General features: G+C 59.2%; 61 protein-coding genes and 1 pseudogene (1 of these 62 running past the window's edge). 26 read left to right on the top strand and 36 right to left on the bottom strand.

Annotated elements, in window-relative coordinates:
* The 7 genes from M5G20_RS17425 to M5G20_RS17395 form a co-directional block, all read left to right on the top strand.
* Positions 1-1,110, top strand: partial view of an ABC transporter permease subunit gene (locus tag M5G20_RS17425; RefSeq protein ID WP_273920176.1) — the 3' portion only. The gene continues 924 nt to the left of window position 1, outside the view; the window shows 1,110 of its 2,034 coding nt (coding positions 925-2,034); the start codon falls outside the window, past its left edge; the stop codon is at positions 1,108-1,110.
* A gap of 16 nt (positions 1,111-1,126) precedes the next feature.
* Positions 1,127-2,797: a phosphate ABC transporter permease PstA gene (gene pstA, locus M5G20_RS17420; RefSeq protein ID WP_273920112.1), complete on the top strand. Its 1,671-nt coding sequence runs from the start codon at positions 1,127-1,129 to the stop codon at positions 2,795-2,797.
* Positions 2,798-2,960: 163 nt separating this feature from the next.
* Entirely contained in the window at positions 2,961-3,794 is an 834-nt protein-coding gene (gene pstB / locus M5G20_RS17415) for a phosphate ABC transporter ATP-binding protein PstB (protein WP_033042681.1), read from the top strand.
* Between the two features lie 71 nt (positions 3,795-3,865).
* Positions 3,866-4,627 carry a phosphate signaling complex protein PhoU gene (gene phoU, locus M5G20_RS17410; RefSeq protein WP_008150055.1) on the top strand — a complete coding sequence of 254 codons (762 nt, stop codon included), beginning with the start codon at positions 3,866-3,868 and terminating at the stop codon, positions 4,625-4,627.
* A gap of 168 nt (positions 4,628-4,795) precedes the next feature.
* A complete protein-coding gene (locus M5G20_RS17405; protein WP_150735844.1) occupies positions 4,796-5,710 on the top strand; it encodes a response regulator in 915 nt (304 codons plus the stop codon).
* 284 nt (positions 5,711-5,994) lie between these two features.
* Entirely contained in the window at positions 5,995-6,306 is a 312-nt protein-coding gene (locus tag M5G20_RS17400; protein ID WP_150735842.1) for a helix-turn-helix domain-containing protein, read from the top strand.
* A gap of 188 nt (positions 6,307-6,494) precedes the next feature.
* On the top strand, positions 6,495-7,394 hold the full coding sequence (locus M5G20_RS17395; protein ID WP_273920111.1) for a peptidoglycan DD-metalloendopeptidase family protein: 900 nt from the start codon (positions 6,495-6,497) through the stop codon (positions 7,392-7,394).
* A 35-nt stretch (positions 7,395-7,429) separates the two neighbouring features.
* On the opposite strand, the gene M5G20_RS17390 is transcribed toward M5G20_RS17395, so the two are convergent.
* From M5G20_RS17390 to phoB, 3 genes are all read right to left on the bottom strand, one after another.
* Complete coding sequence (locus tag M5G20_RS17390; protein WP_273920110.1) at positions 7,430-8,770, bottom strand: hemolysin family protein; 1,341 nt, start codon at positions 8,768-8,770, stop codon at positions 7,430-7,432.
* A gap of 123 nt (positions 8,771-8,893) precedes the next feature.
* Positions 8,894-10,180: a phosphate regulon sensor histidine kinase PhoR gene (gene phoR, locus M5G20_RS17385; protein WP_273920175.1), complete on the bottom strand. Its 1,287-nt coding sequence runs from the start codon at positions 10,178-10,180 to the stop codon at positions 8,894-8,896.
* 126 nt (positions 10,181-10,306) lie between these two features.
* Positions 10,307-10,996: a phosphate regulon transcriptional regulator PhoB gene (phoB, locus tag M5G20_RS17380; protein ID WP_034149326.1), complete on the bottom strand. Its 690-nt coding sequence runs from the start codon at positions 10,994-10,996 to the stop codon at positions 10,307-10,309.
* Positions 10,997-11,148: 152 nt separating this feature from the next.
* On the opposite strand from phoB, the gene M5G20_RS17375 reads away from it, so the two are divergent.
* Positions 11,149-11,535, top strand: coding sequence for a COG4315 family predicted lipoprotein (locus M5G20_RS17375; protein ID WP_075947078.1), 387 nt, complete (start codon positions 11,149-11,151; stop codon positions 11,533-11,535).
* Positions 11,536-11,578: 43 nt separating this feature from the next.
* Here the strand turns inward: M5G20_RS17375 and ubiA are convergent, their stop codons facing one another.
* Both ubiA and M5G20_RS17365 read right to left on the bottom strand, forming a co-directional pair.
* The gene (ubiA, locus tag M5G20_RS17370) at positions 11,579-12,469 is read right to left on the bottom strand and encodes a 4-hydroxybenzoate octaprenyltransferase (protein WP_273920109.1); all 891 of its coding nucleotides are present in this window, start codon (positions 12,467-12,469) and stop codon (positions 11,579-11,581) included.
* A complete protein-coding gene (locus tag M5G20_RS17365) occupies positions 12,469-13,020 on the bottom strand; it encodes a chorismate--pyruvate lyase family protein (protein ID WP_273920108.1) in 552 nt (183 codons plus the stop codon). Before M5G20_RS17365 ends, ubiA begins: the two co-directional genes overlap by 1 nt.
* 199 nt (positions 13,021-13,219) lie before the next feature.
* Here M5G20_RS17365 and M5G20_RS17360 point away from each other — a divergent pair, with 199 nt between their 5' ends.
* The 3 genes from M5G20_RS17360 to M5G20_RS17350 all read left to right on the top strand — a co-directional run bounded on the left by M5G20_RS17360 (position 13,220) and on the right by M5G20_RS17350 (position 15,026).
* Positions 13,220-13,387 (top strand): rubredoxin, encoded by a 168-nt coding sequence (locus M5G20_RS17360; RefSeq protein ID WP_007954349.1) that lies wholly within the window; start codon positions 13,220-13,222, stop codon positions 13,385-13,387.
* A gap of 20 nt (positions 13,388-13,407) precedes the next feature.
* Entirely contained in the window at positions 13,408-14,556 is a 1,149-nt protein-coding gene (locus M5G20_RS17355) for an NAD(P)/FAD-dependent oxidoreductase (RefSeq protein WP_273920107.1), read from the top strand.
* 194 nt (positions 14,557-14,750) lie between these two features.
* On the top strand, positions 14,751-15,026 hold the full coding sequence (locus tag M5G20_RS17350) for an HU family DNA-binding protein (RefSeq protein ID WP_003213368.1): 276 nt from the start codon (positions 14,751-14,753) through the stop codon (positions 15,024-15,026).
* A gap of 111 nt (positions 15,027-15,137) precedes the next feature.
* On the opposite strand, the gene M5G20_RS17345 is transcribed toward M5G20_RS17350, so the two are convergent.
* Genes M5G20_RS17345 through M5G20_RS17325 form a run of 5 tightly spaced genes read right to left on the bottom strand, consistent with a single transcriptional unit; the run spans position 15,138 to position 19,040 of the window.
* A complete protein-coding gene (locus M5G20_RS17345) occupies positions 15,138-15,773 on the bottom strand; it encodes an SCO family protein (protein WP_273920106.1) in 636 nt (211 codons plus the stop codon).
* Positions 15,770-16,669, bottom strand: coding sequence for a heme o synthase (gene cyoE / locus M5G20_RS17340; RefSeq protein ID WP_273920105.1), 900 nt, complete (start codon positions 16,667-16,669; stop codon positions 15,770-15,772). Before cyoE ends, M5G20_RS17345 begins: the two co-directional genes overlap by 4 nt.
* On the bottom strand, positions 16,657-17,730 hold the full coding sequence (locus M5G20_RS17335; RefSeq protein ID WP_273920104.1) for a COX15/CtaA family protein: 1,074 nt from the start codon (positions 17,728-17,730) through the stop codon (positions 16,657-16,659). Before M5G20_RS17335 ends, cyoE begins: the two co-directional genes overlap by 13 nt.
* A gap of 10 nt (positions 17,731-17,740) precedes the next feature.
* A complete protein-coding gene (locus M5G20_RS17330; protein WP_273920103.1) occupies positions 17,741-18,334 on the bottom strand; it encodes a hypothetical protein in 594 nt (197 codons plus the stop codon).
* Positions 18,300-19,040: an SURF1 family protein gene (locus tag M5G20_RS17325; RefSeq protein WP_273920102.1), complete on the bottom strand. Its 741-nt coding sequence runs from the start codon at positions 19,038-19,040 to the stop codon at positions 18,300-18,302. Before M5G20_RS17325 ends, M5G20_RS17330 begins: the two co-directional genes overlap by 35 nt.
* A gap of 70 nt (positions 19,041-19,110) precedes the next feature.
* Between M5G20_RS17325 and M5G20_RS17320 the strand changes: the two genes are divergently transcribed.
* Entirely contained in the window at positions 19,111-19,314 is a 204-nt protein-coding gene (locus M5G20_RS17320; RefSeq protein WP_008064738.1) for a twin transmembrane helix small protein, read from the top strand.
* Between the two features lie 20 nt (positions 19,315-19,334).
* Here M5G20_RS17320 and M5G20_RS17315 read toward each other — a convergent pair whose 3' ends face one another.
* The 4 genes from M5G20_RS17315 to coxB form a co-directional block, all read right to left on the bottom strand.
* Positions 19,335-20,222: a cytochrome c oxidase subunit 3 gene (locus tag M5G20_RS17315; protein ID WP_273920101.1), complete on the bottom strand. Its 888-nt coding sequence runs from the start codon at positions 20,220-20,222 to the stop codon at positions 19,335-19,337.
* Between the two features lie 25 nt (positions 20,223-20,247).
* Positions 20,248-20,799 (bottom strand): cytochrome c oxidase assembly protein, encoded by a 552-nt coding sequence (locus tag M5G20_RS17310; protein WP_273920099.1) that lies wholly within the window; start codon positions 20,797-20,799, stop codon positions 20,248-20,250.
* Positions 20,800-20,922: 123 nt separating this feature from the next.
* Positions 20,923-22,509 carry a cytochrome c oxidase subunit I gene (gene ctaD, locus M5G20_RS17305; RefSeq protein WP_075947090.1) on the bottom strand — a complete coding sequence of 529 codons (1,587 nt, stop codon included), beginning with the start codon at positions 22,507-22,509 and terminating at the stop codon, positions 20,923-20,925.
* A gap of 82 nt (positions 22,510-22,591) precedes the next feature.
* Positions 22,592-23,719: a cytochrome c oxidase subunit II gene (gene coxB / locus M5G20_RS17300; protein WP_273920098.1), complete on the bottom strand. Its 1,128-nt coding sequence runs from the start codon at positions 23,717-23,719 to the stop codon at positions 22,592-22,594.
* A 369-nt stretch (positions 23,720-24,088) separates the two neighbouring features.
* Here coxB and M5G20_RS17295 point away from each other — a divergent pair, with 369 nt between their 5' ends.
* A complete protein-coding gene (locus M5G20_RS17295) occupies positions 24,089-24,739 on the top strand; it encodes a hypothetical protein (protein WP_273920097.1) in 651 nt (216 codons plus the stop codon).
* 58 nt (positions 24,740-24,797) lie between these two features.
* On the opposite strand, the gene M5G20_RS17290 is transcribed toward M5G20_RS17295, so the two are convergent.
* From M5G20_RS17290 to M5G20_RS17280, 3 genes are all read right to left on the bottom strand, one after another.
* On the bottom strand, positions 24,798-26,324 hold the full coding sequence (locus M5G20_RS17290; RefSeq protein ID WP_273920096.1) for a SulP family inorganic anion transporter: 1,527 nt from the start codon (positions 26,322-26,324) through the stop codon (positions 24,798-24,800).
* Positions 26,325-26,412: 88 nt separating this feature from the next.
* Positions 26,413-27,144, bottom strand: a complete 732-nt coding sequence (locus M5G20_RS17285) for a carbonic anhydrase (protein WP_150735826.1) — start codon at positions 27,142-27,144, stop codon at positions 26,413-26,415.
* A gap of 242 nt (positions 27,145-27,386) precedes the next feature.
* On the bottom strand, positions 27,387-28,445 hold the full coding sequence (locus tag M5G20_RS17280; protein ID WP_273920095.1) for a PA0069 family radical SAM protein: 1,059 nt from the start codon (positions 28,443-28,445) through the stop codon (positions 27,387-27,389).
* 197 nt (positions 28,446-28,642) lie between these two features.
* On the opposite strand from M5G20_RS17280, the gene M5G20_RS17275 reads away from it, so the two are divergent.
* The 3 genes and pseudogenes from M5G20_RS17275 to M5G20_RS17265 form a co-directional block, all read left to right on the top strand.
* Positions 28,643-28,942 carry a hypothetical protein gene (locus M5G20_RS17275; protein WP_273920094.1) on the top strand — a complete coding sequence of 100 codons (300 nt, stop codon included), beginning with the start codon at positions 28,643-28,645 and terminating at the stop codon, positions 28,940-28,942.
* Positions 28,943-28,993: 51 nt separating this feature from the next.
* Positions 28,994-29,581, top strand: a complete 588-nt coding sequence (locus M5G20_RS17270; RefSeq protein WP_273920093.1) for a hypothetical protein — start codon at positions 28,994-28,996, stop codon at positions 29,579-29,581.
* Between the two features lie 111 nt (positions 29,582-29,692).
* Positions 29,693-29,827 (top strand): annotated as a pseudogene (locus tag M5G20_RS17265) (protein tyrosine phosphatase); the annotation flags it as partial.
* A gap of 48 nt (positions 29,828-29,875) precedes the next feature.
* On the opposite strand, the gene M5G20_RS17260 reads toward M5G20_RS17265, so the two are convergent.
* Both M5G20_RS17260 and prlC read right to left on the bottom strand, forming a co-directional pair.
* On the bottom strand, positions 29,876-30,157 hold the full coding sequence (locus M5G20_RS17260; RefSeq protein ID WP_075947098.1) for a YheV family putative zinc ribbon protein: 282 nt from the start codon (positions 30,155-30,157) through the stop codon (positions 29,876-29,878).
* On the bottom strand, positions 30,154-32,232 hold the full coding sequence (gene prlC / locus M5G20_RS17255) for an oligopeptidase A (RefSeq protein WP_273920092.1): 2,079 nt from the start codon (positions 32,230-32,232) through the stop codon (positions 30,154-30,156). Before prlC ends, M5G20_RS17260 begins: the two co-directional genes overlap by 4 nt.
* Before the next feature lie 62 nt (positions 32,233-32,294).
* Between prlC and M5G20_RS17250 the strand changes: the two genes are divergently transcribed.
* Together M5G20_RS17250 and M5G20_RS17245 are read left to right on the top strand one after the other, a co-directional pair.
* Positions 32,295-32,840 (top strand): gamma carbonic anhydrase family protein, encoded by a 546-nt coding sequence (locus M5G20_RS17250; RefSeq protein ID WP_075947099.1) that lies wholly within the window; start codon positions 32,295-32,297, stop codon positions 32,838-32,840.
* 28 nt (positions 32,841-32,868) lie between these two features.
* A complete protein-coding gene (locus M5G20_RS17245; protein WP_273920091.1) occupies positions 32,869-33,519 on the top strand; it encodes an HAD family hydrolase in 651 nt (216 codons plus the stop codon).
* A 110-nt stretch (positions 33,520-33,629) separates the two neighbouring features.
* On the opposite strand, the gene M5G20_RS17240 is transcribed toward M5G20_RS17245, so the two are convergent.
* The gene (locus M5G20_RS17240; protein WP_273920090.1) at positions 33,630-34,721 is read right to left on the bottom strand and encodes an aminopeptidase; all 1,092 of its coding nucleotides are present in this window, start codon (positions 34,719-34,721) and stop codon (positions 33,630-33,632) included.
* Between the two features lie 58 nt (positions 34,722-34,779).
* On the opposite strand from M5G20_RS17240, the gene M5G20_RS17235 reads away from it, so the two are divergent.
* Positions 34,780-35,202, top strand: coding sequence for a PA0061/PA0062 family lipoprotein (locus M5G20_RS17235; protein ID WP_273920089.1), 423 nt, complete (start codon positions 34,780-34,782; stop codon positions 35,200-35,202).
* A 40-nt stretch (positions 35,203-35,242) separates the two neighbouring features.
* Positions 35,243-35,662: a PA0061/PA0062 family lipoprotein gene (locus M5G20_RS17230; RefSeq protein WP_273920088.1), complete on the top strand. Its 420-nt coding sequence runs from the start codon at positions 35,243-35,245 to the stop codon at positions 35,660-35,662.
* A 6-nt stretch (positions 35,663-35,668) separates the two neighbouring features.
* On the opposite strand, the gene M5G20_RS17225 is transcribed toward M5G20_RS17230, so the two are convergent.
* Entirely contained in the window at positions 35,669-35,902 is a 234-nt protein-coding gene (locus M5G20_RS17225) for a DUF1161 domain-containing protein (protein ID WP_273920087.1), read from the bottom strand.
* A gap of 180 nt (positions 35,903-36,082) precedes the next feature.
* Positions 36,083-36,514: an OsmC family protein gene (locus M5G20_RS17220; protein WP_273920086.1), complete on the bottom strand. Its 432-nt coding sequence runs from the start codon at positions 36,512-36,514 to the stop codon at positions 36,083-36,085.
* A 241-nt stretch (positions 36,515-36,755) separates the two neighbouring features.
* On the opposite strand from M5G20_RS17220, the gene M5G20_RS17215 reads away from it, so the two are divergent.
* Positions 36,756-37,757, top strand: coding sequence for an LLM class flavin-dependent oxidoreductase (locus tag M5G20_RS17215; protein WP_273920085.1), 1,002 nt, complete (start codon positions 36,756-36,758; stop codon positions 37,755-37,757).
* A gap of 65 nt (positions 37,758-37,822) precedes the next feature.
* On the opposite strand, the gene M5G20_RS17210 is transcribed toward M5G20_RS17215, so the two are convergent.
* Together M5G20_RS17210 and M5G20_RS17205 are read right to left on the bottom strand one after the other, a co-directional pair.
* Complete coding sequence (locus M5G20_RS17210) at positions 37,823-38,044, bottom strand: DUF1161 domain-containing protein (protein WP_150735813.1); 222 nt, start codon at positions 38,042-38,044, stop codon at positions 37,823-37,825.
* Between the two features lie 119 nt (positions 38,045-38,163).
* Positions 38,164-38,379, bottom strand: a complete 216-nt coding sequence (locus M5G20_RS17205; RefSeq protein ID WP_075947107.1) for a dodecin — start codon at positions 38,377-38,379, stop codon at positions 38,164-38,166.
* A 158-nt stretch (positions 38,380-38,537) separates the two neighbouring features.
* On the opposite strand from M5G20_RS17205, the gene M5G20_RS17200 reads away from it, so the two are divergent.
* Positions 38,538-38,864 carry a DUF883 family protein gene (locus tag M5G20_RS17200; RefSeq protein WP_047535917.1) on the top strand — a complete coding sequence of 109 codons (327 nt, stop codon included), beginning with the start codon at positions 38,538-38,540 and terminating at the stop codon, positions 38,862-38,864.
* Here M5G20_RS17200 and M5G20_RS17195 read toward each other — a convergent pair.
* Positions 38,837-39,754, bottom strand: a complete 918-nt coding sequence (locus M5G20_RS17195) for a LysR family transcriptional regulator (protein ID WP_273920080.1) — start codon at positions 39,752-39,754, stop codon at positions 38,837-38,839. The genes M5G20_RS17200 and M5G20_RS17195 overlap by 28 nt on opposite strands.
* A gap of 125 nt (positions 39,755-39,879) precedes the next feature.
* Between M5G20_RS17195 and trpB the strand changes: the two genes are divergently transcribed.
* Both trpB and trpA read left to right on the top strand, forming a co-directional pair.
* Entirely contained in the window at positions 39,880-41,100 is a 1,221-nt protein-coding gene (gene trpB / locus M5G20_RS17190) for a tryptophan synthase subunit beta (protein ID WP_075947110.1), read from the top strand.
* Positions 41,100-41,912, top strand: a complete 813-nt coding sequence (gene trpA, locus M5G20_RS17185; protein WP_273920079.1) for a tryptophan synthase subunit alpha — start codon at positions 41,100-41,102, stop codon at positions 41,910-41,912. Before trpB ends, trpA begins: the two co-directional genes overlap by 1 nt.
* A 107-nt stretch (positions 41,913-42,019) precedes the next feature.
* Here trpA and M5G20_RS17180 read toward each other — a convergent pair whose 3' ends face one another.
* The 10 genes from M5G20_RS17180 to M5G20_RS17135 form a co-directional block, all read right to left on the bottom strand.
* On the bottom strand, positions 42,020-43,981 hold the full coding sequence (locus M5G20_RS17180) for a DUF7844 domain-containing protein (protein WP_273920078.1): 1,962 nt from the start codon (positions 43,979-43,981) through the stop codon (positions 42,020-42,022).
* A complete protein-coding gene (locus M5G20_RS17175; RefSeq protein ID WP_212626099.1) occupies positions 43,978-44,298 on the bottom strand; it encodes a DUF2388 domain-containing protein in 321 nt (106 codons plus the stop codon). The genes M5G20_RS17180 and M5G20_RS17175 overlap by 4 nt, the downstream gene beginning before the upstream one ends.
* A gap of 28 nt (positions 44,299-44,326) precedes the next feature.
* Positions 44,327-44,644: a DUF2388 domain-containing protein gene (locus tag M5G20_RS17170; RefSeq protein ID WP_273920077.1), complete on the bottom strand. Its 318-nt coding sequence runs from the start codon at positions 44,642-44,644 to the stop codon at positions 44,327-44,329.
* Positions 44,645-44,751: 107 nt separating this feature from the next.
* Entirely contained in the window at positions 44,752-45,069 is a 318-nt protein-coding gene (locus M5G20_RS17165) for a DUF2388 domain-containing protein (protein ID WP_150735807.1), read from the bottom strand.
* A 332-nt stretch (positions 45,070-45,401) separates the two neighbouring features.
* Positions 45,402-45,617: a DUF1127 domain-containing protein gene (locus M5G20_RS17160; RefSeq protein WP_007902752.1), complete on the bottom strand. Its 216-nt coding sequence runs from the start codon at positions 45,615-45,617 to the stop codon at positions 45,402-45,404.
* Positions 45,618-45,936: 319 nt separating this feature from the next.
* A complete protein-coding gene (locus M5G20_RS17155; RefSeq protein ID WP_273920076.1) occupies positions 45,937-47,430 on the bottom strand; it encodes an acetyl-CoA hydrolase/transferase family protein in 1,494 nt (497 codons plus the stop codon).
* 214 nt (positions 47,431-47,644) lie between these two features.
* Entirely contained in the window at positions 47,645-49,078 is a 1,434-nt protein-coding gene (locus M5G20_RS17150; RefSeq protein WP_273920075.1) for an NAD(P)(+) transhydrogenase (Re/Si-specific) subunit beta, read from the bottom strand.
* Positions 49,078-49,401, bottom strand: coding sequence for an NAD(P) transhydrogenase subunit alpha (locus M5G20_RS17145; protein WP_003187010.1), 324 nt, complete (start codon positions 49,399-49,401; stop codon positions 49,078-49,080). Before M5G20_RS17145 ends, M5G20_RS17150 begins: the two co-directional genes overlap by 1 nt.
* Before the next feature lie 15 nt (positions 49,402-49,416).
* On the bottom strand, positions 49,417-50,538 hold the full coding sequence (locus M5G20_RS17140; protein WP_273920074.1) for a Re/Si-specific NAD(P)(+) transhydrogenase subunit alpha: 1,122 nt from the start codon (positions 50,536-50,538) through the stop codon (positions 49,417-49,419).
* A gap of 435 nt (positions 50,539-50,973) precedes the next feature.
* Positions 50,974-51,873, bottom strand: a complete 900-nt coding sequence (locus tag M5G20_RS17135) for a LysR family transcriptional regulator (RefSeq protein WP_273920072.1) — start codon at positions 51,871-51,873, stop codon at positions 50,974-50,976.
* Between the two features lie 157 nt (positions 51,874-52,030).
* Between M5G20_RS17135 and M5G20_RS17130 the strand changes: the two genes are divergently transcribed.
* On the top strand, positions 52,031-53,212 hold the full coding sequence (locus tag M5G20_RS17130) for an acyl-CoA dehydrogenase (protein WP_212626096.1): 1,182 nt from the start codon (positions 52,031-52,033) through the stop codon (positions 53,210-53,212).
* Positions 53,213-53,225: 13 nt separating this feature from the next.
* On the top strand, positions 53,226-54,446 hold the full coding sequence (locus M5G20_RS17125; RefSeq protein ID WP_273920071.1) for a CaiB/BaiF CoA transferase family protein: 1,221 nt from the start codon (positions 53,226-53,228) through the stop codon (positions 54,444-54,446).
* 114 nt (positions 54,447-54,560) lie between these two features.
* Here the strand turns inward: M5G20_RS17125 and M5G20_RS17120 are convergent.
* Positions 54,561-54,827 (bottom strand): hypothetical protein (locus tag M5G20_RS17120; protein ID WP_273920070.1); only part of this gene is annotated, 267 nt, incomplete at its 5' end.

The following is a 54,827-nucleotide window of genomic DNA, read 5'->3' as shown; positions in this document are numbered from 1 at the left end:
TCGCCGCGTGCCAACCGCATCATCGTGGAAGCCGGTGGCAAGCTCCAGCCGTTGCTGCTCGACAACCCGCACCCGGAAGTTTCATGGAGCGCGTTGTGGAGCAAGGTTTGGTACGAGAACTACGACGAGCCTAAATACGTCTGGCAATCGACCGCCGCCAACACTGACTTCGAACCGAAACTGAGCCTGTCGCCGCTGACCTTCGGTACCTTGAAGGCCGCGTTCTACGCCATGCTGCTGGCCGCTCCACTGGCCGTTGCCGCTGCGATCTACACCGCGTACTTCATGGCCCCGGGCATGCGCCGCAAGGTCAAGCCGGTGATCGAACTGATGGAAGCGATGCCGACGGTGATCCTCGGTTTCTTCGCCGGCCTGTTCCTCGCGCCGTATGTGGAAGGACACCTTCCGGGTATCTTCAGCCTGTTGATGCTGCTGCCGATCGGCATCCTGGTCGCCGGTTTCACCTTCAGTCGCCTGCCTGAGTCGATCCGCCTGAAAGTCCCGGATGGCTGGGAAAGTGCGCTGCTGATCCCGGTGATCCTGTTTGTGGGCTGGTTCTCGCTGTACATGAGCCCGTTCATGGAGAACTGGTTCTTCGGCGGCGACATGCGCATGTGGATCTCCCATGACCTGGGCATCACCTACGACCAGCGCAACGCACTGGTGGTGGGTCTGGCCATGGGCTTCGCGGTCATCCCGAACATCTACTCCATCGCCGAAGACGCCGTGTTCAGCGTGCCGCGTGGCCTGACCCTCGGTTCCCTGGCCCTCGGTGCCACGCCGTGGCAGACCATGACCCGCGTGGTGATCCTCACCGCCAGCCCGGGTATTTTCTCGGCGTTGATGATCGGCATGGGCCGCGCGGTCGGTGAAACCATGATCGTATTGATGGCCACCGGTAACACCCCGGTCATGGAAATGAACCTGTTTGAAGGCCTGCGCACCCTCGCCGCCAACGTCGCGGTGGAAATGCCCGAGTCGGAAGTCGGCGGCAGCCACTACCGCGTGCTGTTCCTCTCGGCGCTGGTGCTGCTGTTGTTCACCTTCGTCATGAACACCCTCGCGGAACTGATTCGTCAGCGTCTGCGCAAGAAATACTCGTCGCTTTAAGCAAAGGTAGAAGTCTGTGAAACAGAACTCCCTGAAAGGATGGTTCAAGAGCGGCGCCCCCGGCGTCTGGATCAGCGGTGGCGCGGTGTCCATCGCGGTCATCATGACCATTGGCCTGCTGGCCGTGATTGCCGTGCGCGGCCTGGGTCACTTCTGGCCGGCGGACCTGGTGCACGCCAGCTACGACGTGCCGGGCCAGGCCAATCACCTGGTGATCGGCGAAATCGTACAGAAGGAAGAAGTGCCGCGTGCCCGCCTGAAGAGTGCCGGATTGCCGGTGCCTGACGAAGGCCCGGAATTCATGACCCGCGAGTTGATCAAGGTCGGCAACCGCGACTTGAACGGCAACGACTTCACGTGGATTGTCGGCGAGTGGCTAACCAACCTGAAGACCCCGGTCGAATTGATGGCCATCGAGCGTCGCGAGTGGGGCAACTTCTACGGTTACCTGGTCAACGTCAAACAGGACGGCAAGGTCATCGCTGAAGGCGAAGCTGCCTGGCCTGAGTTGCAAGCGCGGATCAACCGTGTGAATCAGCTGGCCGCGCAACTCAAGACGCTGGAGAAGGTCGACATTGGCGCGATCAACGCCGGTCTCGAACGCATCCGCCTGCACGGCCGCAAGCTGGAACTGGACGGCAAGCTCGACGCGGCCGCGCAAGCGGACATGGAATCCGAGCGCGCCGAACTCAACGCCCGTTATCAGGACATCGAGGCTCGCCTGGGCGACCTGCACGCGCAGTTCAACCGCGACAGCCTCACCGCCCGTGATGCCAACGGCAAGGAAATCGAAATCGGCCTGGGCAAAGTGGTGCACGCCTATCAGCCAAACGCCATGGGCACCTTCACCAAGATCGGCTTCTACTTCAGCAAGGTCTGGGAATTCCTGAGCGACGATCCGCGTGAAGCGAACACCGAAGGCGGGATTTTCCCGGCGATCTTCGGCACCGTGATGATGACCCTGATCATGGCGATGATCGTGACCCCGTTCGGTGTGCTGGCGGCGGTGTACCTGCGTGAATACGCCAAGCAGAACACCCTGACCCGGGTGATCCGTATCGCGGTGAACAACCTGGCAGGTGTGCCGGCCATCGTTTACGGCGTATTCGGTCTGGGCTTCTTCGTTTACGTGCTGGGTGGTTCGGTCGACCGCTTGTTCTTCCCTGAAGCCTTGCCGGCACCGACCTTTGGTACGCCGGGCTTGCTCTGGGCTTCGTTGACCCTGGCGCTGCTGGCGGTGCCGGTGGTGATCGTGGCCACCGAAGAAGGCCTGGCGCGGATTCCTCGCACCGTGCGTGAGGGCTCGTTGGCCCTCGGCGCGACCAAGGCTGAAACCTTGTGGAAGATCGTGCTGCCGATGGCCAGCCCGGCCATGATGACCGGCATGATCCTCGCCGTGGCCCGTGCCGCCGGTGAAGTGGCGCCGCTGATGCTGGTGGGTGTAGTGAAACTGGCGCCGTCGCTGCCGTTGGACGGCAACTACCCGTACCTGCACCTGGACCAGAAGATCATGCACCTGGGCTTCCACATCTATGACGTCGGCTTCCAGAGCCCGAACGTTGAAGCTGCACGACCGCTGGTATACGCCACGGCATTGCTGCTGGTGCTGGTGATCGCGACGTTGAACCTGTCGGCGGTGTACATCCGTAACCACCTGCGCGAGAAATACAAAGCGCTGGATAGCTAATCACCCTGTAGGAGCCGGCTTGCTGGCGATGGCATCACCGCGGTGAACCTGGCAGACCGAGTCGCCAGCATCGCCAACAAGCCGGCTCCTGCAAAAAATTGTGTAATCCGCGGGTACGACCCTCGGCCTACCGAACCGAATTTGTTAGCACAGGGAGCCTCCCATGCAGCACGAAGCACATACCCACGGCATCAACATGTCGGCGCTGGGTCGCGACAAACAGAGCCTGAACCTCGAGCAGGAAACCGTAGCCATTGAAGTACCGGGCCTGAGCCTGTTCTACGGCGACAAACAAGCGCTGTTCGACGTCAGCATGAACATCCCGAAACAGCGCGTGACCGCCTTCATCGGCCCGTCCGGCTGCGGCAAATCCACGCTGCTGCGCACCTTCAACCGCATGAACGACCTGGTCGATGGCTGCCGTGTCGAAGGCGCGATCAACCTGTACGGCAACAACATCTACCGCAAGGGCGAAGACGTGGCCGAGCTGCGTCGTCGCGTCGGCATGGTGTTCCAGAAGCCCAACCCGTTCCCGAAAACCATCTACGAGAACGTGGTCTACGGCCTGCGTATCCAGGGCATCAACAAGAAGCGCGTGCTCGACGAAGCCGTCGAGTGGGCGTTGAAAGGCGCGGCGCTGTGGGACGAAGTCAAAGACCGTCTGCATGAGTCGGCACTGGGCCTGTCCGGTGGTCAGCAGCAACGTCTGGTGATCGCACGCACCATCGCCGTGGAGCCGGAAGTGCTGTTGCTCGACGAACCGTGCTCGGCACTCGACCCGATTTCGACGCTGAAAGTCGAAGAGCTGATCTACGAACTGAAATCGAAGTTCACCATCGTGATCGTGACCCACAACATGCAACAGGCCGCGCGGGTTTCCGACTACACGGCGTTCATGTACATGGGCAAACTGGTGGAATTCGGCGACACCGACACCCTGTTCACCAATCCGGCGAAGAAGCAGACCGAAGACTACATCACCGGTCGCTACGGCTAGGAAGCTGTGGTTGCTCACTGAACTGACGCTGCGGCCCACCGCACCTTACCGGACGCTCCAAGGACGCCAACATGATTAGTAAAGAAGGCCTTACCCACCACATTTCCGCTCAGTTCAACGCCGAGCTTGAGGAAGTGCGCAGCCACCTCCTGGCCATGGGCGGGCTGGTCGAGAAGCAGGTCAACGATGCGGTGACCGCGCTGATCGAGGCCGACTCCGGCCTGGCCCAGCAGGTGCGCGAGATCGATGACCAGATCAACCAGATGGAACGCAACATCGACGAAGAATGCCTGCGCATTCTGGCCCGTCGTCAGCCAGCGGCATCGGACCTGCGTCTGATCATCAGCATCTCCAAGTCGGTGATCGACCTGGAGCGCATCGGTGACGAAGCGACCAAAATCGCCCGCCGCGCCATCCAGCTGTGCGAAGAAGGCGAAGCGCCGCGCGGTTATGTCGAGGTTCGCCACATCGGTGACCAGGTGCGCAACATGGTGCGCGATGCGTTGGACGCATTTGCCCGTTTCGACGCGGACCTGGCGTTGTCGGTGGCGCAGTACGACAAGATCATCGACCGTGAATACAAGACCGCCCTGCGCGAGCTGGCGACCTACATGATGGAAGACCCACGCTCTATCTCGCGGGTCTTGAGCATTATCTGGGTGCTGCGTTCGCTGGAGCGCATCGGCGACCACGCGCGCAATATCTCGGAATTGGTGATTTACCTGGTGCGCGGTACCGATGTGCGTCACCTGGGCCTCAAGCGCATGAAAGAAGAAGTTGAAGGAACAAGCGGTGAAACCGCTAATGTTCCGGGCAAAGCTGACGATAAGTAAGGTTGCCCAAGCAAAGCGCCCGGCCTTTTGGCCGGGCGTTTTTGTTTGCGGTCCACGAATTCGAAAAGCAGCACCCGCGAACGAAAAGAGCCGGCGTGACTGAAGGTTTTTGGCAATGTGCCATCAGCAAAGCGGTATGCTTGCCGGGATTTTTTAAAGGGGTTATGGATGAGTAAGGTCAGTGTTTTGGTCGTGGACGATGCCTCGTTCATTCGTGACCTGGTGAAGAAATGCCTGCGTAACTATTTCCCGGGCATGCGGATCGAAGACGCGGTCAACGGCAGAAAGGCTCAGGCCATGCTGGCGAAGGAAGCGTTCGACCTGGTCCTGTGCGATTGGGAAATGCCGGAAATGTCCGGTCTCGAACTGCTGACCTGGTGCCGCGAGCAAGACAGCCTCAAAAGCATGCCGTTCGTGATGGTGACCAGCCGCGGTGACAAAGAGAACGTCGTCCAGGCGATTCAGGCCGGCGTGTCGGGGTATGTCAGCAAACCCTTCACCAACGAGCAACTGATCACCAAGGTCAAGCAGGCGCTGCACAAGGTCGGCAAGCTCGACGCCTTGATCAACGTCGCAGCGACTAAAACCAGCTCGGCGTTCGCTAACGACTCCCTGAGCGCATTGACCGGCGGCAAACCCGCCGTGGTTGCACCGGCTGCCGCGGCCCCTGCTGCAGCACCCTCCCGGGGATTGCTCAACAGTCCGCCGGTCAAGGCACCGGTGGCTGCTGCTGCCTCCGTGGGCGGAGGACGTGGTCAGGGTCAATTGCGTTTGCCGAACGGCATCCAGCAATGTGTGATCAAGGCCCTGAGCCTCAAGGAAGCGCTGCTGGTGGTAAAGCGCATCGACACCCTGCCGCAAGTCCTCGACAGCGCCGTACTCGACCTGGAGCAGGGCGACAACGCCGAAACGGCGCGCCTCAATGGCTATCTGCACGCCATCGTCGCCCACGAACAAAAGCCTGACAGCGAATGGCTGCAACTGACCTTCCGCTTCGTCGACCAGGACGCGCAGAAGCTCGACTACATCTCCCGCCTGATTGCCCGTGGCACGGCGCAGAAGCACTTCATACCTGGCGCTTAAGACCGCGTCGCCTGAAAGTCCGCCATCGCGAGCAGGCTCGCTCCTGCACTGGAATGCATTTCCACGTGGAAGCAAGGCTGCTCGCAACGCGTTCTTTACTTATTCCATCTCGCCGAATGGGCAAGCCGTGATTTGATTTATATTGGTTTTGATATAGATTGCTGAGTAAGGGTTTGTGCTCGGCCACTCCTTGCAACAGTCCAGAACGCAAAAGACCACTCGAAAAGCCGAAACGCGAGACATCGAACTGGCACGCGCCAGATATCAGGAAATAGGTTAACGCCATGAAGGATCATCAAAACCCGTCCCAGCGTTTTTCGAGTGTTTGGGATGCGTTGGAAGAGACTCCGCAGGAAGCGGCTAATATGCGTCTACGCGCCAAACTGATGCGCACACTTTGCGCCACCATACGAGCCTGGGAGCTTCCGCAGAAAGAGGCGGCCAAGCGTCTTGATATATCCCAGCCACGGCTCAACGACATGCTTAACGGCAAGATCGACAAGTTTTCTCTGGATGCATTGGTGAATTTGTCAGCCGCTGCAAAGCTTGAAGTCGACATCTGCTTCCCATCGACCCAGACGCTTCAATTGGCCTGACTCGTTCGATGCCAGACAATCGCTCCCACAGGCAACATCAACTCTGTGGGAGCGCGTCTGCTCACGATGGCGCCAGTACGATCACCGTTGATCCCCCGCAATGCCCATTCTGAAACAACTGTCGACCACGCTGGTCAATTCCGGCTGCTAGGCTCAATTGCAGGTCTTACTCGACAGAATTAATCCTCATGTTGACGCGAATACTGCTTTTTTGTGGTCTGTGCATGGCCGCCGCCTCGGCGATGGCCACGACGATCTACAAATCCACCGATGCCAATGGCGTGGTCTCCTACAGCGACTTCCCCACCAGCAAAGACTCCAGGCCGTTTATTTTTCGTGACGGCATGGTCGAGCACCTTGAGCGTCAGGTACGACTGATCATCATGAAGAAGAATGGCGTGGATAGCGTGTACGTGCGCAATGACCTGTACGCGCCGGTCGAAGTCGAATTGAGTTTTGCCGGAGTGAAGAACGCCAGCGGTGCACCGGGCAAGCCCATTCGGCGGGTAATACCGCAGCGCACCAGCGTTCGCATGGCGCAGCTCACGGCGACCAAGGCTGGAAAGCCACTCGCCTACATTCCGAAGTTCAATTACTTCTTGGGCGACCCCTCAGGTCCCATGGTGGGCTATCGGTATCCTTTGCCGTGGCGGGGTGGCCCGTTCCGGATCAGTCAGGGCGCCAACGGCCCCTACAGCCACTTCGGCCCCAAAAGCCGTTACGCCATCGACATCGCCATGCCAGAGGGCACGCCGATCATTGCCGCGCGGGGCGGGGTGGTGGTGAAAACCGAGAACCGCCAGAGCGGGCGCGGCACCGATGCCTCCGGCAATTTCGTGCGGGTGCTGCACGATGACGGGACCATGGGCGTGTACCTGCACCTCAAGCAAGGTTCGGTCAGGGTGCGAGAGGGGCAAAAGGTGGCGGTAGGCAGTGCATTGGCACTGTCGGGCAACACCGGCAACAGCACCGGGCCGCATTTGCACTTCGTGGTGCAGCGCAATACCGGGATGGGGCTGGTGTCGATTCCGTACCGGTTCAATCGGCCGGTCGATGCGTTGCCCAACTTTGCGTTGGGCAAGCAATAACGACGGTAACGATACTTGTTGTGGCGAGGTGTGAGTCAGTCGAGCATCAACACCTTGGCCAAAACAATTTTCGGACCTTTCATCTTCTTGATGATGATCCGCAGACCCTCGACTTCCAGCACTTCTTCCTCTTCCGGCACCCGTTTGAGGCTTTCGTAGACCAGCCCGGCAAGGGTTTCGGCTTCAACGTGGTCCAGATCGATCCCGAGCAGGCGTTCGACCTTGAACAGTGGTGTATCACCACGCACCAGCAGCTTGCCCGGTTGATACGCGAGGATCCCGCGCTCGGCCTTGCGGTGTTCGTCCTGAATGTCGCCCACCAGCACTTCCAGCACGTCTTCCATGGTCAGGTAGCCGATGATGTTGCCGTCGGCCTCTTCGACCACGGCGAAGTGCGAGCCGCCCTTGCGGAACTGCTCCAGCAATTGCGACAGCGGCATGTGCCGGGAGACGCGTTCCAGCGGGCGGGTCAGTTCGGCCAGGTTGAACGACTCGGGAATGTGGTCCAGCGCTGCCAGTTCCAGCAGCAGATCCTTGATGTGCAGCAGGCCGACGAACTCCTGGCGCTCGCTGTCGTACACCGGATAACGGCTGAACTTGTGGCGACGGAACATCGCCAGGATTTCCTTGAGCGGTGCGTTGAACTCCAGGGTCACCAGGTCTTCGCGGGAGTTGGCCCAGTCGACCACTTCCAGCTCGCCCATCTCTACCGCCGAGGCCAATACGCGCATGCCTTGGTCGCTCGGGTCCTGACCCCGGCTGGAGTGCAGGATCAGCTTCAGTTCTTCGCGGCTGTAATGGTGCTCGTGATGCGGGCCGGGTTCACCTTGCCCGGCGATGCGCAGGATGGTGTTGGCGCTGGCGTTGAGCAGGTAGATCGCCGGGTACATGGCCCAGTAGAACAGGTACAGCGGCACAGCCGTCCACAGCGACAGCAGCTCGGGTTTGCGGATAGCCCAGGATTTCGGGGCCAGTTCGCCGACCACGATGTGCAGGTACGAAATGATGAAGAACGCGGTGAAGAACGACACACCTTTGACAATCTCGGCTGACTCGACGCCCATGGCGCTCAGCAACGGTTCGAGAATATGCGCGAACGCCGGCTCACCGACCCAGCCCAGGCCCAGAGAGGCCAGGGTGATACCCAGTTGGCAGGCCGACAGGTAAGCGTCGAGCTGACTGTGCACGGTGCGCAGGATGTGGCCGCGCCAGCCGTGTTGTTCAGCGATAGCCTCGACGCGGGTCGAGCGCAATTTGACCATGGCAAATTCCGCCGCAACGAAAAAGCCGTTGAGCAAAACCAGGATCAGAGCAAAAAGAATCATGCCGAAGTCGGCGAAAATTGTAGCGAGGGTCAAGCCAGGGGAAGGGTCCATGATGGAGTTTTGCGGTTTCCGTGAATTCGAAAGGGAAGAAAAATGTGTACCTGAAGGGCAGGCACAAGTCAGCCAATGTAGCGGCTGACTCGCAGATTGCCTAGTGGCGCGTGCTGGCCGGTATCAGTCGGCGGTGCTGATGACTCGGGATTTGCTGACCTGGGCAGGCGCGAAATGGCAGGTAAAGGTGCTGCCGTGGCCCGGTACGCTGCTGATTTCCATGCGCGCGCGGTGGCGCAACAGCACGTGTTTGACGATGGCCAGGCCAAGGCCGGTGCCACCCGTGTTGGAATTGCGGCTGGAGTCGACGCGATAAAAGCGTTCCGTCAGGCGCGGCAGGTGTTTGCTGTCGATGCCAATCCCGGAATCCTGCACGCTCAGGTGCGCGCCTTGCTCGTCGCCCCACCAGCGAATGCGGATATTGCCTTCGGCCGGGGTGTACTTCACTGCGTTGAACACCAGGTTGGAAAACGCGCTGCGCAATTCCGCTTCGCTGCCCCTGAGCAGGATGGTCGGGTCGGCTTCGAGGGTGATGCGCTGGTTCTTCTGCCCGGACAGTTGCTGCGCATCGCTCTTGATCGATTGCAGCAAACCGTCGATCGCCACGGGCTGGTTATCCGACGGGTAGTCGGTGGCTTCCAGTTTGGCCAGCAACAGCAGGTCGTTGAGCAGGGTCTGCATGCGTCCGCCTTGCTGCTGCATCTGCTGCAAGGCCCGGGTCCAGCGCGGGTTCACTTCTTCGACGTTGTCGAGCAGGGTTTCCAGATAGCCGCAGATCACTGTCAGCGGCGTACGCAACTCGTGGGACACGTTGGCGATGAAGTCTTTGCGCATCTGTTCCAGCTGATGAATGCGTGTTACGTCGCGCACCAGCATCAGGTGTTCGTTGTTGCCATAACGGGTGATGTACAGCTGAATGCGCACACGGTCATTGGTCGGCGAGGGGATTTCCAGGGGTTCGGCGTAGTTGTCCTGCTCGAAGTATTCCTTGAAGCGCGGATGGCGCACCAGGTTAGTCACTGGCTGGCCGCTGTCCTGCGGGGTCTTGAGGCCCAGCAGGGTTTCAGCAGCGCGGTTCCACCATTCCAGGTTGCCGTCGGTGTCGAGCATGATCACGGCGTCTTTCAACGCGGCGGTGGATTCCTGAACCCGGTCGATCACCGCTTGCAGGCGGCCGCGCACCCGTTGGTCACGACGTTGCAGGTGGTAGATGCTGTCGAACACCTCGCCCCACAGGCCGTAGCCATCGGGCGGTGCTTCATCGGGTTGGTGCAGGCGCAGCCATTCGTGCAGGCGCAGCAGTTGCTTGAGGGTCCAGGCCAGGTAAATTCCCAGGCCTGCGGCGAGGCTCCAGCCGTAGTAGCCGGTGATCAGGCCGACCACCAGACAGGCGGTGACCAGCAGCAGCATGTGGCGAATCAGGGTGCCATGCCAGTTTTGATTCACGTGACGCGCGTCCTTGTCAGAGAAGCAGCTTTTAGCTTCAAGCGGTTTGGCTTTTAGCTGGCCGCTTGAAGCTCGTAGCTTGTAGTGCCGTCAAGCTTTGGTAGAAAAGCGGTAACCGGTGCCGCGCACGGTTTGTACCAGATTTTCATAGGCATCGCCGAGGGCTTTGCGCAGGCGACGGATATGTACGTCGACCGTGCGTTCCTCGACATAGACGTTGCCGCCCCAGACCTGATCGAGCAACTGGCCACGGGTGTAGGCGCGTTCCTGGTGGGTCATGAAGAATTGCAGCAGGCGGTACTCGGTCGGGCCCATTTCTGCCGGTTTACCGTCGATGGTCACGCGGTGGCCGATCGGGTCGAGCAGCAGGCCGCCGACTTCAATCGGCGCTTCGCCATCGGTAGGACCGGCGCGGCGCAGTACGGCTTTGAGGCGGGCGACCAGTTCACGAGGGGAAAACGGTTTGGTGATGTAGTCATCGGCGCCGACTTCCAGGCCCTGAATCTTGTTGTCCTCTTCGCCCTTGGCGGTGAGCATGATGATCGGGATATCCCCGGTCAGCTCATCGCGCTTGAGGCGGCGGGCCAACTCGATGCCGGACGTGCCGGGCAGCATCCAGTCGAGCAGGATCAGGTCTGGCTTGCGGTCGACGATAATGGCATGCGCCTGCTGGGAGTTCTCCGCCTCCAGGCAGTCATAGCCGGCCATTTCCAAAGCAACGGCGATCATTTCGCGAATGGGCGCTTCGTCGTCGACGATCAGAATGCTCCTGCCAACCATGCCTTAATCCTCTTGTCATTTAACTGTCTTGCGCCGCATTAGATAACGGAATTATTGCAGTCGTGTGACAGTATTTTAGTCGACCGGCGATTGCCATGATCCTGGACTAAGCTCTAAGTCCGAATCCTGACAACCGCAAAAGGAAGGTTTCCATGAATCACCTTGCTCAATCCTGGAAGGCATTGCTGGTCACGGCTGCGCTAACGCTGCCGACACTGGCCTTTGCCGCCGATCCGGCGATGATGAAAGACGGCATGATGGTCGACCACAAAGGCATGACCCTGTACACGTTCGACAAGGACTCGGGCGGCAAGTCGATGTGCAACGACGACTGTGCGAAAAACTGGCCACCGATGATGGCGCCGGCGGGTGCCACGGCCGATGGCAAGTGGAGTGTCATCAAGCGCGATGACGGCACGAGTCAATACGCCTACGACGGCAAGCCGCTTTACACGTTTGTGAAGGACAAGGCGCCTGGAGACATGACGGGCGACAAAATGAAGGACGTCTGGCACGTTGTTCGCGAATCGCAAAAGTAATTCCCGCCTGCGCCTCTGCCCCGGTTAACGGGGCAGATGTCATTCATCGCAGCCCGTAATCCAGCACGATCCCGACAAAAATCGCCAATCCAGCCCAGTGATTGTGCAAAAACGCCTTGAAACAGCGCATGCGGTCCTTGCCTCGGGTGTACCAGAACTCCCAGGCAAAACAGCCCGCTGCCACCGCCAGCCCCAGGTGGAACCAGCCACCGAGCTCGAACTTTGATCCGGCCAGCAACAGGCAACCCAGCGCCAACCCTTGCAGGGACAGGATGATTACCCGGTCCGCTTCGCCAAACAGGATGGCCGTGGACTTCACGCCGATCTTCAAGTCGTCATCGCGATCAGTCATCGCGTAATAAGTGTCGTAACCCACCGTCCACAACAGGTTGGCGATCCACAGCAGCCATGCCGCCGCCGGCAGTTCGCCGGTTTCGGCGGTGAACGCCATCGGCATGCCCCAGGAAAACGCCGCGCCCAGCACCACTTGCGGGTAGTAGGTGTAGCGCTTCATGAACGGGTAGGTGAAGGCCAGCGCCAGCCCGCCGAATGACAACCAGATCGTGGGGGCATTGGTGCACAGTACCAGCAGAAAACTCACGCCCATCAGCAGTGCAAAAAACACCAGCGCCTCTTTCGAGCTGATCTTGCCGCTGGCCAACGGACGTTGTGCAGTGCGTTTGACGTGGCCATCGACCTTGCGGTCAGCCCAGTCGTTGATTACGCAGCCGCCGGCCCGGGTCAGCACCACGCCGAGGACGAAAATCACGATGTTGGCCAGCGACGGCGAGCCCTTGCCGGCAATCCACAGCGCCCACAGCGTCGGCCACAGCAGCAGGTAGATGCCGATCGGTTTGTCCATGCGGGTCAACTGAATGAAATCCCAGGCCCGTGGGTTCAAGCGGTTCAGGGACTTGAGCAGGCTCTGGTACATCAACGGCTCTCCGGTTGGACGCCGGCGGCGCTCCACAGGGTCGGAAGGAAAATCTCGGCCACCAGGATGCTCAGCGCGCCACGATCGAAGCGCGAACGGCGGCCCCAGAGTTCAGGCGCCCGCACTTCGCTCGGCAACCATTCTTGAGGGTAGTGGCAAACTTCGATGGCCTGACGCTGGAATGCACGGTCGCAAAACAGCAATTCGCCCAGAGAGCGACTGCCCAGTTCATCCATGTGCAAGCCGTCGCCCTGCAATGCGCTGCGTGACGCCACACTGCGGGCAAACACCAAGGCTTCACCATGACCGCGCAAATACACTTCGCGCACCCAGCCTTCGCTGCCTTCGACCAGGCCCAGCGCGATGCATTCATCCGCGCGCAGGGGCTGCCAGCCTTCGAACAACGGCGTGACGCTGAACGCATCGTTCGTCAGATGAATCAGGCGTCTGGTCAGCGAGCCTTCATCGAACAACCAGTCGAGGGTTGAGGCGTCGGGGAGGGGAGCGAGTTGGCTTCTGGGCGCCCAGAACAGGGATTTTGAGTGCGGCACAGTGAGTCATTATTGGCAGCAAATGAGGCGGCGAGCTTACCATGTCAGCTGATAAGTTTGAGTGATCTGGCCGCCCGTTGCGCCGAACAGGCTTGCATCTGGCCGGTCCCATCAGTACAAAACGCCCTGAGCCGGACAGCAGCGCTTTATCCATCGACTGTTCGCGCCAGTAAAAGCCTGAACCTGAGGAAATACCTGAATGAAAAAGTGGCAATGTGTGGTCTGCGGCCTGATCTACAACGAAGCCGACGGCTGGCCGGATGACGGCATTGCGCCGGGCACCCTGTGGCAGGACGTGCCGGAAGACTGGCTGTGCCCGGATTGCGGCGTCGGCAAAATGGATTTCGAAATGATCGAAATCAACTAAGACATTTAAAGGAGTAAGGAATGAACGCACCTGTCGTGATCGTCGGCACCGGCCTGGCTGGCTACAACCTGGCCCGGGAGTTTCGCAAACTCGATGGCGAAACCCCGCTGCTGCTGCTGACTGCCGATGACGGGCGCTCCTACTCCAAGCCGATGCTCTCCACCGGTTTCGGCAAAAACAAGGACGCCGACGGCCTGAGCATGGCCGAGCCCGGCGCCATGGCCGAGCAGTTGAAGGCCGAAGTGCGCACTCACACGCGCATCAGCGGCATCGATCCTGGCCACAAGCGCCTGTGGATCGGTGAAGAAGCGGTGTACTACCGCGACCTGATCCTGGCCTGGGGCGCTGAAACCGTGCGCGTACCTATCGAAGGCGACGCGACGGACTGCGTCTTCCCGATCAATGACCTGGAAGACTACGCACGTTTTCGCGCAGCGGCGGCCGGCAAGCGTCGGGTATTGCTGCTCGGCGCCGGCCTGATTGGCTGCGAGTTCGCCAACGACTTGAGCCTGGGCGGCTACGAGGTGCAGCTGGTTGCACCCTGCGAGCAGGTCATGCCGACGCTGTTGCACCCGGCGGCGGCTGCGGCGGTTCAGGCCGGGCTGGAAAGCCTCGGTGCACGTTTCCACCTCGGCCCGGTGCTGACGCGCTTGCAGCGGGTTGCTGATGGCCTGGAAGCTCATCTGTCCGATGGCCAGGTCATTGCGTGTGACGTGGTGGTCTCGGCCATTGGCTTGCGCCCACGCATCGATCTGGCGGCCGCTGCCGGGTTGCAGGTCAATCGTGGCGTGATGGTCGACCGGCACCTGAAAAGCTCTCATGCCAATATCTACGCGCTGGGCGATTGCGCCGAAGTCGATGGGCTGAATCTGTTGTACGTGATGCCCCTGATGAGCTGTGCGAGAGCGCTGGCCCAGACCCTCGCCGGCAAGCCGACAGCGGTCGCCTATGGCCCGATGCCCATCACCGTGAAAACCCCGGTGTGTCCGGTCGTGGTGTCCCCGCCGCCACGGGGGACGGAGGGCATCTGGACGGTTGAAGGACAGGGCGCCGACATCAAGGTTTTATGCCGCGATGCCAACGGCAAACTGCTCGGTTATGCCCTGACAGGCGCGGCCGTGATGGAGAAATTGGCCCTGAACAAAGAGCTTCCGGCGCTGCTGGCGTAAATACCGGTCGTTCTGTCGGAATCACCCCCCTTTTGCCCTTACATTGGCCGCGTCGACACTGGCGCGGCTCCTCTCTGCGTGCCATCCTCACTCCCGTCTGCCGCAGAGTAGAGCACCTGCGGCGCTTTGGGCGCTGCTCCACAGAGAGCAGCACGGACATAACAACAAAAAACCGTCAAAGGGGCTTCACTAATATGCGTAAACCAGAACTCGCTGCAGCAATTGCTGAAAAAGCAGACCTCACCAAAGAGCAGGCCAACCGCGTTCTTAACGCCGTTCTCGAAGAAATCACCGGCGCCCTGCACCGCAAAGACAGCGTCACGCTGGTAGGCTTCGGTACCTTCCTGCAACGCCACCGCGGCGCCCGCACCGGCAAAAACCCGCAAACCGGTGAACCCGTCAAAATCAAGGCCAGCAACACCGTTGCGTTCAAGCCAGGCAAGTCGTTGAAAGACAGCGTCAATCCGTAATTGCGGTGATCTCCTTCCCGAACAGGGAGGACCGCAATAAAAAATGGGCATACCGATTAAATCGGATGCCCATTTTTTATGCCTGAAAACACGGTGTCCCTGTGGGTGCTGTTACTTGCGGTTCAGCATCACCGGCAACTGCGCGACCAACTTCACATTGTTCAACGGTGCGCGAATAAACCCGCGCTGTGTCCCGTCCGGCCCGATTACCGCCAGGTTGCCGCTGTGGTCAACGGTGTAGTTTGGCTTGCTGGTATCCGCCGGGATGAATGGAATGCTCACCGCGTTGGCCACTTTTTGCAGTTCTTCTACCGAGGTCGGCGTCAGGCCGATGAACTGTGGATCGAAGTAACCCAGATACTGCTTGAGCTGTTTCGGTGTATCGCGATTCGGGTCGACGCTGACCAGCACGATCTGCAACTTGTCCACCGCCTCCGGAGGCAGTTCGCTTTTGATCTGACGCAACTGGGCAAGGGTGGTCGGGCAGATGTCCGGGCAGAAGGTGTAGCCGAAGAACAGCAGCGACCACTTGCCCTTGAGTTCATTGATCTCGACCGGTTTGCCGTCCTGATCGGTCATCGTCACGCTCGGCAGGGTGCGGCTTTGCGGCAGCAGAATGATGCCAGCGTCGATCAGCGCCGTCGGGTCGCCCTGGCCTTTGCCGGAGAGTACTTTGTTGATGGTCAGGCCCAGGACCAGCGCGATCAGGGCGACAAGGATGAAGACGGTTTTCTGGGTTCGAGTCATAGGTTCAACAATAAGTAGTGGTCTACGAGCAGCGCGATGAACAGCAGGAACAAGTAGTAGATAGAGTACTTGAACGTGTTGATCGCCGCGTGCGGCCGAGTGCCACGGTACAGCACCACGGCCCATTGCAGGAACCTCGCGCCCAGGACGACGGCGCAGGTCAGGTACAGCAGGCCGCTCATGTGAATCACGTAGGGCAACAGGCTCACGGCCAGCAACGCGCCGGTGTAAAGCAGGATGTGCACCTTGGTGTAATGCTCGCCGTGGGTCACCGGCAACATCGGAATGTCAGCCTTGGCGTATTCCTCTTTGCGGTGGATGGCCAGCGCCCAGAAGTGCGGTGGGGTCCAGGCGAAGATGATCAGCACCAGCAGCAACGGTTCGGCGCTGACGTGACCGGTGGCAGCGGTCCAGCCGAGCAGGGGCGGTGCGGCACCGGCGAGGCCACCGATAACGATGTTCTGTGGCGTCGCGCGTTTGAGGAAGCCGGTGTAGACCACGGCATAGCCGAGCAGAGAGGCGAGGGTCAGCCATGCGGTCAGTGGATTGGTGAAGGCCAGCAACAAGGCCTGCCCCAGCAGAGCCAGCACCAGGGCAAAGGTCAGCGCGGCGGCTGGTGATACCCGGCCTTCAGCCAGGGGGCGTTTGTGGGTGCGGGCCATGACAGCATCGATCCGCCGGTCCACCACATGGTTGACCGCTGCCGCTGCGCCTGCGCACAGCGCGATCCCCAGATTGCCGAACACCAGCACGGTCCATGGCACCCCGGCGCGAGTGGCGAGGAACATCCCGACCAGCGAGGTGATGAGCATCAGCACCACCACTTTCGGCTTGGTCAGTTCCAGGTAGTCTCGCCAGATCGCCTGGCTGTGACGTTCGCCGATCAGAATCGCCATGGCATCTCTCCTTTTATTGTTATGGGCCCGGCTGAATGTTTACGCGGGCTGAAGCGCCAGCGCGAAGGTTGCTTGACCCGGACCAGACTGGTTCGGGCGTGATAATTGACCAACACCATGGTCAGCAACAGGGCGGCGCCCCCGGCGTTGTGTGCGACGGCCACCGGCAGCGGCAGATGGAACAGCACGTTGCTGATGCCCAAGGTGATTTGCGCCGCGAGGGCGACCAGTACAAGGCCCGCCAGGCGCGTCATGCCGACCGCTTTCAGTTGCCAGGCCAGACCGAGCAGCACCAGCGTCACCAGCAACGCGCCGATGCGGTGCGTGAGGTGAATCGCCGTGCGCGCATCGCTGTCCAGTTGTCCGCCGAGGTAGTTCGGGCCGATGTGCTGGGTCAGGTGAAATCCATTGGCGAAATCGGCAGGGGGCAGCCATTGGCCGTGGCAGGTCGGAAAGTCGATGCAGGCCACAGCGGCATAGTTGGAGCTGACCCAGCCACCCAGGGCGATTTGCCCGATCACCAGCAGCAGTCCGGCCGTCGCCCAGTGCTGCAAACGCCGTGGCACCGTCAATGCCGGGAGCACGCCGGAGAGGCGCAAGGTCAGCAGGAACAACAGGCTCAACGTGGCAAAACCGCCGAGCAAATGGCCGGTCACCACTTGCGGCCAAAGCTTGAGCGTCACCGTCCACATCCCGAACGCCGCTTGTGCAAACACCACCGCCAGCAGGAAGAACGGCAACTTCACCGGTTGTCCTGGATGCCGGCGATGGGTCCACGCGCGAGCGGCCAGGGCCACAATCAACAGCCCCAGCGCGCCGGCGAAGTAGCGGTGGATCATCTCGTTCCAGCCCTTGTGGGCCTCCACCGGCGTGTCCGGGAAATGCAATTCGGCATGGGCCAGTTGGGCTTCGCTTTCCGGCACGCTGATAAAACCGTAGCAGCCCGGCCAGTCCGGGCAGCCGAGGCCGGCGTGGGTCAGGCGGGTGTAGGCGCCGAGCAACACCACAATCAGTGCCAGCAAGGTGGCAAACAGCGCGAGGCGAAATCCAGGTTTGGCCATGACGATGCCCTTATCCGATGTTGGACAGTTTCAGCAGGTGACGCAGGTCATTGAGCAGATCCTTGCCTTTGACCGACGGGTCGTAGCGCAGCACCAGGTTGCCGTGGGGATCGATGATCCACAGTTGTGGTGCGGCCTGATCACCGGTGGCCTTGGTAAACATGGCGAGGTCCAGCGGATAACGTTGCAGTTGCGGGTATTCGCGGGTCAGCCTGGCCTCGTAATCGCTGTTCAACGGTTGGGCAGCGGCGATCGCATGGCTGGCGCGCCCGGCTTCGCGGCCCAGGCCGATCTGGATCTGCCGCGCCAGGTACACCAGTTGCTGACAGTCGACCGCGCAGTCCTTTGGCGCGGTCACCAGCAACTGCCAGCGCGCTTCCTCAGCCTGCACGCCGAGGTCGGCGCGGGTCTGGCCGTTGCCGATCAATTCGCCGTGATAGCTGCGACCTTCCGGCACCCAGAACTGCAGTTTGTACATGCCGGTGGCGAGGATCATCGGCCCGATCACGCCGAGCAGAATCAACAGCAACTGCACGCGTCCCTTGCGCCGGTTCACCGACGGTTTTGCCTCAGACATGCTGGGTGGATTCATGGCCGCTCCCATGGTGTTTCTCCTTTGCGTTGTGCCAGCCGAGGTAGAGATAAAGGCCGAACAGGGCGATCGACATGGCGAACCACTGCACGGCATAAGCGATATGTTTTTCCGGCCCCATGGCAACCACTGGCCAATCGGCCTGGTAAGTCGCCGGTCCGGTTTCTGCGCGTAATTCGTAGGCGAAGCCGTCACGTTCGAGGGCTGTCCAGAGCTTTGGCGGGATAACCGCCGTGACCAGTTGCGGCCAGGTCGTGGTGTCGGGATCGGCATGCAACTGGAAGGTCGCACCGGGCGGAACATAGACCCAGGCATCCAGACTCAATGCCTGGGTGGGTGTGGTGAATTGCGGTGGTGTACGCCGGTCGGGCCACGGCAGCCAGCCACGATTGACCAGCAGCCAAAGTCCGGTCGCCTGATCCTGGAACGGTTGCAGCAGCTCGACGCCGACCTTGCCGTCACGCTGGCGGTTATCCAGCAACAGGCTGTGGCTGGCGTCGAACTGGCCGTGCAGGCGAACGCGGCGAAAGGCCGGGTCTGCGCTGTGTTGCAGTTCGGTGCTGGCCATCGGTTCGGCAACCCGGCGCTCGCTGTAGGTTTGCAGCAGTGCACTTTTCTCCGCGCCCCGGCCCAATTGCCAGAACCCGAGCGACACCAGCACCGGCAGCAGCAGGCCTACCACCAATGTCGGCACAATGCCCGGCCGGAAGCGCTTCATGGCGTGGCCAGAAAGTCGGTCGGTGCGATAGCTATACTCAAGTGCATCGCTAGTCCCCCGGAGTCTCACCATGCTCAAAGCAGCCATCGTCCTGATGCTGATTGCCACGGTTGTCAGCCTGTTCAGCGGCCTGTTTTTTCTGGTCAAGGACGACAGCAGCTCGAACCGCCTCGTCATTGCCTTGAGTGTTCGTGTCGCGCTGGCCGCCATCACCGTTGGCTTGATCGCCTGGGGTTTCTTCAGCGGCCAGCTGGTTTCCCACGCCCCTTGGTAGCTGTAGGAGCGAGCTCGCTCCTACAGGACGTAAACAAATACGAACAGTCCGATCCACACCACGTCCACGAAGTGCCAGTACCAACTCGCCGCCTCGAAGCCGAACTGATGTTCGTTGTCGAAGTGCCCGCGCATGACCCGCATCAGCATCACGAACAGGATGATGGTGCCGATGGTCACGTGGGCGCCGTGGAAGCCGGTGAGCATGAAGAACGTGGCGCCGTAGATGCCCGAGCCCAGGGTCAGGCCCAGTTCCTGGTAGGCGTGGATGTACTCTTCAGCCTGGAAACCGAGGAACGCGCAGCCCAGCAACACGGTGATGGCCAGCCACAGTTTCAGCGCGCCGCGATGACCTTTTTTCAAGGCGTGGTGGGCGATGGTCACGGTGACGCTGGAACTCACCAGCAGCACGGTGTTGAGCAGCGGCAAGCCCCAAGGGCTGATGACGTCCGTGGGGGGCGGAAACAGTTTGGAATCCGGATTGTTCAGCAGAGGCCAGGTGAACTCGAAGCCCGGCCACAGCATGTGCGCGAGGCCCTTGGTACCTTCGCCGCCCAAGGCTGGCCCGGAAACGTGGCGCACATAAAACAGCGCGCCGAAGAAGGCGATGAAGAACATCACCTCCGAAAAAATGAACCAGCTCATGCCCCAGCGAAACGAGCGGTCCATCTGCGCGCTGTACAAGCCGTCGCGACTTTCCTTGATCACCGTGCCGAACCAGCCGAACAGCATGTAGGCCAGCAGCAGGCCACCGACGAAAAAAATCAGCGGGCCATGGGATTCGGGCCGCGCCGCTTTCAGATCGTTGAACCAGGTGGCCAGGCCGAACACCGTGACGAACATCCCGACTGTGGCGATGATCGGCCATTTGCTCTGGGCCGGAACGTAATAATGCTCATGAGTTGCCATTTATTGTTCTCCTTATCGGGCACGCTCAACCGCCAGTGTTTACTGCGACCGGTGGATGTCGGGCGGTGATATCGAACAGCGTGTAGGACAGCGTCAGGTGCTTCACTTCCTTGGGCATGTCACGGTCAACGATGAAACGTACCGGCATCTCGATCCGCTGCCCGGGTTGCAGCACTTGCTGGGTAAAACAGAAGCATTCGGTCTTGTGGAAATACGCCGCTGCCGCGCTCGGCGCGATGCTCGGCACGGCCTGCGCGCTCATCGGCTTGTCGGTGGGGTTGTGCGCGATGAAGATCATCTCGTTCACCGCCCCGGGGTTGGCCGTCAGTTCATCGTGCTTGGGATAGAAATCCCAGGACATGTCGGCGGAGTTGGTCGACAGGAACTGCACGCGCACTTGCCGCGAGGTATCGACCGTTTGCTCGCCTTGGTACTGACCGGCAGTCTTGCCATTGATGCCGAACGCCTTGCACATCACGTCGTAGATCGGCACCAGAGCAAATCCGAAGACAAACATCGCGACCACCACCAGCAATAGCCGCGTGACCAGCTTCTTCATCGAAATCGAATCAGCCATGACTCCAAACCTCCGCCGAAATTCCTGTAGGAGCCGGCTTGCTGGCGATGCAGGCACCGCGGTCTGTCTGATGAACCGCGTTATCGTTCATCGCCAGCAAGCCGGCTCCTACAAGGGCCATGTTCATTTCACTTCCGGCGGCGTGGTGAAGGTGTGATACGGCGCCGGTGACGGAATGCTCCACTCCAGCCCTTCAGCCCCATCCCAGGGTTTGGCCGGTGCCGGCGGGCCGCCGCGAATGGTCTTGATCACGATGAACAGGAAGAAAATCTGCGTGGCGCCGAACATGAAGGCACCGATCGACGACACCATGTTGAAGTCGGCGAATTGCAGGTTGTAGTCCGGAATCCGCCGTGGCATGCCGGCCAGGCCCACGAAGTGCATCGGGAAGAAAGCCATGTTCATGCCGATGAACGACAGCCAGAAGTGCAGCTTGCCGAGGGTTTCGTCGTACATGTGACCTGTCCACTTCGGCATCCAGTAGTACGCCGAAGCGAAGATCCCGAAGATCGCGCCCGGCACCAGCACATAGTGGAAGTGCGCGACCACGAAGTAAGTGTCCTGGTACTGGAAGTCCGCCGGGGCGATGGCCAGCATCAGCCCGGAGAACCCGCCGATGGAAAACAGGATCACGAACGCCACCGCAAACAGCATCGGTGTCTCGAAGGTCAGTGAGCCTTGCCACATGGTGCTGGCCCAGTTGAACACCTTCACGCCCGTTGGCACCGCGATCAGCAGCGTGGCGTACATGAAGAACAGCTCGCCCACCAGCGGAATGCCGACCACGAACATGTGGTGCGCCCAGACGATGAACGACAGGAACGCAATACTGGCCGTGGCGTAGACCATCGAGGTGTAGCCGAACAGCGGCTTGCGCGAAAAGGTCGGGATGATCGAGCTGACGGCACCGAAGGCCGGCAGGATCATGATGTACACCTCGGGGTGACCGAAGAACCAGAACACGTGCTGGAACAGCACCGGGTCACCGCCGCCGGCAGCACTGAAGAAGCTGGTGCCGAAGTGGATGTCCATCAGCATCATCGTCACGCACCCGGCCAGCACCGGCATCACCGCGATCAGCAGGAACGCGGTGATCAGCCAGGTCCAGACGAACAGCGGCATTTTCATCAGCGTCATGCCGGGGGCGCGCAGGTTGAGGATGGTGGCAATCACGTTGATCGCCCCCATGATCGAACTGATCCCCATCAAGTGGATGGCGAAGATGAAGAACGTCACGCTTTCCGGCGCATAGGTCGTGGACAGCGGCGCGTAGAACGTCCAGCCAAAGTTCGGCCCGCCTCCCGGGGTGAACAGGGTCGAAACCAGCATGATGAACGCCGCTGGCAGGAGCCAGAAGCTGAAGTTGTTCATCCGTGGCAGGGCCATGTCCGGCGCGCCGACCATCAGCGGAATCATCCAGTTGGCGAGGCCGACGAACGCCGGCATCACCGCGCCGAAGACCATCACCAGGCCGTGCATGGTGGTCATCTGGTTGAAAAATTCCGGCTGGACGATTTGCAGGCCCGGCTGGAACAACTCGGCGCGAATCACCATCGCGAACGAGCCGCCGAGCAGGAACATGGAAAACGCGAACCACAGGTACAGCGTGCCGATGTCCTTGTGGTTGGTGGTCAGCACCCAACGCATCAGGCCTTTGGCAGGGCCGTGGGCGTGGTCGGCATGACCGTGGTCATCGATTACGGCGCTCATGGCCTGTCTCCTTTAACCGGATGGGCTGGGCAGGCCGGGGCGCAGTGCCCCGACCGGTTCCTGAGGTGAGCAATGGACCGGGTCATTTGCTTTCCGCCTGTTTCAGCTCAAGCACTTCTTTCGGAGTGACCATGTCGCCCTTGTTGTTGCCCCAGGCGTTACGTTCGTAGGTCACGACCGCCGCAATATCGACTTCCGAGAGCTGCTTGCCGAACGCCGCCATGGAGGTGCCGGGCTTGCCGTGGAAGACAATGCTCAGGTGATCCTTGATCGGTCCGGTGGCAATTTTCGAGCCCTTGAGTGCCGGGAACATCGGCGGCAGACCTTGACCCTCGGCCTGGTGACAGGCCACGCAAGTGGTGTGATAGACCTTGTCGCCACGCTCCTTGAGCTCGTCGAGGGTCCATTCCTTGCTGGTCAGCTCTTTGAGCTGCGCGGCTTCTGCCTTGCGCTCACCCAGCCATTTCTCGTAGTCAGCCTTTTCCTTGACCTCGACCACGATCGGCATGAACCCATGGTCCTTGCCGCACAGCTCGGCGCACTGGCCACGGTAAATGCCGGGCTTTTCAACACGGGTCCAGGCTTCGTTGACGAACCCCGGAATCGCATCGCGCTTGACCGCGAAGGCCGGCACCCACCATGAGTGGATCACGTCGGCGGAGGTCACGAGGAAGCGCACTTTGGCGCCGATCGGCAGCACCAACGGCTTGTCGACCTCGAGCAGGTAGTGCTCGCCCTTGGCTTCCTTGTTGTGGATCTGGTCGGCGGGGGTGGCCAGGTTGCTGAAGAACTCGACGTCCTGGCCCAGGTATTTGTAGTGCCATTTCCATTGATAGCCGGTGACCTGGATATCGATGTCCGGCTCACTGGCGTCGTACATCTTGATCAGGGTCGCCGTCGCGGGAACCGCCATGGCTACCAGGATGATGAAGGGCACGATGGTCCAGAGAATTTCGACGGTGGTGCTTTCATGAAACTTGGCCGCCTCCTGCCCGGTCGAGCGGCGGTGCAGGATCATCGACCAGAACATGGCACCAAAGACGATGATGCCGATCACCACACAGATCCAGAAAATGGTCATGTGCAGGTCAAACACAGCGTGACTGATTTCAGTCGCTCCAGGCGCCATATTCACAGTCCAGGCGGCTTGCGCCTGGCTGAAAACCGACCACAACAGGAGGCCCATCCAGACATGTGGATGTCGCATCATTGCGGGTTCCCCTTATCGTTCTTGTTATCCCGCCGGCTTTCACCTGCGGCAAGGGAGCGGCTGCATCAGACTACGAACTTGAGCACCGGGCCTTGCTGCATATGCAGTCGGGCGTCATCAGCTAACTCCATTCCAACCCGAGTATAGACAGCTGCTCCCACCTCGCAATGCGAAGGCGTAAATCAGCTGAAACAGCATTAACTTGCGTTGCAGGGCATGAATGGAGAAGGATGCAGACGAGTGGTGGCAAACCGATATAACGGGGGCGTCTCAAGGATGAAATAATTATGACAAATGCGTCTTAGCATTTTTCGTAAGCCAGCTAAGTTATGTCTTCCCTATTTCATTGCCTTGTTTCCTGGAGTTTTCATGAACACCGCCGCATTGCGCGAGCAGATCCAAAAAGCCCAACAACACGAAGCCGAGACCAGCCTGCTGACCCGTCAGCTGGAATCCAAATTGCCTCATTTACACCCGGCGATCCGTTTGCCGGAAGCGGACGCCAACGGCGTAATGACGCGTTTCGTCGCCGCCTACATTGATGAAGTTCCTGATCTGCTGGATGCAGCCAATGAAGTCGCCAGGGAAGCGGGTATCGAGTCACAGATCAAACCGGTGCTGAAAATCGCCGAACAGTACTTCCTCCAGCCGCCAGCCATCATGGCCGGTCATGTCGGGCTCGACAGCCTGCTGGACGAGGCCTATCTGGCGCATCGCTTTGTCGAAGAGGTCAACGACCTGTACATCAAGCATTTCGGCCAGCCACTGATCCCCTTGGACATGACTGTCGCCAACCTGATTGCTCACCAGTTGATCGGTGAGGAATTTGCCAACCAACTCGATGAGGTCGTGCATCACGCCTTCGACGAAATGCTGAGCGAGGAGAGTTTCGCGCTGGAGTCGGTGGAAGCCTATCGCGAGAAGCTGAGCAGCCCAGAGACCGGCGCCGCGTGGAAGCGCTGGCCATGCATGTCGCGCCGTCTGGGCGTAGGCCTGGAGCTGGATCAGACGGTCGCTTGAATTTCAGGCGACACTGTTCCCTTGTGGGAGCGAGCAAACTCGCCCCCACAAGGGATCTTCAGCCAGCCGCACCTATGCCAGTGTTAGTCCGTACTCGTCCCTCAAGCCTGCGCTTCAACCCTCGAGACTCAATCAACAGCTTCGAACCCTTGGCCGCATTAGCCCGGCCCCATTCCTCCAGCAACTCCAGGCACGAGTGGTCGATGTAGTTCAGGTTATTGAGCGGCACATGCACCGTCGCGCCTGCGGGAATGCTCCCCAGCACCTTGGTCAGCGCGGGCACTTTAAGAAACGTCGCCGCGCCCACCAGACGCAACTCCATCTCGCCGTCCTGCGGCAGGTCGATCAGGCTGATTTTCAACCGTGAAGCCTTCAGCGCCAGTTTCACCAGCGTCAGACCGAAACCGATCAGCACACCGGTCAGCAAATCAGTGAAGACGATGGCCAGTGCGGTAGCGGCATAGGTGAACATCGGCATCCGACCGTAGCGTCCGAGGCCGCGAAAGGCCTTGAGGTCCACCAGCTTGAAGCCGGTGTACACCAGCACACCGGCCAGGCTGGCCACCGGAATGCTTTGCAGCACGCTCGACAGCAGCAATACGAACGCCAGCAGCCACAGCCCATGGAATATCGTCGAGTAACGTGTGGTGGCGCCGGCCTGGACGTTGGCCGAGCTGCGGACGATAACGCCGGTCATCGGCAGGGCGCCGAGCAGGCCGCAGAGCATGTTGCCGACACCTTGCGCCGACAGTTCCCGGTCGAAGTCCGAGCGCTGGCCGCTGTGCATCCGGTCTACCGCGGCAGCCGAGAGCAGGGTTTCGGCACTGGCGATGAAAGCCACGGCGAAGGCAGCGATGAGCAGGGTAGGGTCTGCCAGATTGAGCAGGTCTGCCGGGCGCAGCCAATCAATGGCTTCCCACAGGTTGGCCGGCACTTCCACCCGTTTGACCTGCAACGACAGGAGCAGGCTGGCGGTGGTGGCAAGTCCGACGCCGAGCAGGGCCCCTGGAATAAAGCGCAGGGAGTGCGGGCGCAGTTTTTCCCACAGCCACATCACGGCGATGGTCGATAACCCGAGCAGCCCGGCCTGCCAGCCAACGGACGGTAAGGCCTGGGCCACTGCGGCGGGGAAGGTCGCGAGGTTATCCAGCCCCGACGGTTTTGGCGCTGCATCGAGCATCACATGGACCTGTGACAGGACGATCAATACCCCGATCCCGGCCAGCATGCCGTACACAACGGCGGGCGCTGTCACACGGAACCAGCAGCCCAGTTTCAAGCGGCCGGCCACCAGTTGCAGGAAACCTGCGAGCAGCAAGATCGGCCCGAGCATGGCCACGCCATGCTGGCGCACCAGTTCGAACACCAGCACCGCCAGGCCGGCGGCAGGGCCACTCACTTGCAACGGCGAACCGGCCAGCCAGCCCACCACCAAACCACCGATAATCCCGGTGATCAGGCCTTTGGCCGGAGGCAACCCAGACGCGATCGCAATGCCCATGCACAGCGGCAGGGCGACCAGGAAAACGACCACAGAAGCCAACAGCTCCCGTGGCAAAACAGCTTTGAATTGCGCAGCACGCATGGTGATTCTCCCGAAGTTTTCTTCAGGCATGGCGAAGCCGGGCTGCCTGATCGGCAGCCTCGACTGTTCCACACAGATTTAGGAGGTTTTAGAAGCGCGCTTTGGGCGTCGCCACCGGAAGGGGCAGGCTGCCATTGAGCGGCAGGAAACATCCCTGATCGGCGTCGTAGGCTTTGATTTCGCTGGTTTCGATGTTGTAGACCCAACCGTGGATAAACAACTGACCGTTAGCCATCCGCGAGGCCACCGATGGGTGAGTGCGCAAGTGCTGCAATTGGGCGATGACATTCTCTTCAGTGAGGATGTGCATGCTTTCGCTTTCATTCGCGCAGTTGCAGTTGTCCTGGACCATGGTCTTCGCCACTTCCGCATGCCGCAGCCAGGCTTTGACCGTGGGCATTTTTTCCAGGCTTTGGGGGTTGAGCACCGCGCGCATCGCGCCGCAGTCGGAGTGCCCGCAGATAATGATGTGATGCACGCCGAGGGCCAGTACGGCGTATTCGATAGCCGTGGAAACACCGCCGTTCATTTGTCCGTAAGGGGGGACGACGTTGCCGACATTACGGGTGACGAACAGATCGCCGGGGGAGCTTTGGGTGATCAATTCAGGAACGATGCGCGAATCGGCGCAGGCGATGAACATGGCGCGCGGCCGTTGGGCCGTGGCGAGTTTTTTGAAGAGTTCTTCCTGCTGCGGAAAAATCTCGTGATGAAAATGCAAAAAGCCGTCAACGATATGCTGCAGCGCTGCATCGGCGGTTTCCGCCTCGGGTTGGGCGGAAGCCGACGCAGCCAACGGCTGTTTATCCTTGTCACTCATGATTCATCCTCTTTGGCGGAGTCAGGGAATTTTCCGTGAAGTCCGGTGTGAAGCCAGTGGCTGTACAAAAAACATCCAGGTCGAAGACCTCGACCCGTCAGTCACTCGATGAACAAGGTAGCGGCCGAATCTTAACTCAAACTGAATAAAGCGCTCTAGAACGTGTGTTCCAGGTCACAAAAAACGTGACTGGGCTAATCTTCGAGGGCGTTCTTCAATACTCAACGATAGGCCAATTGTCCTCAAATCAGTGACATTTGGCGACCCGGCGGACAAAAGGCGTCGCAGTCCAGGTTGAAACCCTCTCGATGATTGAGTCCAAGGCGCTTGATGGTCTTGGCAAAACGCTGCGCCAGCAAGTCGGCAAAGGGGCCTTCTCCGCGCATTCGTGCGCCAAAGCGGCTGTCGTACAACCCGCCGCCGCGGCTCTGGCGAATCAGGCTCAGTACATGCGCTGCCCTTTGAGGGTAGTGGGCGGCCAACCATTCTTCGAACAACGGCGCCACCTCCAGCGGCAGGCGCAACATCATGTAAGCAGCGCTTTGCGCCCCGGCTGCCTGGGCTTCGGTGAGCAGGCTTTCGAGTTCGCTGTCGTTGATCATCGGAATCATCGGTGAACACAGCACCCCCACCGGGATTCCGGCCTCGCGCATGACCCTGATCGCCCGCAACCGGGCCTTGGGCGCTGCGGCGCGCGGTTCGAGGGTGCGTTTGAGCTCGTCGTCCAGCGTGGTCAGGCTGATCATCACCGCCACCAACCGTTGTCGAGCGAGTTCGGCCAGCAGATCGAGGTCGCGCAAAATCAACGAGCCTTTGGTGACGATGGTCACTGGATGCCGGTAACGCAGCAGCACTTCGAGGGTTTGCCGGGTGATCTTGTACTCGCGCTCGATCGGCTGATACGGATCGGTGTTGGAGCCGAGGTTGATCGGCGCGCATTGATAACCGCGTTTGGACAGCTGTTGTTCCAGCACCTCCACGGCATTGGTTTTGGCGATCAGCCTGGTTTCGAAATCCAGCCCCGGCGACATGTCCCAATAGGCATGACTGGGACGCGCATAGCAATAAATGCATCCGTGCTCGCAACCGCGATAGGGATTGATCGAGCGATCGAAAGGCAGGTCCGGCGAGTTATTGCGGGTGATGATGGTTTTCGCCGTCTCGATACGCACCTCGGTGCCTTGGGTCGTTGGCACTTCCTGATACCAGCCGTCGTCCTCGGCCACCGAACGATGGGGGGCGAAACGGTTCTGCGGGTTGGTCGCGGTGCCGCGACCGCGTGGGGGCAATGGCGTATGCATGGGCAAGATCCGGATGCTGTATGTGCATACAGTATCGCGGGAACCGTCGGCATGCCACTGCCGTTCGGCACCTTTTACTTTAAATGTCGCTCAGGCAATTAAGCGAAACATATAAAGTCTGGTTTGTATGGAGCGAATATCGGTATTGTTTTCTCGCGGTAAACTTAAAAATTAATATCAATTAAAGGGATTTAATAATGTCGTATTTTAATCGTCGTGGCATCTTTCTTCAAAAGCTTGGCCCGACTATCGTCGATCCGGATGAAGTTCTGGTTTCCATGCAATTTGCTCTTAAAGAGTCGCTTCAGGATGAAGATGGCGTGTCGACAGACACGTTGCTGGACTCCAGCATCTTCATTGCCTCGTCTTACGATGGTGGAAAGTCTTTCAGCCTTGGCCAGGCAAGAGACGTAGATGGAGATGGCGACATCGATCATGACGACAAAGCAAAGATGCTGGCATTGGCCGCGGCCTACGCGAGTATTGTCAATCCGTAATGGACACTTGCCGTTTCAACGAAGCAGGTAAGGTGGACAGCGAGAATCATCATGTGGAAACCCGATAAAGAAGGTGTGTATCTTCAGCGTGTAGAAACCAATGAAGGTCATAAAATAATTATAAAGTTGGTACGGGCGCTAACTGATAATATGGATAGCCTGAAGCAGTTAGAGCATTCTGGAAAAGTAATAAGCATGTCGTTGCATATAGCATTTGACGGTGCAGAAAAGTATAAACTCGATTTCGATCCTTGGTCGGATATCAATGTCATTGCGGATGGAAGCATTGATGAGAAGGATGTCAGCGCAATAACCGAAGTTGGACTTTCGTTTTATCGGCAGCAAGTCATAAGCCCGGAGTATGGCGTTTTTCTTTTTCTGAATGACGTTGATCTTGTCGAGGTTTTTGACCCTGCGAACCCCATCGAGCCTGTCACACCATTGAGACACGCCGTTCGAATTGAAGCGCTTGATCTGGACGATACTGAGGAACCGGAACTCGACGCATCTTTTTACGCCACATCTAATGATGAAGGTGCCACTTTTGCAGTCAGGAAAATTAACGCCCACACTTACAATTTGATAGAAACGCCCGGTCTGTCAGACTTGGTCAGAGCTTTTTTCAAGCTGAAGTTATAAGACTGAGTCGCTTGAAGTCTGTCGGGTGCCCTGACGTTTTGTCACGCGGTCCCGGCAGCAGCCTTTCACACTTAATTCGCGCCTGCCTGACAGGTCTTTGACCGCTCAGGCAAGGAGGGTGTTCGTTACATGATGCAGGCGGACATCGATAAGCTGCGAACTGCGCTGATCAACGGCGATTGCAGCACGAGCCCGTTCGTGGCGTGCTTGATGAAACACTGGTTCCAATCGGCGCATGTCGAGTAGCAACGCCTCCCACTGCATTGCGCAGTGGAAGGCGTTCTCAACTGAGAACTACTCTTCAGTTTTCTTTTTCAGCTTCGGGTTCGGGAAAAACTGTACGGCCTGAACCTTGGTATCCGGCGCTTTCAGCGCAGACGTATTGACCCGCGTGCCCAATTCCTTGGGCACAGACAGACCTTGTTCATTCAGCGTATCGGAATAACCGCAAGCCACACACTCACGGTGCGGCACGCTGTCTTCGTTCCACATCATCAGCTTGTCCGGCTCGCTGCAGGCCGGGCAAACCGCCCCGGCGATAAAGCGTCGTTTGGTAATCACGGGACCCTCACTCATGCTGCCGCGTCCTCACTCAGGCCGCTGTGGCGCAAGAGTGCGTCAATCGAAGGCTCACGGCCACGGAAGTCGACGAACAACACCATCGGCTCCTGGGAACCACCGCGCGCGAGGATCGCTTCACGGAATGCGCGGCCAGTAGTGGCGTTGAGCACGCCTTCTTCCTCGAACTTCGAGAACGCATCGGCGGACAGCACTTCTGCCCATTTATAGCTGTAGTAGCCCGCGGCATAACCACCGGCGAAGATGTGCGCAAAGCTGTTGGGGAAGCGGTTGTAGGCTGGCGGACGCATGACCGAAACCTCGTCACGCACGCCTTCAAGCACTTGCAGCACACTGCGACCGTCGCCGTGGGTGGCGTGCAGCTCGAAGTCGAACAGCGAGAACTCCAGCTGGCGGACCATCATCAGGCCGGACTGGAAGTTTTTCGCTGCGAGCATCTTCTGCAGCAGGTCCTGTGGAAGTGGCTCGCCGGTCTCGTAATGACCGGAAATCAGCGCCAGGCCTTCCGGCTCCCAGCACCAGTTTTCCATGAACTGGCTTGGCAGCTCGACCGCATCCCAGGCCACACCGTTAATGCCGGAAACCCCGGCGTGTTCGACGCGAGTCAGCAAGTGATGCAGACCATGACCGAACTCATGGAACAGGGTGGTCACTTCATCGTGGGTCAGCAGGGCGGGCTTGCCGCTGTCAGCCGGAGTGAAGTTGCAGACCAGGTTGGCCACCGGGCTTTGCAGTACACCTTCGGCGGTGCGGCGACGGTCGCGGGCGCCATCCATCCAGGCACCGCCACGCTTGTTGGCGCGGGCGTAAAGGTCGAAGAAGAAGCGACCGACGTGCTGGCCGTTTTCCTTGATCTCGAACAGGCGTACATCCGGGTGCCAGGTGTCGAAACCTTTCTGCTCGGCGATCTCGATGCCGTACAGACGTTGCACAATCGCGAACAGACCGCCCAGCACTTTATCGATCGGGAAGTAGGCGCGAAGGGCTTCCTGGGCAACGCTGTAACGTTGCTCGCGAAGTTTTTCGCCGTAGAAACCGCTGTCCCAGCTTTGCAGATCCGGGCAGCCCTGCTCGGCGGCGTAAGCCTTGAGCTGTTGCAAGTCCTGCGCGGCGAACGGCTTGCTGCGCTTGGCCAGGTCGCGCAGGAAACTCAGCACTTGATCGCTCGACTCGGCCATTTTGGTCGCCAGGCTCAACTCCGAGAAACTGCCGAACCCCAGCAGTCTTGCCAACTCCTGACGCAGGTCGAGGATTTCTTCCATGACCGGGCCATTATCGTTCTGACCGGCATTCGGGCCCTGGTCCGACGCGCGGGTGCAGTAGGCGGCGTAGACTTCTTCGCGCAATGCACGGTCGTGGGCGTAGGTCATCACCGCGTAGTAGCTCGGGAATTCCAGGGTGATCAGCCAGCCATCCAGCTCTTTGGCTTGCGCGGCGGCGGCCATTTGCGCCTTGGCCGAATCGGTCAGGCCGGCGAGGGCGGCTTCATCGGTGATGTGCTTGGTCCAGGCCTGGGTCGCGTCGAGCAACTGGTTGGAGAAGCGGCTGCCGAGCTCGGACAATTTGCTCTGCACTTCGGCGTAGCGCTTTTGTTCTGCTTCCGGCAGGTCGATACCCGACAGACGGAAGTCGCGCAGGGCGTGTTCCAGGATGGTTTTTTGCGCGACGTCGAAACCGGCGGCTTCCGGGCTGTTGGCCAGGGCTTCATAGGCCTGGAACAGTTCACGGTTCTGGCCCATTTCGGTGGAGTAGGCGCTCAAGGCCGGCAGGCATGACTCGTAGGCTTCGCGCAGTTCGGCGCTGTTGCACACGGCATTCAAGTGGCTGACCGGGCTCCAGGCGGCGCCCAGGCGATCGTTGAGCTCGTCCATCGCCAGCACCAGGCCGGCCCAGGTCGGTTGTTTGCCCTGGGTCTTGAGGATCTCGATAATGGCGGCGCGGTTGTCAGCCAGGATCTGTTCAATGGCCGGTTGCACATGCTCGGCACGGATCGCGGAGAACGGCGGCAGGTCGTAGGACTGCAAAAGAGGGTTGTTCACGCTCACGGTTGGCACCTTGGCTGGAAGAAACATGCAGCCATCTTAATTACAATCGACGTTCACCGCAGCTATCAGCAACAGAGAGAAACCCTATCGTGAATCTTCGCAAGTATCAGAACCACACGCCGCTGCTGGGCAAAGGCGCTTTTGTCGACCGCTCGGCGGTGGTGATCGGTGACGTCGAAATCGGCGAAGACAGCTCGGTATGGCCATTGACGGTGATCCGCGGCGACATGCACCGCATCCGCATCGGTGCGCGCACCAGCGTGCAGGACGGCTGCGTGTTGCACATCACCCATGCCGGGCCGTTCAACCCTGACGGTTTCCCGCTGCTGATCGGCGATGACGTGACCATCGCCCACAAAGTCATGCTGCACGGTTGCAGCGTAGGCAGCCGGGTGTTGATCGGCATGGGCAGCATCGTCATGGACGGCGCGGTGGTTGGCGACGATGTGATCATTGGTGCCGGCAGTCTGGTGCCTCCGGGCAAGCGCCTGGAAAGCGGCTTTTTGTATGTGGGCAGTCCGGTGAAGCAGGTGCGACCCCTGACCGACAAGGAACAAGCCTTTTTCACTTACAGCGCGGCGAACTACGTGAAGCTCAAGGATCTGCATCTGGCCGAAGGCTACGACCAAATCTGAAACGCTTCTCTATTGCCCAGGAATTTTCATGCATTACCAAACCGTTTTATTTGACCTCGACGGCACGCTGACCGACCCGCGCGAAGGCATCACGCGTTCGATTCAGTTCGCCTTGAGCAAGCTCGGCATCGATGAGCCCGACCTGACCCGGCTCGAGCACTTCATCGGCCCGCCGTTGTTGCAGGCATTCATGCAGTTCTATGACTTTGATGAGCCGAAGGCCTGGGAAGCGGTGAATTTTTATCGGGAGCGTTTCAAAGTCACCGGTCTGTACGAAAACCGCGTGTTCGACGGCGTCACACCACTATTGGAAACCCTCAGCGGGCAAGGACGGCAGCTGTACATCGCCACCTCCAAGCCGTGGGTGTTTGCCCGTGAGATCGCCCGGCATTTCGACTTCGCCAAGCACTTCAAGGTGATTTATGGGAGTGAACTCGATGGCACCCGCACCAACAAAGTCGAGCTGATCGCGCACTTGATGGCCGAGGAAGGCCTGGACCCGGCCAGCACGCTGATGATCGGCGACCGCAAGCACGACCTGATCGGTGCGCGTAGTAATGGCCTGGACGCGGCCGCGGTAGGGTATGGGTTTGGCAGTCGGGAAGAGCTGAGCGCTGAAGCACCGGCCTATCATTTTGAAACGCTGGACGAGATGCATCAGGCGTTTTTGCAGCGCTAGTCAGTACGCCATCGCGGGCAAGCCCGCTCCCACAGAGTCCGTGTCAGCCAGACCTTTTTGGATAAACACCTAACTCCTGTGGGAGCGGGCTTGCCCGCGATGAGGACCTATCAGCCACTGATGTTCTTTGATTCCAATAACACTTTGAGCGCCACTTTGCGTTCATCTACCGGCAATGCCCCCAGCTTCTGCGCAGCCGCATAAAATTTCACCCAATCGCGGCCCTCCTTCTGGAACAGCGCAGCAAATGCCGGCACCCACTGGTCATACAGGCCAAACGGCAACAACCGTGCATTGTTCATCGGCGCATTGATCCAGGCGTCGTAACGTTTGTCCCCGGCCCATTGGCGGTCACGCATCTGACGGTATTCGCTGCGCAAATGCTCGAACTCCGCCGCTTTGCGTTGACGCATTTGCTCAGGCGGCAATGGCTGGGCGTAGAGTTTTTCAAGGCGGGTTCGGCTGTCCAGAACCAGTTGAGTGAACTGATCCCGTTGCTGCGCCTTCGCTCCGCTTTCCGGTGGCAGGTGACGGTATGCGCGCCATTGACGGGTGCCTTCCTGCTCGACGAAGGTGGCGAATGACTCGTTGAACTCTGTGTCGTCCTGCACATATAAGCGTTGATGCGCCAGTTCGTGAAAGATCAGCGTGGCCAGGCGTTCGTCGCCCCAGCCCATCATCGAACTCATGATCGGATCATCGAACCAGCCCAGCGTCGAATACGCTTCGACGCCGCCAATCGACACGTCCAGGCCTTGCAGGCGCTGCAACGCCGCTTCACCGCGAGCCGCGCTCTGGCTGTAATAGCCGCGATAGGCCACGCAGCCGGCAATGGGGAAACAGTGATTTTGTGGCTTCAGGGAAAATTCCGGTGTAGCGAACACGTTCCAGACTACATAAGGGCGGCCTATGTCAGCGTACAAACGGTAACTCTGGTTATCCGGCAGGTGCAGCTGTTGGCTGGCGAACGTCCGGGCCCGTTGCGATTCGGCCAGATGTGCACGCAGTTTCTGATCGCGCTGTGGGTCGACAATGACCTCGGAAACCGGCTCCCGTGCCCGCAACAGTTGCATCTGACCACTGGCCAGCTGGCTGTAGTAGCTGATGCTGGAGCAACCGTTGAGCAACAAAAACAACACACCCGGAAACAAAACGCGCAAAACGCGATCAAGTAACCCAAGGCTTGGATGCGGCCTGATCAAAATAAAAATCTCTGGAGAGTCTGCTCGCAAGACTATCCCGCTTGACTGGAGCTCCGCTATGCGCAAGTTGATGCTGACGGGAGGCCTGCTGATGCTGGCCGGTTGTGCCGGGTTCGGATTACCTCACCATGATCCGACGCAGGCATGGATCGATCTGGAGTCGCATCAGCAAGACACGGCCCTGCTGGCGGTGGAGGTGGACAACAAAGCGGCCACCGACAAGCGTTACTTCGAGGTGCAGCCGGGCAGCCATGAGTTGACGGTTCGCTACCAGTTCCCGGTTGAGCCCACCAACATCGGCCCCGGTGCCGAGCCGCTGTGGCGTGATTGTCAGATGAACGTGATATTCAAAGACTTCAATGCCGGTGAACGTTACCAACTGCAAGCGGGGAACATTGGCTTTCGTCCGTGGGCCAAACTTTACGATCAGCAGCGAAAAGTCATAGGACAGGGCACGCCGGCAGGCTGCCAACGCACTTGATCGGCGCTATTCTGATTATTCAGACATCGGGATACTCATCATGCGCAGGTTGATGCTGTTACTGACCGCAACTGCGGTCGCCGGCTGTTCGGCGCCGATGCCGGCCGCTAATCCGCAAATGGCGTGGGTCGACTTCTCCACGCCTTTCCCAAACGACAAATTGCTGATGGCCGAGCGACTGGACAATCAGCGCTTGCGCGAAGGGCGTTATTTTCAGGTCACACCCGGTAGTCATGAGCTGACGGTTCGCTTCGATTTTGAAGTGCCTGGCGGAGGCGCGGACCTGTTCAACGGTTCCACGGAACGGCTGTGCTACATGATCATCAAGTACGATCATTTCGAAGCGGGTCAGCGTTACGTGTTGCAAGCCCGCTCCATGGCATTCACCCCGCAGGCGCGCCTGTATAACGCCAAACGTGAGATCGTCGCTGAAGAGCGCCAGATCAACTGTGTGCCGTGAAGTCGGTCAGCGATCGTTCTTCTGGTAGATGATTTTCTTGGTGCCGCCTTCGCAAGAGCCGACGACCATGTTCTGGTCGTGCACTTCGTCATTAGTGACGATTTCCAGGGTGTAGGAAGCAACCTTTTGGGCCTGGATCTTGGCTTCGATTTCGGCCTTGAGTTCTTCACAGGGTTTAGGTGCGGCAAAGGCCGATGTGGCCAGTGCGCAACAGATAACCGCCAAGGCAAAACGTTTCATGGTTGAAGCTCCCTTGAGGCAGCGCGCATGGGGTATGCGTTTTTGCCGCTGTCATTTATTCGACCATGATTTTGCGCGTGTTGTTTTGTTTCAAGGCAAAAAAGATCGCAGCTTGCGGCGACTCTCCGGAGGTTGAGTGAACCTGCAGGAGCCGGCGACAACTGCGATCTTTACCTGGTTTTAACTCACCAACGTCGCGTCCAGCGTGATCTTGGCATTCAGTACCTTGGAAACCGGGCAACCTTCCTTGGCCTTGTTGCTGAGTTCGTCGAATTGCGCCTGGCTGGCGCCGGGAATTCTGGCCTTGAGGATCAGTTTCACGGCCGTGATGGCAAAACCGCCGTCCACCTGATCAAGGGTGACTTCGGCATGGGTATCGATGCTGTCAGCATTGAGGCCCGCGTCGCCGAGGATCATGGAGAACGCCATGGAAAAACAACCCGCGTGCGCGGCGCCGATCAGTTCTTCAGGGTTGGTGCCCTTGCCGCCTTCGAAGCGTGCCTTGAAGCCATAGGGGGCTTCCCGCAGCACACCGGTTTCCGTGGAAATCGAGCCGATACCGGTTTTCAGATCACCTTCCCAATGGGCCGATGCTTTCTTGATGATAGCCATGCCTGTCTCCTCCAGGATCCGGCGCGAAACGTCGCGCCTTTGTTGTTTCGTTCGCTAGGGTTCTGAGGATAGACCGTGGCGCAAAGTTCACCTCATCTGATCGGTCCGCTTTTTTGGTAGGAATTTTTCCCCTGCTATTGAAACTCGGGTATATGCCCTCATTGCATGAAACACGCTTTTGGATTCGGCAGGTTTTCGTTCGCGAGAAAAAACCTGCGCCCTCAATTGGAGAAGCAGGTTTATGAAACGACTGTCCGATATCAAGTTTTCGACCCTCGATCTGGTACCCGTGCGGGAAAATGGCAGCCCAGCCCAGTCACTGCGCAACTCGCTGGACCTGGCGCAGCATGTCGAAAAGCTCGGCTACCAGCGCTTTTGGGTCGCCGAACACCACAATATGGATGGCATTGCCAGTTCCGCGACCTCGGTGCTGCTGGGGTATCTGGCGGGTGGCACATCGACCATTCGCGTCGGGTCGGGTGGGGTGATGCTGCCCAACCACGCGCCACTGGTGATCGCGGAACAGTTCGGCACCCTGGAAAGCCTCTATCCCGGGCGGATCGACCTGGGCCTCGGACGTGCGCCGGGTTCGGACCAGATGACCGCTCGCGCGTTGCGCCGTGAACGCTCCGGCAGCGCCGACGACTTCCCGGAAGATGTTGCGGAACTGATGCGTTACCTCGGCCCCCGTACGCCGGACCAGCGCGTCATCGCGATGCCGGGCACCGGTACGAATGTTCCGATCTGGCTGTTGGGCTCCAGTCTGTTCAGTGCGCAACTGGCAGGCGAACGGGGTTTGCCTTACGCCTTCGCGTCACATTTCGCACCGCGGTTCATGCACGAGGCGATTCGCGTCTACCGCAATCATTTCAAGCCTTCCGCGGTTTTGGACAAGCCCTATGTGATGCTCGGCGTACCGCTGGTGGCGGCAGATACCGATGAACAGGCCGACTATCTGGCCACCTCAGTGTTCCAGCGTATTCTGGCCCTGATGCGCGGCCAGAGCCTGGTCCAGCGCCCACCGGTGAACACCATGGATGGCCTGTGGCTGCCTCATGAGCGAGAAGCGGTGAGTGACTTCCTCGGCCTGGCGATGATTGGCAGCCCGGAGAAAATCCGCGCCAGACTGGAAGTGCTGGTCGAACAGACTCAGCCCGACGAGCTGATTTTTACCTGCGACCTGTACGAACATTCCGATCGTCTGCATTCCTACGAACTGCTGGCCCAAGTCATGAAAGGCTGATGGTCAAGCAGGCGTAAAAAAGCCGACGCCATGGCGTCGGCTTTTTATTGACTAAAGAAATCAGGCTATCGCTTGTAGACGATGACCTTGGTGCCGCTTTCACACGTGCCGACCACTTGTCCGCCGGCCTCGGCGCCTTTATCGACAATTTCCAGCGAATACCCGGCAACGCCCTTGGCATCCAGTTTTGCAGCGATTTCAGCTTTGAGCTCTTCGCATGGCTTACCGTTAGCGAACGCGGTGCCTGCAAGGCTCAATAAACCTAGCGCCAAAATAAACTTCTTCATCAGTTGCATCCCCGGTCGGATCAAAGGGGCGCCCAGCATAGGCCGGACGCACTTATGTAGCGCTTTGCCATTTCTTATGGCAATCGGCCAGCGCGCAAGTTCAGAAGACGGGCCGACACTCAGCTGCTGGCAATCCGGAATCCGACCTTGAGCGTCACCTGAAAGTGCGCAGCCTTGCCGTCCTTGATATGCCCACGGGTTTCGGTCACTTCAAACCATTCCAGGTGCTTGATGCTTTTGGCCGCTTCAGCCAGCGCATTATTGATCGCATCTTCGATGCTGCTGGTGGACGAGCCAACCAATTCGACTTTCTTGTAGGTGTGATGGTCAGACATGGGCGTTCTCCTTTGGGTGTGAACTACAGCCTAGCAGTGAATTTCTGTCTTACTTCTGTCGCCCGGACCGGCCTGGAAGTTCACATTTAATGCACTTTCTCGATGCCATGAAGTCCCAACAAACACACGCCACTCATCAACAATGCAGGAGAGCCACCATGGCTAACAGTTCCCTACGTAAAGCCTCATTGCAAAGCATGGAAGCGGAGATCGAGAGTCTGCTCAAATCCTTGGAAAACCTGAAGGATGACGCCTCGGACGAGTCGCGTAAGACCCTCAAAGTGCTCAAAGGCAACGCCGAAAACGCGCTGAGGCATTCGCGCCATCTGCTCGCCGATGCCTATGAAGAGGTCAAGGTCAAAACCCGCGAGACCGGCATTGCCACTCGGGACTACGCCCAGGAACACCCTTGGACTACCGCGGGTGTTGCCGTCGGTGCACTGGGCCTGTTGGCGGCCTACTTGCTGTGCAAACGCGGTGACTGATCCGTCTGGCGCAGCTCATTTTTGAGCCATTGCGCCAATTGCCGGGCGCGCCCGTCCGCGGCGCGTTTGGGCAACCACAGCGCCAGATGTGCCGGGGTTTCGCTGAAACCCCATGGCGCTACCAGACGACCGGCCTTCAAATCTTCGGCCACCAGCGGCTCCGGGGCAATCGCCACGCCCAGCCCGGCCACGGCCGCTTCCAGCAAATAATACAAATGCTCGAAACCCTGCCCGTACTTCAACGCCTTGGCGTCGAGGCCGCTTTGCTGTGCCCAACTGGGCCAGGCTTGCGGGCGTGAGGTGGTGTGCAGTAACGGTTCATCGAGCAGGGCAGTGGATGGCGCCGTTCTCAGGCATTCGTAACCGGCGAACCGCGGACTCATGACCGGACCGATCCGTTCACTGGCCAGTTCGAAGACTTGCATGTCCGCGGGCCAGGGCGGTTCGGCAAACACCAGCAAAGCATCCAGGCCTGGGCGACGCGGATCGAGATCGCCCTCGCCGGCAGACAGGTGCAAACGCAGGTCCGGCAGGTCGGCGTTCAACCGTCCGAGACGCGGAATGAACCAGCGTGCCAGCAAGCTCCCGGAGCAGCCCAGCACAAACGGCGCGTCGGCCGTGCTTTGCGTGAGTTCTGCGCAGACCGAACGCAAGCGCTCGAAGGCTTCAGCGCTGGCGTCACGTAAGCGCATCCCGGCATCTGTGAGTTTAAGGCCACGACCTTCTTTGATGAAAAGGCTCACCCCGAGATGCTCTTCAAGTACCTTGAGCTGCCGGCTGACAGCGCCGTGGGTTACGTGCAACTGCTCCGCAGCCTGACTGACGTTGTTCAGGCGGGCGGTCGCCTCGAAGGCGCGAAGTGCATTGAGCGGGGGAAGGTCGTGGCTCATTTTATCTGTGAGTTTTCCTGACAGGTTGTGGCGATCTTATCGGTTTTCAGTCCGGGACGTCAGGGGTAGAGTGGACCCCACTGACTCTTTATGCACCCTTTCACGCATTCAACTGGAGCGCCCAAATGACCCAGACTAATCTGCGCAACGGCCCTGATGCCAACGGCCTGTTTGGCGCGTTCGGCGGCCGTTACGTCGCTGAAACCTTGATGCCTTTGATCCTCGATCTGGCCCGCGAATATGAAGCGGCCAAAGAAGATCCTGCGTTCAAGGAAGAATTGGCCTACTTCCAGCGCGACTATGTCGGACGTCCAAGCCCGCTTTATTTCGCTGAACGCCTGACCGAGTTCTGCGGCGGCGCGAAGATTTACCTCAAGCGTGAAGAGCTGAACCACACCGGCGCGCACAAAATCAACAACTGCATCGGCCAGATCCTGCTGGCGCGACGCATGGGTAAAAAACGCATCATCGCCGAAACCGGCGCTGGCATGCATGGCGTGGCAACGGCCACCGTCGCCGCGCGTTTTGGTCTCGACTGCGTGATCTACATGGGCACCACTGACATTGAGCGTCAGCAGGCCAACGTATTCCGCATGAAGTTGCTGGGCGCCGAAGTGATTCCGGTCGTAGCCGGCACCGGCACCCTCAAGGACGCGATGAACGAAGCCTTGCGTGACTGGGTGACCAACGTCGACAGCACCTTCTACCTGATCGGCACTGTGGCCGGCCCGCACCCGTATCCGGCGATGGTTCGCGACTTCCAGGCCGTTATCGGCAAGGAAACCCGTGATCAACTGCAAGCCCAGGAAGGCCGCCTGCCGGACAGCCTGGTGGCGTGCATCGGCGGTGGCTCCAACGCCATGGGCCTGTTCCATCCGTTCCTCGACGACAAGAGCGTTGAAATCATTGGTGTTGAAGCCGCCGGTTACGGCATTGAAACCGGCAAGCACGCGGCCAGCCTAAACGGCGGCGTACCGGGCGTGCTGCACGGTAACCGGACCTTCCTGTTGCAGGACGAGGATGGTCAGATCATTGACGCTCACTCGATTTCAGCCGGTCTCGATTATCCGGGTATCGGCCCGGAACACGCCTGGTTGCATGACATTGGCCGCGTTCAGTACACCTCGGTGACTGACGACGAAGCCCTCGCGGCGTTCCATCAATGCTGCCGCCTGGAAGGGATCATTCCAGCGCTGGAAAGCGCCCATGCCCTGGCTGAAGTATTCAAACGCGCACCGAGCCTGCCGAAGGATCACTTGATGGTGGTCAACCTGTCCGGCCGTGGCGACAAAGACATGCAAACCGTGATGCACCACATGGAACAATCCAAGCAGGAGAAACACTGATGAGCCGCCTGCAAACACGTTTTGCCGAACTCAAGGAACAAAATCGCGCCGCCCTGGTGACCTTCGTCACCGCAGGCGACCCGGGCTATGACACGTCCCTGGCAATCCTCAAGGGTTTGCCGGCAGCCGGCGCTGACGTGATCGAATTGGGCATGCCCTTCACCGATCCGATGGCCGACGGTCCGGCGATCCAGCTCGCCAACATCCGCGCCCTGGGTGCCAGGCAGAACCTGGCGAAAACCCTGGAAATGGTCCGCGAGTTCCGCAAGGACAACAACCAAACCCCGCTGGTCCTGATGGGTTACTTCAACCCGATCCACATGTACGGCGTGCCACGCTTCATCGCCGAAGCGAAAGAGGCCGGTGTCGATGGTCTGATCGTGGTCGACATGCCGCCCGAGCATAACGGCGAACTGTGCGACCCGGCTCAGGCAGCCGGCATCGACTTCATCCGCCTGACCACGCCGACTACCGATGACGTGCGGCTGCCAACGGTGCTCAATGGCAGCTCCGGATTTGTGTACTACGTGTCGGTGGCCGGTGTGACCGGTGCTGGCGCGGCTACGCTGGAACACGTCGAAGAGGCGGTGGCTCGCCTGCGTCGCCATACCGATCTGCCGATCAGTATCGGTTTCGGCATTCGCACGCCAGAACAGGCAGCGGCAATCGCACGTCTGGCCGATGGTGTGGTGGTGGGTTCGGCGTTGATCGATCACATCGCCAATGCCGCCACGCCGGATCAGGCAATCGATGGCGTATTGAGCCTGTGCTCGGCGCTGGCCGACGGCGTGCGTAAGGCCCGCGTCAGCTAAAGATAAAGCTCCTGATACAGAGCCAGATCGCAGCCTTCGGCCGCTTCTACAGGAAACATATTTCCATGTAGGAGCCGCCGAAGGCTGCGATCTTTGCTCTTATAACCTCAAGGCAACTCCAACCCACCCGACGCTTTGTGCAATTTGCGCAAGTGCTCGCCAATCTGTTTCACGTTGGCTTCGTTAGCAGCCATTTCCGCTGCTCGAGACGGTTCGAGCAGTGCTCGTACTTCCTTGTCCAGATCCCCGGTCAACGCTTGAAGCTGCTTTTGCCGCAGGCTGGTTTCCGACTCCAGGCGCTGCCATTCATGCGGTTGCGGCAAGCCGTACCCGCCGCTGCCAAGCAGTTCTGCCGGTCGGCTGAGAAAGCCACTGTTGTCGAGAATTTGCCTCAGCGTCGCGTTGGCCTTGTCCATTCCGCCGTTTTTCAGCTCGCGAGCGCCCAGATAACGCTGTTTGACTTCGTCCTGAGCCAGCAACATCTGACGCCTGAAACTCGCTTGCTCCAGCAGCAACAGGGCCGCGCTGGTGCGCAAGTCGGCCTGGTCGAACCACGTGCGACGTTGCGCAGCCTTCAAGTCCAGCCAGTCTTCGACGGTTTCCTGTTTCACCGGCAAGTGCTTTTTCAACACTTCGAACATCGCTTGATAGCGATCCCGGAACGAGTCGAACCGATAGCCCAGGCGCAGTGCTTCCCGTGGATCGTCCAGCACGCTGGTATCCGCCAGCCCGCGCCCTTTCAGCACTTCCAGCAGGCCGTTGGGCATGATGTTGTCCAGAGACAACAGTTTTGAGTTGTTGGTGCCGCTGCGCAGAAGCTTCAGCTCCTCCACGGCGCAGTTGTTGGAGAGGAAAAAGTAATTGCCGTCGTAACTCCAGTGCATCTCGGCGGCTCGTTCCACCACACCTTCAATCTCGTTGCGCGACAGGTTCAAGGGCACGGACGCCAGGCTGCGCAGTTCGGTCTTGGTGTACTCGTCGATGACCTGGGCCAACGGCAATACAAACAGGCGTGAGGGATATTTACCCACCAGGCCATCCCAGCTCGATAACTGCACGTCGCCGACGAAGGCTCGGTAAGACAGCACCAGATGCTGGTCCAGATCCAACCGACAATCCGGCCCGCGTGGTCGGCCCGGTGCGCAGATCACCAGGCGCAACATGCTGTGGCCCCAGCGGCTGACCCAGTTCTGATTCGCCTCGGCCAACAGATAGTCGACGGCGTACACCCGCTCCGGATCGACCTGGCCCAGCGGCGTTTTGGCAAAGTCATTACCGGCGTTGAGGAAGGCGAAGGTTTTGCCACATTCGCTTTTGGCGGCTGGGGCCCAGCCAAAGTGTTCTTTGTAATAGCGGTATAGCGCCGGACGACGGCAGGCGTAGCTCGGGTCGAGGAGGAAATACTCCATGTTGACCGCGACGAACTCCTTGGGGCTGCTGGTCTCGTAGATGTCCGGGCTACGGGCGATCTGGCGGTTGTGCTGTTCGCGCTCGCCGCGACGACCGACGTATTGCGGCCAGCCAGCGAGGTCGAGCAGGCGCGGATCGTCGCTGAGGGTGAAGCGGCGGCCAGGCTGGCCTCGGCATTGATCTGCAATACCGACCAGTCCTGAGCTGCTGTCTTGCCGGGTGCAACGTTGAATCAGCGTGCGCTGCGCCTGGGGCCACAGGCGCGAACGATCATAGATGTGGGTCAGTTCGTGCAGCACGGTGGCCAGCATTTCCCGACGCACAGTGCCGTGGGGACGATTGGTTTTCTTGGTTGCGGCGCTGCCATCCGTAAGGCTGGCCAGCAGGTTGCGGTTCAGATCGAGCTCAGACACCGGCGATGCCTGACCGTAGGCGTTGGCGGGCATCTTATCGGTCCAGCCGACGTCGATGCGCCGGTCGAGCTGCTTGATGAAATGCGGCGGCAGGGCCTGCATGGCTTCATCAAGCAAGGCCTGGCTGGCCTGCTGTTGCGCGGGGCTCAGGCCTTCGGTCTTGAGGTGGAGTTCAAGGTCGGCGTGGGCCAAGTTGCCGAGCAGCAACATGACCCCGGCCAACAGCCAGGCTGCTGGAGACCTCACAGTGCGAGGATGGCTTCAGCGAGATCCTGATCACTGGCGTCTCGGGCTTCCGGGACGCGCGTGCGCAACAAATTGAAAGCCGATTCCAGGTGCGCACCACGGATGTCTCCGTTGCTGGCGACGAAACTGGCGGCGTCGTCTTGAGCTTCGCGGACGATTTTCGAATCGCGAATGGATGTGGTGGTATCGGACGTGAAATCGAGTGTGCGCTCGGTCGCGCGGATAAGAATGTTACTGGTGGCAACCAGGGTATGGGCCTGGGCCACATCGGCCAACAACAGCAGGCCAAGGGTGGCGGCAATCAGCGGGCTACGCATGGAACGACTCCGGAGAAACTTGGGATAACTATTGGACGAGAATTGCCTGTGCCAGTTCAAGGTCGCTGGCATGAAGTTTTGGCTGGGTCCGGCGCAGGTACGACAGGGCCGACTCCAGCTGTGCGCCTCTCAATTGGCCGTCACTGGCGATGAATGCTGCGGCATCATCCCGGGCGGCGAGCAGCAGTTTATGGTCGAAGGGCGCGGAGGTCACCAAGCTTGTGGCGTAACCACTGGCTACGGTGCCTTGGGTCGACAGATTGAAAGCGTCAAAAGCGTAGGCCGAACCCGAGCAGGTGGCCGCAAAAAACACTGGAAGGATGAAAGTTTTTGAAAGAAAACCCATGAGGCTCGACTGTTGAAAGTGAGTCCCAAGGCTAACGCAACGCCCGGTCTAGAGCCAGCATGAAAACATTGGGACACGTTGGGCGTGTCCCAAATCAAGGCAAACGCTTAGATCGTCAGGATCGCCTGCGCCAATTGCGCATCGGTAGCGTTCAGCTGTGGCGCCTGGTGCCGAATGTGATCCATCGCGCTTTCCAGTTTTACCCCGCGGATCGCGCCCTCACTGGCGACGAAGCTGGCGGCGTCGTCACGGGCCGCGAGCACGATCTTGTCGTCTTTAAAAGACGAAGTGACGTCCGAGGTTGCATCGGATGTGGCTTTGAGTGCACCGACGACGGCATCGGTGGTCACGATGAAGCTGGTGGCGTGGGCATTGGCAGCCACGGCAAGCAGGGCTGCAGCGCTGAGCAGACGAAGGCGGGTCATGGTGTAACTCCTTTGGACGGATAGAGAAGTGGCGCAATAACTGAGCAATCAGACGCCAGACACCTGGCGTTCGCCACGTTCTGATTTGATATTAGGCTGGAGTATGCGTGTTCGAACAGTCTTGAAGAAAAAACACTTAATTAAGCCAGATTGCGCGGATCAATGTCGGTAGACAATTGTTCTGCTTTGTTTTGCTATCAGCAGAACTGTACTGGTTTTCTTTTTTCGGGCCAAGAACGACAAAACCCGTCGTGATTTCTCACGACGGGTTTTGCCTTTTCAATTCGGGTTGCTGGCGGTGGACCCTGCAGGTCAGAGCCAGCGACGCTAACTTAGCGCCAGAACGGCTTGCTCAGCTCTTCGTAGCGTTGTGCTTCGCTAATCCCGGCATCAGCCAGCAGACGCGAATCCAGACGAGCCAATTGGTGGCGGCTGGAGATGCGGCGCTGCCACAACATCAGGTTGGCGATAACGCGCAGAGGCATGGAAGCCTGGGTTTTTGCAGCAGTGTCTTCGAAGAACAGTTCGGAACTGAGTGTACGTTCCATGGTTGACATCCTTCCGCTTGTGGCGGGATTAGGTAGTGGTTTAACTGGTGCCCATGATCCTCTCGTTTGCCTAGTCACTGTAGATACAGTTCATCTGTATTGTGAGGGCTCAGTTAACTGTTTATAGGGGGTGTACTGGTCGAAATTGAGGCAACTGTACCTGTCTGCCCCATCTTGGTGCGTTTATGGCGGTTAACCTTGGTTTTGTAGGATATGGCGGTAGGAAATGACCAGTACAGCAGTACAGTTTCTGATTGAAGACAGTCTGAAGATCGCCCGCTGACGAAACTGTTTTTGCGTCAGCGGCAATCTGTACCAATTACACCGCGATCATTCGCCCGGTTTCTTCCAGGTTCATGTGCCAGCTCAGGGCATCGCGCAGAATGTGCGGGGTGTGTCCACCTGCCGCGCAAGCGGTTTCGAAGTAAGTGTTCAGTGCTTGGCGGTAGTCCGGGTGCACACAGTTGTCGATGATGACCCGGGCGCGCTCGCGGGGTGCCAGGCCTCGCAGGTCGGCCAGGCCGACTTCGGTGACCAGGATGTCAACGTCATGCTCGGTATGATCGACGTGGCTGACCATCGGCACCACGCTGGAAATCGCGCCGCCCTTGGCAATCGACTTGGTCACGAAGATCGCCAGGTGCGCATTGCGCGCAAAGTCACCCGAGCCACCAATGCCGTTCATCATCCGCGTGCCGCAGACATGGGTGGAGTTGACGTTGCCATAGATGTCGAACTCCAGCGCCGTGTTGATACCGATGATCCCAAGGCGACGCACCACTTCAGGGTGGTTGGAGATCTCCTGGGGCCGCAGCACCAGTTTGTCTTTGTAGCGCTCCAGGTTGCCGAACACATCGGCGTTGCGCCGGCTGGAGAGGGTGATCGAACTGCCCGAAGCAAAGCTCAGCTTGCCGGCGTCGATCAGGTCGAACGTCGAGTCCTGCAGCACTTCGGAATACATCGTCAGGTCTTCGAAAGGCGAGTCGATCAGGCCGCACATCACCGAGTTGGCGATCGTGCCAATCCCGGCCTGCAACGGTCCGAGCTTGTTGGTCATGCGCCCGGCGTCCACTTCCTGTTTGAAGAAATCGATCAAATGGTCGGCGATGGCTTGTGTATCGGTGTCGGGCGGCAGCACGGTGGACGGCGAATCCGGCTGATGGGTGACCACGATCGCGACGATCTTTTCCGGAGGAATAGGGATGGCGGTGCTGCCAATGCGATCATCGACCTTGACCAGTGGAATCGGCGTACGGGTCGGGCGATAGGTCGGGATATAGATGTCGTGCAGGCCTTCGAGATTCGGGTTGTGCGCCAGGTTGATCTCGACGATCACGTGCCTGGCGAAAATCGCGAAGCTGGCGGAGTTGCCCACGGACGTGGTCGGCACGATATGGCCTTGCTCGGTGATCGCTACGGCTTCGATCACTGCGATGTCCGGCAGCTTGAGTTGCTGGTTGCGCAGTTGCTCGACGGTTTCCGAAAGGTGTTGGTCGATGAACATCACCTCACCGGCGTTGATCGCCTTGCGCAATGTGCTGTCGACCTGAAACGGCATGCGTCGCGACAGTACACCGGCTTCGGTGAGTTGCTTGTCGAGGTCGTTGCCCAGGCTGGCGCCGGTCATCAGGCTGATCTTCAGCGGCGTGACCTTGGCTCGCTCGGCCAGTGCGTGGGGTACGGCCTTGGCTTCGCCGGCGCGGGTGAAGCCGCTCATGCCAACGGTCATGCCGTCCTGTATCAGAGCGGCAGCGTCGGCAGCGCTCATCACTTTGTCCAACAACGATGGCAGGCGAATACGGTCACGGTACATGGATTGTTATCTCGGGCAACGGGTATCAGGACCCGCAGTCTAGTTAATTTCCCTGGCCCGTGTCCCGCTACCAAGGTCGCAAACGAGGCCTCTATTCCGGACCTTTCAAGCAAAACACCATTACCGGATCGGTAACAAAGGCGTCGATTGCCTGATGTTTTGCACAAACAAAAACGCCCCGACGAGTCGGGGCGTTCCAGTAGTGCCAGGTGAATTACTCGACGGCTTTAACCATGTCTTCGATGACTTTCTTGGCGTCGCCGAACACCATCATGGTCTTGTCGAGATAGAACAGCTCGTTGTCCAGGCCGGCATAGCCGCTGGCCATCGAGCGCTTGTTGACGATGATGGTCTTGGCCTTGAACGCTTCGAGAATCGGCATGCCGGCAATCGGCGATTTCGGATCGTTCTTCGCGGCTGGGTTGACCACGTCGTTGGCGCCCAACACCAGGACCACGTCGGCCTGGCCAAACTCGGAGTTGATGTCTTCCATCTCGAACACCTGGTCGTAAGGCACTTCGGCCTCGGCCAGCAACACGTTCATGTGGCCCGGCATACGGCCGGCAACCGGGTGGATCGCGTACTTGACGGTCACGCCACGGTGGGTCAGCTTCTCGGTCAATTCTTTCAGCGCATGCTGCGCCCGTGCTACCGCCAGGCCATAGCCTGGGACGATGATCACGGTGTCGGCGTTGGTCAGCAGGAAGGTCGCGTCGTCAGCCGAGCCGGATTTCACCGGGCGAGCTTCCTTGGCGCCTGCTGGGCCAGCGTCGGCTGTATTGCCGAAACCGCCGAGCAACACATTAAAGAAGGAACGGTTCATCGCCTTGCACATGATGTACGAGAGGATCGCACCGGAAGAGCCTACCAGCGAGCCGGCAATGATCAGCATCGAGTTGTTCAGCGAGAAGCCGATACCTGCCGCTGCCCAGCCGGAATAGCTGTTGAGCATCGACACCACCACTGGCATGTCTGCACCACCGATCGGGATGATGATCAGCACGCCCATGATGAAGGCCAGAGCCAGCATCAAGGCGAAGGCAGTCAGGCTGCCGGTCAGCATGAAGGTCACGCCCAGGGCCATTGTGGCGACACCCAGCAGCAGGTTCAGTTTGTGCTGACCGCTGAACTGTGCCGGTGCGCCTTGGAACAGGCGGAACTTGTACTTGCCCGACAGCTTGCCGAACGCGATCACCGAACCGGAGAAGGTGATTGCACCAATGGCCGCGCCGAGGAACAGCTCCAGGCGGTTGCCCGCAGGTATTGCATCACCCAGTTGCTTGACGATACCCAGGGATTGCGGCTCGACAACAGCAGCGATCGCGATGAACACCGCGGCCATACCGATCATGCTGTGCATGAACGCGACCAGTTCAGGCATCTTGGTCATCTCAACGCGTTTGGCCATGATCGAACCGGCAGTACCGCCGACCAGCAAGCCAACGATGACGTAGCCGATGCCGGCAGTTGCCAGCTCCGCACCCAGCTTATAGTTGAGGCCAACGGTGGTCAGGATCGCCAACGCCATGCCGAGCATGCCGAACAGGTTGCCGCGACGCGAAGTGGTAGGGTGCGACAGGCCTTTGAGGGCCTGAATGAAGCAGATCGACGCGATCAGGTAGAGCGTCGTTACAAGGTTCATGCTCATTACTTCGGCGCCTCTTCTTTTACGGCTTTCGGGGCTTTTTTCTTGAACATCTCAAGCATGCGGCGGGTGACCAGGAAGCCACCAAACACGTTGACCGCTGCCAGTGCGACCGCCAGCGTGCCCATGGTTTTACCCAGTGGAGTCACGGTCAAAGCGGCAGCGAGCATGGCACCGACGATTACGATCGCGGAGATCGCGTTGGTCACCGCCATCAGTGGCGTGTGCAGCGCAGGCGTTACGTTCCAGACCACGTGATAACCGACATAAATCGCCAGCACGAAGATGATCAGGTTGTAGATACCGGGGGAGATAAGCTCTTCCATCGTCTGAATCCCTGCTTAGGCGTTTTTGCGGATGACTTGGCCGTCGCGGCACATCAGGCACGCGGCGACGATGTCGTCTTCGAGGTTGATCTCGAACTGGCCTTCTTTGGTGAAGACCAGCTTCAGGAAGTCCAGCAGGTTGCGGGCGTACAGCGCCGAAGCGTCAGCCGCCACTGCGCCGGCCAGGTTGGTCGGGCCGACAATGGTCACGCCATTCTCGACAACCACCTGGTCAGCCACGGTCAGCGGGCAATTACCGCCTTGGGCCGCGGCGAGGTCGATGACGACCGAGCCTGGTTTCATCTGCGACACGGTTTCCGCGCTCAACAGCGTCGGAGCCTTGCGACCAGGAATCAGAGCGGTGGTGATGACGATGTCGGCCTGCTTGGCGCGTTCGTGTACGGCCACGGCCTGGCGCTGCATCCAGCTGGCTGGCATGGGGCGTGCGTAACCGCCAACACCGACGGCGCATTCACGCTCTTCATCGGTCTCGTACGGCACGTCGACGAACTTGGCACCGAGGGATTCGATCTGTTCCTTCACCGCAGGACGCACGTCTGACGCCTCGATCACCGCACCCAGACGTTTCGCCGTAGCGATTGCCTGCAAACCGGCAACACCGGCACCGAGAATCAGCACGCGCGCCGCTTTCACGGTGCCCGCCGCCGTCATCAGCATCGGCATGAAACGCGGATAGTAATGAGCAGCCAGCAACACAGCCTTATAGCCGGCGATGTTGGCTTGCGACGACAGCACATCCAGGCTCTGGGCGCGGGAAGTACGTGGCGCAGCTTCCAGCGCAAACGCGGTAATACCGCATTCGGCCATCTTGGCGATGGTTTCATTACTGAACGGATTGAGCATGCCCACCACAACGGTGCCGCTCTTGATCAGTGCGAGTTCGCTGTCGCTGGGGGCGACTACCTTAAGGATCAGCTCTGCACCAAACGCATCGCTGGCGCTGCCAATGCTTGCGCCTGCCGCTTCATAGGCACTGTCGACAACACTGGCATTAATGCCTGCGCCGCTTTGTACAGTGACCTTATGACCCTGGCCGATCAGCTTCTTGATGGTTTCCGGGGTTGCAGCAACCCGTGTTTCACCGGTCTGGGTTTCGAGAGGAACACCAATGTGCACGTCAAATCTCCTGCGTGATCTTATTGAGTAAACCCATGCACTACGGATGGTGCGGCTGGGGCGGCCGATCAGCACGATCCCGCTAAATCAGGGCGGGGCGCGGCATTTTGCAGGCGAACTTTGTGCCCTTCAAGGGATTATGACGGGTGACGGAAAATTAACTACAAGTCACCCCGTGACCGAATGTCGCAACCGGCCGGTTCAATCCCTTGCAGGCCGTGCCTTGTAAGGATTCTGGCCGAAATTCAAGAATTTACACATCGGTCATATGAATGATGGGGCATTGACCCAAAATAGTGGCGCAAAGCCGCGTCATCAGGCGCTTGTGGAACGTTTGTACTGCTTCGTCAAACAGTTTGTGTTTATGCGACATATCCGTATATCTGTAGGGTTCAATATTAATTGACTACGGGGTCAGCTAACGGCCCGGGGCCGCTATTCTTCTAGGCTGTAGCTATGCGCTTGGTTGACCAGCCAATCTCTAAAAGCCCTTAAAGAGGCAGATTCGACCTTTCGCTCAGGAATCATCAGGTAATAGGCCTTGATGCTGGAGAGCGCCTGAGGGTTGGCGATGACCAGGCGTTTCTCGGCCAGCTCGCGTTGAATCAGGAAGGGAGGAATCAACGCAATTCCCATGTCGTGCATCGCCGCCTGGGCGAGCATGGAGAATAGCTCGTAGCGCGGGCCTGTCATGTCGCGGGGGATATTCAGGTGCTGGGAGTTGAACCACTGTCGCCAGGCGTACGGTCGGGTGGTCTGTTGCAGGAGGGGGAATTCGGCGATTTCGTCGGGAGTCAGAATGGTCTTCTTTCCGAGTAAGACGGGACTGCATACGGGCATCGGATTCTCGCCCATCAAGCGGTGGGATTCTGTACCCGGCCAATCCGCGTCGCCGAAGTAAATCGCGGCATCGAAGTCGGTGTCGGCAAACAGGAAGGGGCGCGTACGGTTGGTCAGGTTGACCGTCACTTCCGGATGCTTGTGCTGGAAGTCTTTAAGCCGCGGCAGTAACCACTGGGTGCCGAAGGTGGGCACCACGGCCAATTCGATCACGTTGGCTCCCTGCTGGCCCATCACCGACAAGGTATCGCGCTCGACTGCATCGAGTTGAGTGGCAACCCGGCGGCTGTAGGAAAGCCCGGCTTCGGTCAGCTTTACTCCGCGCCGTGAGCGTCGGAAGAGTTCCACGTTGAGGAACTCCTCCAGGCTGGCGATCTGTCGGCAAATAGCTCCTTGGGTCAGCGAAAGCTCTTCGGCTGCCTTGGTAAAGCTTTCGTGTCGCGCTGCCGCTTCAAAGCTGATCAGGGCGGTTGTACTGGGTATCTTCCTGCGCATGTACGTCAACCTCACTAATACATCGCCTTAAATGCCTTATGCGACGTTTCGGAGTGAGAAATTAGCACAACAGTATGCGAAATCCTCGTTTGCCGAGAGACCGAACCCGGCCTAGGATCAGTCCACGTTATTTGACCTGTTTCGAGAGGACACACTCATGGCCGGTAAAGCTAGCTTCAACTGGATTGATCCCCTGCTGATGGATCAACAGCTCACCGAAGAAGAACGCATGATTCGCGACACTGCTGCGCAGTTCGCTCAGCAGAAGCTCGCGCCGCGTGTTCTCGAGGCTTTCCGCCATGAAAAGACCGATCCGGCGATCTTCCGCGAGATGGGTGAAGTGGGCCTGTTGGGGGCAACCATTCCTGAGCAATACGGTGGCAGCGGCCTGAACTATGTCAGCTATGGTTTGATTGCCCGTGAAGTCGAGCGTGTCGACTCCGGCTATCGCTCGATGATGAGTGTGCAGTCCTCGCTGGTGATGGTGCCGATCAATGAATTCGGTACCGAAGCGCAGAAGCAGAAATACTTGCCGAAGCTGGCTTCGGGCGAGTGGATTGGCTGCTTCGGCCTGACTGAGCCAAACCACGGCTCCGATCCGGGTGCGATGATTACTCGTGCACGCAAAGTCGAAGGCGGTTACAGCCTGACCGGCAACAAGATGTGGATCACCAACAGCCCGATCGCCGACGTGTTTGTGGTTTGGGGCAAGGACGATGCGGGTGATATCCGTGGCTTCGTTCTGGAGAAGGGCTGGAAAGGCCTGAGCACTCCGGCGATTCACGGCAAGGTTGGCCTGCGCGCATCGATCACCGGTGAAATCGTCATGGATAACGTGTTCGTGCCGGAAGAGAACATTTTCCCGGATGTGCGTGGCTTGAAAGGTCCTTTCACCTGCCTCAACTCCGCACGTTACGGTATTTCGTGGGGCGCGCTGGGTGCTGCCGAATTCTGCTGGCATACCGCTCGTCAGTACACCCTGGATCGTCAGCAGTTCGGCCGCCCATTGGCTGCCACTCAACTGATCCAGAAGAAACTGGCTGACATGCAGACTGAAATCACCATGGCGCTGCAAGGTTGCCTGCGTCTGGGGCGCATGAAAGACGAGGGTACTGCGGCTGTCGAAATCACCTCGATGATGAAACGCAACTCGTGCGGAAAGTCCCTGGACATCGCGCGCATGGCTCGCGACATGTTGGGTGGCAACGGTATTTCCGATGAGTTCGGCGTTGCCCGTCACCTGGTCAACCTGGAAGTGGTGAATACCTATGAAGGTACGCATGACGTCCACGCGCTGATCCTCGGTCGCGCACAAACCGGCATCCAGGCGTTCTATTAAGAGGAGAACGGCCATGGGCGCGCTTTCGCATCTGCGGGTACTGGATTTATCGCGGGTACTGGCCGGGCCGTGGGCTGGGCAGATCCTCGCCGACCTTGGCGCCGAAGTGATCAAGGTCGAGCGCCCGGGTAATGGCGATGACACGCGCGCCTGGGGCCCGCCGTTCCTAAAGGATGCCTATGGCGAGAACACCAGTGAGGCTGCCTATTACTTGTCGGCCAATCGCAACAAGCAATCGGTGACTATCGACTTCACGCGTCCGGAGGGGCAGAGGCTGGTGCGTGAATTGGCCACCAAGTCGGACATTCTGATCGAGAACTTCAAGGTAGGTGGTCTGGCTGCGTATGGGCTGGACTACGAAACGCTGAGGGCGATTAATCCGGATCTGATCTATTGCTCGATCACCGGCTTTGGTCAAACGGGGCCCTATGCCAAACGCGCTGGCTACGACTTCATGATTCAGGGGCTTGGTGGTCTCATGAGTCTGACGGGGCGACCTGAAGGCGAGGAGGGTGCCGGGCCGGTCAAAGTCGGCGTTGCGCTGACTGACATCCTGACGGGGCTCTATTCGACGGTAGCAATTCTCGCTGCGCTTGCGCACCGGGATCATGACGGGAGCGGGCAGCATATTGATATGGCGCTGCTGGATGTGCAGGTGGCTTGCCTGGCTAACCAGGCGATGAATTACCTGACTACGGGTAATGCGCCGAAACGCTTGGGCAATGCTCATCCGAACATCGTGCCTTATCAGGACTTTCCTACAGCTGACGGCGATTTCATCCTTACCGTGGGTAATGACGGGCAGTTCCGCAAATTCGCGGAGGTGGCTGGACAGCCTCAATGGGCAGATGACCCTCGCTTCGCAACCAATAAGGTGCGGGTGGCAAACCGGGCAGTGCTGATTCCGCTGATCCGTCAGGCGACGGTGTTCAAAACCACAGCAGAATGGGTGGCTCAGCTGGAGCAGGCAGGTGTGCCATGCGGGCCGATCAACGATTTGGCGCAGATGTTTGCCGATCCGCAGGTCAAGGCGCGTGGGCTGGCTATTGAGTTGCCGCATGCGCTGGCGGGAATGGTGCCTCAGGTGGCGAGCCCGATTCGTCTGTCCGAGACACCGGTAGAGTATCGCCATGCGCCGCCATTGTTGGGCGAACACACGCTGGAGGTCCTGCAGAGGGTCCTGGGTCTGGATGCCGGGGTGGTGGCTGCTTTCAAAGAGTCGGGAGTGCTCTGAGGGCGCTTTCTATATAGAGGGGCCAGTTTTGCTTCTCTAGCGGGGCCATTTTAGGCCTTTCGTAAGTTATTGATAGAAAACCCAAATCAATGCTTGACGGCAGATTTCAGATGTCTATAATTCGCCCCACTTCCGGCGCAGTCGAAACGGAAAACTCCTTGGTAAACAATGAGTTATGCAGTTTTCGGCAGCGGGTTGCTTCAGTTCATCGAAGCCAAAAGGAAGTTGAAAAAGAGGTGTTGACAGCAGCGTGTAACGCTGTAGAATTCGCCTCCCGCTGACGAGAGATCGAAAGCGCAAGTGGTTGAAGTTGTTAAGGAAATCCTTGAAAACTTCTGAAAATAACCACTTGACAGCAAATGAGGCTGCTGTAGAATGCGC

It is taken from the genome of Pseudomonas sp. TNT2022 ID1044, from assembly GCF_028656895.1.
In the GTDB taxonomy this organism is placed as follows: domain Bacteria; phylum Pseudomonadota; class Gammaproteobacteria; order Pseudomonadales; family Pseudomonadaceae; genus Aquipseudomonas; species Aquipseudomonas reinekei.
This window is presented reverse-complemented; position numbering and strand designations above follow the sequence as displayed.

Excerpts from the sequence above, each read along its gene's own strand:
- pstB (WP_033042681.1), top strand. The coding sequence starts at position 2,961 with ATGCAGCACGAAGCACATACCCACGGCATCAACATGTCGGCGCTGGGT.
- phoU (WP_008150055.1), top strand. The coding sequence starts at position 3,866 with ATGATTAGTAAAGAAGGCCTTACCCACCACATTTCCGCTCAGTTCAAC.
- M5G20_RS17405 (WP_150735844.1), top strand. The coding sequence starts at position 4,796 with ATGAGTAAGGTCAGTGTTTTGGTCGTGGACGATGCCTCGTTCATTCGT.
- M5G20_RS17400 (WP_150735842.1), top strand. The coding sequence starts at position 5,995 with ATGAAGGATCATCAAAACCCGTCCCAGCGTTTTTCGAGTGTTTGGGAT.
- M5G20_RS17395 (WP_273920111.1), top strand. The coding sequence starts at position 6,495 with ATGTTGACGCGAATACTGCTTTTTTGTGGTCTGTGCATGGCCGCCGCC.
- M5G20_RS17390 (WP_273920110.1), bottom strand. The coding sequence starts at position 8,770 with ATGGACCCTTCCCCTGGCTTGACCCTCGCTACAATTTTCGCCGACTTC.
- phoR (WP_273920175.1), bottom strand. The coding sequence starts at position 10,180 with ATGCTGCTGCTGGTCACCGCCTGTCTGGTGGTCGGCCTGATCACCGGC.
- phoB (WP_034149326.1), bottom strand. The coding sequence starts at position 10,996 with ATGGTTGGCAGGAGCATTCTGATCGTCGACGACGAAGCGCCCATTCGC.
- M5G20_RS17375 (WP_075947078.1), top strand. The coding sequence starts at position 11,149 with ATGAATCACCTTGCTCAATCCTGGAAGGCATTGCTGGTCACGGCTGCG.
- ubiA (WP_273920109.1), bottom strand. The coding sequence starts at position 12,469 with ATGTACCAGAGCCTGCTCAAGTCCCTGAACCGCTTGAACCCACGGGCC.
- M5G20_RS17360 (WP_007954349.1), top strand. The coding sequence starts at position 13,220 with ATGAAAAAGTGGCAATGTGTGGTCTGCGGCCTGATCTACAACGAAGCC.
- M5G20_RS17355 (WP_273920107.1), top strand. The coding sequence starts at position 13,408 with ATGAACGCACCTGTCGTGATCGTCGGCACCGGCCTGGCTGGCTACAAC.
- M5G20_RS17350 (WP_003213368.1), top strand. The coding sequence starts at position 14,751 with ATGCGTAAACCAGAACTCGCTGCAGCAATTGCTGAAAAAGCAGACCTC.
- M5G20_RS17345 (WP_273920106.1), bottom strand. The coding sequence starts at position 15,773 with ATGACTCGAACCCAGAAAACCGTCTTCATCCTTGTCGCCCTGATCGCG.
- cyoE (WP_273920105.1), bottom strand. The coding sequence starts at position 16,669 with ATGGCGATTCTGATCGGCGAACGTCACAGCCAGGCGATCTGGCGAGAC.
- M5G20_RS17335 (WP_273920104.1), bottom strand. The coding sequence starts at position 17,730 with ATGGCCAAACCTGGATTTCGCCTCGCGCTGTTTGCCACCTTGCTGGCA.
- M5G20_RS17330 (WP_273920103.1), bottom strand. The coding sequence starts at position 18,334 with ATGGGAGCGGCCATGAATCCACCCAGCATGTCTGAGGCAAAACCGTCG.
- M5G20_RS17325 (WP_273920102.1), bottom strand. The coding sequence starts at position 19,040 with ATGAAGCGCTTCCGGCCGGGCATTGTGCCGACATTGGTGGTAGGCCTG.
- M5G20_RS17320 (WP_008064738.1), top strand. The coding sequence starts at position 19,111 with ATGCTCAAAGCAGCCATCGTCCTGATGCTGATTGCCACGGTTGTCAGC.
- M5G20_RS17315 (WP_273920101.1), bottom strand. The coding sequence starts at position 20,222 with ATGGCAACTCATGAGCATTATTACGTTCCGGCCCAGAGCAAATGGCCG.
- M5G20_RS17310 (WP_273920099.1), bottom strand. The coding sequence starts at position 20,799 with ATGGCTGATTCGATTTCGATGAAGAAGCTGGTCACGCGGCTATTGCTG.
- ctaD (WP_075947090.1), bottom strand. The coding sequence starts at position 22,509 with ATGAGCGCCGTAATCGATGACCACGGTCATGCCGACCACGCCCACGGC.
- coxB (WP_273920098.1), bottom strand. The coding sequence starts at position 23,719 with ATGATGCGACATCCACATGTCTGGATGGGCCTCCTGTTGTGGTCGGTT.
- M5G20_RS17295 (WP_273920097.1), top strand. The coding sequence starts at position 24,089 with ATGAACACCGCCGCATTGCGCGAGCAGATCCAAAAAGCCCAACAACAC.
- M5G20_RS17290 (WP_273920096.1), bottom strand. The coding sequence starts at position 26,324 with ATGCGTGCTGCGCAATTCAAAGCTGTTTTGCCACGGGAGCTGTTGGCT.
- M5G20_RS17285 (WP_150735826.1), bottom strand. The coding sequence starts at position 27,144 with ATGAGTGACAAGGATAAACAGCCGTTGGCTGCGTCGGCTTCCGCCCAA.
- M5G20_RS17280 (WP_273920095.1), bottom strand. The coding sequence starts at position 28,445 with ATGCATACGCCATTGCCCCCACGCGGTCGCGGCACCGCGACCAACCCG.
- M5G20_RS17275 (WP_273920094.1), top strand. The coding sequence starts at position 28,643 with ATGTCGTATTTTAATCGTCGTGGCATCTTTCTTCAAAAGCTTGGCCCG.
- M5G20_RS17270 (WP_273920093.1), top strand. The coding sequence starts at position 28,994 with ATGTGGAAACCCGATAAAGAAGGTGTGTATCTTCAGCGTGTAGAAACC.
- M5G20_RS17260 (WP_075947098.1), bottom strand. The coding sequence starts at position 30,157 with ATGAGTGAGGGTCCCGTGATTACCAAACGACGCTTTATCGCCGGGGCG.
- prlC (WP_273920092.1), bottom strand. The coding sequence starts at position 32,232 with ATGTTTCTTCCAGCCAAGGTGCCAACCGTGAGCGTGAACAACCCTCTT.
- M5G20_RS17245 (WP_273920091.1), top strand. The coding sequence starts at position 32,869 with ATGCATTACCAAACCGTTTTATTTGACCTCGACGGCACGCTGACCGAC.
- M5G20_RS17235 (WP_273920089.1), top strand. The coding sequence starts at position 34,780 with ATGCGCAAGTTGATGCTGACGGGAGGCCTGCTGATGCTGGCCGGTTGT.
- M5G20_RS17230 (WP_273920088.1), top strand. The coding sequence starts at position 35,243 with ATGCGCAGGTTGATGCTGTTACTGACCGCAACTGCGGTCGCCGGCTGT.
- M5G20_RS17225 (WP_273920087.1), bottom strand. The coding sequence starts at position 35,902 with ATGAAACGTTTTGCCTTGGCGGTTATCTGTTGCGCACTGGCCACATCG.
- M5G20_RS17220 (WP_273920086.1), bottom strand. The coding sequence starts at position 36,514 with ATGGCTATCATCAAGAAAGCATCGGCCCATTGGGAAGGTGATCTGAAA.
- M5G20_RS17215 (WP_273920085.1), top strand. The coding sequence starts at position 36,756 with ATGAAACGACTGTCCGATATCAAGTTTTCGACCCTCGATCTGGTACCC.
- M5G20_RS17210 (WP_150735813.1), bottom strand. The coding sequence starts at position 38,044 with ATGAAGAAGTTTATTTTGGCGCTAGGTTTATTGAGCCTTGCAGGCACC.
- M5G20_RS17205 (WP_075947107.1), bottom strand. The coding sequence starts at position 38,379 with ATGTCTGACCATCACACCTACAAGAAAGTCGAATTGGTTGGCTCGTCC.
- M5G20_RS17200 (WP_047535917.1), top strand. The coding sequence starts at position 38,538 with ATGGCTAACAGTTCCCTACGTAAAGCCTCATTGCAAAGCATGGAAGCG.
- M5G20_RS17195 (WP_273920080.1), bottom strand. The coding sequence starts at position 39,754 with ATGAGCCACGACCTTCCCCCGCTCAATGCACTTCGCGCCTTCGAGGCG.
- trpB (WP_075947110.1), top strand. The coding sequence starts at position 39,880 with ATGACCCAGACTAATCTGCGCAACGGCCCTGATGCCAACGGCCTGTTT.
- trpA (WP_273920079.1), top strand. The coding sequence starts at position 41,100 with ATGAGCCGCCTGCAAACACGTTTTGCCGAACTCAAGGAACAAAATCGC.
- M5G20_RS17175 (WP_212626099.1), bottom strand. The coding sequence starts at position 44,298 with ATGCGTAGCCCGCTGATTGCCGCCACCCTTGGCCTGCTGTTGTTGGCC.
- M5G20_RS17170 (WP_273920077.1), bottom strand. The coding sequence starts at position 44,644 with ATGGGTTTTCTTTCAAAAACTTTCATCCTTCCAGTGTTTTTTGCGGCC.
- M5G20_RS17165 (WP_150735807.1), bottom strand. The coding sequence starts at position 45,069 with ATGACCCGCCTTCGTCTGCTCAGCGCTGCAGCCCTGCTTGCCGTGGCT.
- M5G20_RS17160 (WP_007902752.1), bottom strand. The coding sequence starts at position 45,617 with ATGGAACGTACACTCAGTTCCGAACTGTTCTTCGAAGACACTGCTGCA.
- M5G20_RS17155 (WP_273920076.1), bottom strand. The coding sequence starts at position 47,430 with ATGTACCGTGACCGTATTCGCCTGCCATCGTTGTTGGACAAAGTGATG.
- M5G20_RS17150 (WP_273920075.1), bottom strand. The coding sequence starts at position 49,078 with ATGAGCATGAACCTTGTAACGACGCTCTACCTGATCGCGTCGATCTGC.
- M5G20_RS17145 (WP_003187010.1), bottom strand. The coding sequence starts at position 49,401 with ATGGAAGAGCTTATCTCCCCCGGTATCTACAACCTGATCATCTTCGTG.
- M5G20_RS17135 (WP_273920072.1), bottom strand. The coding sequence starts at position 51,873 with ATGCGCAGGAAGATACCCAGTACAACCGCCCTGATCAGCTTTGAAGCG.
- M5G20_RS17130 (WP_212626096.1), top strand. The coding sequence starts at position 52,031 with ATGGCCGGTAAAGCTAGCTTCAACTGGATTGATCCCCTGCTGATGGAT.
- M5G20_RS17125 (WP_273920071.1), top strand. The coding sequence starts at position 53,226 with ATGGGCGCGCTTTCGCATCTGCGGGTACTGGATTTATCGCGGGTACTG.